The 53239-nt window shown below is 32.4% G+C and carries 43 protein-coding genes and 1 other RNA gene; 17 read left to right on the top strand and 27 right to left on the bottom strand.

The window, feature by feature from the left end; all coding sequences use genetic code 11:
* The 6 genes from ABWP78_RS06115 to ABWP78_RS06090 form a co-directional block, all read right to left on the bottom strand.
* Nucleotides 1-724 (bottom strand): DUF2851 family protein (locus tag ABWP78_RS06115; protein ID WP_353169893.1); only part of this gene is annotated, 724 nt, incomplete at its 3' end.
* A 96-nt stretch (nucleotides 725-820) separates the two neighbouring features.
* On the bottom strand, nucleotides 821-2182 hold the full coding sequence (locus ABWP78_RS06110; RefSeq protein WP_353169894.1) for a pyridoxal-phosphate dependent enzyme: 1362 nt from the start codon (nucleotides 2180-2182) through the stop codon (nucleotides 821-823).
* A gap of 76 nt (nucleotides 2183-2258) precedes the next feature.
* On the bottom strand, nucleotides 2259-4127 hold the full coding sequence (locus ABWP78_RS06105; protein ID WP_353169892.1) for a putative porin: 1869 nt from the start codon (nucleotides 4125-4127) through the stop codon (nucleotides 2259-2261).
* Nucleotides 4128-4219: 92 nt separating this feature from the next.
* Nucleotides 4220-4966, bottom strand: coding sequence for a hypothetical protein (locus ABWP78_RS06100; protein ID WP_353169891.1), 747 nt, complete (start codon nucleotides 4964-4966; stop codon nucleotides 4220-4222).
* Between the two features lie 25 nt (nucleotides 4967-4991).
* The gene (locus ABWP78_RS06095) at nucleotides 4992-6473 is read right to left on the bottom strand and encodes a RagB/SusD family nutrient uptake outer membrane protein (protein WP_353169890.1); all 1482 of its coding nucleotides are present in this window, start codon (nucleotides 6471-6473) and stop codon (nucleotides 4992-4994) included.
* Between the two features lie 25 nt (nucleotides 6474-6498).
* Nucleotides 6499-9573, bottom strand: coding sequence for a SusC/RagA family TonB-linked outer membrane protein (locus ABWP78_RS06090; protein WP_353169889.1), 3075 nt, complete (start codon nucleotides 9571-9573; stop codon nucleotides 6499-6501).
* A 199-nt stretch (nucleotides 9574-9772) separates the two neighbouring features.
* Between ABWP78_RS06090 and rnhB the strand changes: the two genes are divergently transcribed.
* Complete coding sequence (gene rnhB, locus ABWP78_RS06085) at nucleotides 9773-10468, top strand: ribonuclease HII (RefSeq protein WP_353169888.1); 696 nt, start codon at nucleotides 9773-9775, stop codon at nucleotides 10466-10468.
* Nucleotides 10469-10471: 3 nt separating this feature from the next.
* On the opposite strand, the gene lipB is transcribed toward rnhB, so the two are convergent.
* Nucleotides 10472-11164, bottom strand: a complete 693-nt coding sequence (gene lipB / locus ABWP78_RS06080; protein ID WP_353169887.1) for a lipoyl(octanoyl) transferase LipB — start codon at nucleotides 11162-11164, stop codon at nucleotides 10472-10474.
* 208 nt (nucleotides 11165-11372) lie between these two features.
* On the opposite strand from lipB, the gene lysS reads away from it, so the two are divergent.
* The gene (gene lysS / locus ABWP78_RS06075) at nucleotides 11373-13067 is read left to right on the top strand and encodes a lysine--tRNA ligase (protein WP_353169886.1); all 1695 of its coding nucleotides are present in this window, start codon (nucleotides 11373-11375) and stop codon (nucleotides 13065-13067) included.
* A 121-nt stretch (nucleotides 13068-13188) separates the two neighbouring features.
* Here lysS and ABWP78_RS06070 read toward each other — a convergent pair whose 3' ends face one another.
* The 5 genes from ABWP78_RS06070 to ffs form a co-directional block, all read right to left on the bottom strand.
* On the bottom strand, nucleotides 13189-15654 hold the full coding sequence (locus tag ABWP78_RS06070; protein ID WP_353169885.1) for a DUF5686 and carboxypeptidase regulatory-like domain-containing protein: 2466 nt from the start codon (nucleotides 15652-15654) through the stop codon (nucleotides 13189-13191).
* 3 nt (nucleotides 15655-15657) lie between these two features.
* Nucleotides 15658-16410: a head GIN domain-containing protein gene (locus ABWP78_RS06065; protein WP_353169884.1), complete on the bottom strand. Its 753-nt coding sequence runs from the start codon at nucleotides 16408-16410 to the stop codon at nucleotides 15658-15660.
* A 61-nt stretch (nucleotides 16411-16471) separates the two neighbouring features.
* On the bottom strand, nucleotides 16472-16885 hold the full coding sequence (gene aroQ, locus ABWP78_RS06060) for a type II 3-dehydroquinate dehydratase (protein WP_353169883.1): 414 nt from the start codon (nucleotides 16883-16885) through the stop codon (nucleotides 16472-16474).
* Nucleotides 16885-17925, bottom strand: coding sequence for a M28 family metallopeptidase (locus ABWP78_RS06055; RefSeq protein ID WP_353169882.1), 1041 nt, complete (start codon nucleotides 17923-17925; stop codon nucleotides 16885-16887). The genes aroQ and ABWP78_RS06055 overlap by 1 nt, the downstream gene beginning before the upstream one ends.
* An 86-nt stretch (nucleotides 17926-18011) precedes the next feature.
* Nucleotides 18012-18109: signal recognition particle sRNA small type (gene ffs / locus ABWP78_RS06050), an RNA gene on the bottom strand.
* A gap of 87 nt (nucleotides 18110-18196) precedes the next feature.
* Between ffs and ABWP78_RS06045 the strand changes: the two genes are divergently transcribed.
* The 4 genes from ABWP78_RS06045 to ABWP78_RS06030 all read left to right on the top strand — a co-directional run bounded on the left by ABWP78_RS06045 (nucleotide 18197) and on the right by ABWP78_RS06030 (nucleotide 22963).
* Nucleotides 18197-19243: a glutaminyl-peptide cyclotransferase gene (locus ABWP78_RS06045; protein WP_353169881.1), complete on the top strand. Its 1047-nt coding sequence runs from the start codon at nucleotides 18197-18199 to the stop codon at nucleotides 19241-19243.
* A gap of 100 nt (nucleotides 19244-19343) precedes the next feature.
* Entirely contained in the window at nucleotides 19344-21401 is a 2058-nt protein-coding gene (locus tag ABWP78_RS06040; protein WP_502905465.1) for a S9 family peptidase, read from the top strand.
* A 77-nt stretch (nucleotides 21402-21478) separates the two neighbouring features.
* Nucleotides 21479-22519 (top strand): cysteate synthase, encoded by a 1041-nt coding sequence (gene capA / locus ABWP78_RS06035; RefSeq protein ID WP_353169879.1) that lies wholly within the window; start codon nucleotides 21479-21481, stop codon nucleotides 22517-22519.
* Between the two features lie 114 nt (nucleotides 22520-22633).
* Nucleotides 22634-22963 carry a hypothetical protein gene (locus ABWP78_RS06030; protein ID WP_353169878.1) on the top strand — a complete coding sequence of 110 codons (330 nt, stop codon included), beginning with the start codon at nucleotides 22634-22636 and terminating at the stop codon, nucleotides 22961-22963.
* A 52-nt stretch (nucleotides 22964-23015) separates the two neighbouring features.
* Here ABWP78_RS06030 and hemL read toward each other — a convergent pair whose 3' ends face one another.
* The 3 genes from hemL to ABWP78_RS06015 are packed head-to-tail and all read right to left on the bottom strand — an operon-like array spanning nucleotide 23016 to nucleotide 26049.
* A complete protein-coding gene (gene hemL / locus ABWP78_RS06025) occupies nucleotides 23016-24302 on the bottom strand; it encodes a glutamate-1-semialdehyde 2,1-aminomutase (RefSeq protein WP_353169877.1) in 1287 nt (428 codons plus the stop codon).
* Nucleotides 24302-25153: a glucosaminidase domain-containing protein gene (locus ABWP78_RS06020; protein WP_353169876.1), complete on the bottom strand. Its 852-nt coding sequence runs from the start codon at nucleotides 25151-25153 to the stop codon at nucleotides 24302-24304. The genes hemL and ABWP78_RS06020 overlap by 1 nt, the downstream gene beginning before the upstream one ends.
* Nucleotides 25150-26049 carry a 1-aminocyclopropane-1-carboxylate deaminase/D-cysteine desulfhydrase gene (locus ABWP78_RS06015; RefSeq protein ID WP_353169875.1) on the bottom strand — a complete coding sequence of 300 codons (900 nt, stop codon included), beginning with the start codon at nucleotides 26047-26049 and terminating at the stop codon, nucleotides 25150-25152. The genes ABWP78_RS06020 and ABWP78_RS06015 overlap by 4 nt, the downstream gene beginning before the upstream one ends.
* An 82-nt stretch (nucleotides 26050-26131) precedes the next feature.
* Here ABWP78_RS06015 and ABWP78_RS06010 point away from each other — a divergent pair, with 82 nt between their 5' ends.
* From ABWP78_RS06010 to ABWP78_RS05990, 5 genes are all read left to right on the top strand, one after another.
* On the top strand, nucleotides 26132-26308 hold the full coding sequence (locus tag ABWP78_RS06010) for a C1orf53 family protein (protein ID WP_291241207.1): 177 nt from the start codon (nucleotides 26132-26134) through the stop codon (nucleotides 26306-26308).
* A 69-nt stretch (nucleotides 26309-26377) separates the two neighbouring features.
* On the top strand, nucleotides 26378-28357 hold the full coding sequence (hutU, locus tag ABWP78_RS06005; protein ID WP_353169874.1) for a urocanate hydratase: 1980 nt from the start codon (nucleotides 26378-26380) through the stop codon (nucleotides 28355-28357).
* 10 nt (nucleotides 28358-28367) lie between these two features.
* Nucleotides 28368-28904, top strand: coding sequence for a DUF4136 domain-containing protein (locus tag ABWP78_RS06000; RefSeq protein WP_353169873.1), 537 nt, complete (start codon nucleotides 28368-28370; stop codon nucleotides 28902-28904).
* Between the two features lie 130 nt (nucleotides 28905-29034).
* A complete protein-coding gene (locus ABWP78_RS05995; protein ID WP_353169872.1) occupies nucleotides 29035-30786 on the top strand; it encodes an aromatic amino acid hydroxylase in 1752 nt (583 codons plus the stop codon).
* 59 nt (nucleotides 30787-30845) lie between these two features.
* On the top strand, nucleotides 30846-31154 hold the full coding sequence (locus tag ABWP78_RS05990; RefSeq protein WP_353169871.1) for a rhodanese-like domain-containing protein: 309 nt from the start codon (nucleotides 30846-30848) through the stop codon (nucleotides 31152-31154).
* Between the two features lie 8 nt (nucleotides 31155-31162).
* Here the strand turns inward: ABWP78_RS05990 and ABWP78_RS05985 are convergent, their stop codons facing one another.
* A complete protein-coding gene (locus tag ABWP78_RS05985; RefSeq protein WP_353169870.1) occupies nucleotides 31163-32110 on the bottom strand; it encodes a GSCFA domain-containing protein in 948 nt (315 codons plus the stop codon).
* Between the two features lie 104 nt (nucleotides 32111-32214).
* Here ABWP78_RS05985 and ABWP78_RS05980 point away from each other — a divergent pair, with 104 nt between their 5' ends.
* A complete protein-coding gene (locus tag ABWP78_RS05980) occupies nucleotides 32215-33960 on the top strand; it encodes an ABC transporter ATP-binding protein (protein ID WP_353169869.1) in 1746 nt (581 codons plus the stop codon).
* A gap of 72 nt (nucleotides 33961-34032) precedes the next feature.
* Here ABWP78_RS05980 and alaS read toward each other — a convergent pair whose 3' ends face one another.
* Complete coding sequence (gene alaS / locus ABWP78_RS05975) at nucleotides 34033-36669, bottom strand: alanine--tRNA ligase (RefSeq protein ID WP_353169868.1); 2637 nt, start codon at nucleotides 36667-36669, stop codon at nucleotides 34033-34035.
* Nucleotides 36670-36851: 182 nt separating this feature from the next.
* Here alaS and ABWP78_RS05970 point away from each other — a divergent pair, with 182 nt between their 5' ends.
* The 5 genes from ABWP78_RS05970 (at nucleotide 36852) to ABWP78_RS05950 (ending at nucleotide 40134) form a co-directional block, all read left to right on the top strand.
* On the top strand, nucleotides 36852-37829 hold the full coding sequence (locus tag ABWP78_RS05970) for a M23 family metallopeptidase (RefSeq protein ID WP_353169867.1): 978 nt from the start codon (nucleotides 36852-36854) through the stop codon (nucleotides 37827-37829).
* A 42-nt stretch (nucleotides 37830-37871) separates the two neighbouring features.
* Nucleotides 37872-38201, top strand: a complete 330-nt coding sequence (locus tag ABWP78_RS05965) for a MerR family transcriptional regulator (RefSeq protein WP_291242825.1) — start codon at nucleotides 37872-37874, stop codon at nucleotides 38199-38201.
* 78 nt (nucleotides 38202-38279) lie between these two features.
* A complete protein-coding gene (locus ABWP78_RS05960) occupies nucleotides 38280-38861 on the top strand; it encodes a LemA family protein (protein ID WP_353169866.1) in 582 nt (193 codons plus the stop codon).
* A 21-nt stretch (nucleotides 38862-38882) separates the two neighbouring features.
* Nucleotides 38883-39323 carry a TPM domain-containing protein gene (locus ABWP78_RS05955; RefSeq protein WP_353169865.1) on the top strand — a complete coding sequence of 147 codons (441 nt, stop codon included), beginning with the start codon at nucleotides 38883-38885 and terminating at the stop codon, nucleotides 39321-39323.
* A gap of 1 nt (nucleotide 39324) precedes the next feature.
* Nucleotides 39325-40134, top strand: coding sequence for a TPM domain-containing protein (locus ABWP78_RS05950; protein ID WP_353169864.1), 810 nt, complete (start codon nucleotides 39325-39327; stop codon nucleotides 40132-40134).
* 113 nt (nucleotides 40135-40247) lie between these two features.
* Here ABWP78_RS05950 and der read toward each other — a convergent pair whose 3' ends face one another.
* From der to ABWP78_RS05900, 10 genes are all read right to left on the bottom strand, one after another.
* On the bottom strand, nucleotides 40248-41558 hold the full coding sequence (gene der, locus ABWP78_RS05945) for a ribosome biogenesis GTPase Der (protein ID WP_353169863.1): 1311 nt from the start codon (nucleotides 41556-41558) through the stop codon (nucleotides 40248-40250).
* Nucleotides 41559-41689: 131 nt separating this feature from the next.
* A complete protein-coding gene (era, locus tag ABWP78_RS05940; protein ID WP_353169862.1) occupies nucleotides 41690-42574 on the bottom strand; it encodes a GTPase Era in 885 nt (294 codons plus the stop codon).
* Nucleotides 42575-42652: 78 nt separating this feature from the next.
* A complete protein-coding gene (locus ABWP78_RS05935) occupies nucleotides 42653-43105 on the bottom strand; it encodes a KTSC domain-containing protein (protein ID WP_353169861.1) in 453 nt (150 codons plus the stop codon).
* 164 nt (nucleotides 43106-43269) lie between these two features.
* Nucleotides 43270-44511 (bottom strand): threonine ammonia-lyase IlvA, encoded by a 1242-nt coding sequence (gene ilvA / locus ABWP78_RS05930; RefSeq protein WP_353169860.1) that lies wholly within the window; start codon nucleotides 44509-44511, stop codon nucleotides 43270-43272.
* A complete protein-coding gene (gene ilvC, locus ABWP78_RS05925; RefSeq protein ID WP_353169859.1) occupies nucleotides 44511-45557 on the bottom strand; it encodes a ketol-acid reductoisomerase in 1047 nt (348 codons plus the stop codon). Before ilvC ends, ilvA begins: the two co-directional genes overlap by 1 nt.
* Nucleotides 45558-45569: 12 nt before the next feature.
* Nucleotides 45570-46157 carry an acetolactate synthase small subunit gene (ilvN, locus tag ABWP78_RS05920; RefSeq protein ID WP_353169858.1) on the bottom strand — a complete coding sequence of 196 codons (588 nt, stop codon included), beginning with the start codon at nucleotides 46155-46157 and terminating at the stop codon, nucleotides 45570-45572.
* 102 nt (nucleotides 46158-46259) lie between these two features.
* Nucleotides 46260-48002, bottom strand: coding sequence for a biosynthetic-type acetolactate synthase large subunit (gene ilvB / locus ABWP78_RS05915; RefSeq protein ID WP_353169857.1), 1743 nt, complete (start codon nucleotides 48000-48002; stop codon nucleotides 46260-46262).
* Nucleotides 48003-48008: 6 nt separating this feature from the next.
* Nucleotides 48009-49685: a dihydroxy-acid dehydratase gene (ilvD, locus tag ABWP78_RS05910; protein WP_353169856.1), complete on the bottom strand. Its 1677-nt coding sequence runs from the start codon at nucleotides 49683-49685 to the stop codon at nucleotides 48009-48011.
* Nucleotides 49686-49696: 11 nt separating this feature from the next.
* The gene (locus ABWP78_RS05905; RefSeq protein WP_353169855.1) at nucleotides 49697-50566 is read right to left on the bottom strand and encodes a branched-chain amino acid transaminase; all 870 of its coding nucleotides are present in this window, start codon (nucleotides 50564-50566) and stop codon (nucleotides 49697-49699) included.
* 250 nt (nucleotides 50567-50816) lie between these two features.
* Nucleotides 50817-53239 (bottom strand): T9SS type B sorting domain-containing protein (locus tag ABWP78_RS05900; RefSeq protein WP_353169854.1); only part of this gene is annotated, 2423 nt, incomplete at its 5' end.

Below are 53239 nucleotides of genomic sequence, written 5' to 3'. Positions count from 1 at the left end.
ATACTAATTTTGTGTGATATTCATCTTCAATAAGCCCATTTAACAAATTCAATTTACCAAAAAACAAAGCTTCCAAATTTTCAACATCAAAACTTTCTTTTCTAATTAACGAAAAAGGAATAGATTGAGCCAATTGCAAAAAGCAATCGCCATTTGTATTCAGACCAAAGTTTTTGGCTAACATTTCAAAAAAAACGGCTTCCCAATTAGAATTTGTTTCTACTAATCGCTTATCTATAATTTCAGATTTTCTTTCTAATCTATTTATAAACAAACTTTCTAACCAATTTTCCCAAACAAACGTATCAATTTCTGCGATTTGATTTTCGCAATTTATCCAAGATTTAGAAGTTATTAGCGATTTATACTTGTTTATTTCAGAAAGTGGGACGTACTTTTTTAATTCTAAAGTTGGGATTTCAGAATTGTCTTTTCTAAAAATGGGCGTATCATTTTCCCAGACTACGTGAAGAATTACGTTGTCATAATTAGCGTCCTTTTCGTGATTGTGCAAATACCAATCGGAAGATTTAATATGAATCTCAATATTTCCAGCCCATTTTTGCTGATTAATTGAAATTTGAGCATTAAAAATATCGGGACCAGCATTTTGTAAATACTGTCCAAAATGATTGATTTCTAACTTTTCGTTAAGATGTGTTTTGAGTTGGGTAAATGGTAGTTTCTTATTTACCCATAAATAATGGAGAAATTCTTCTTGCATGGCGTGTACTTTTTAATTTGGCTTATATATAAAACAAATATAATAACAACGGATAACATATTGCTATCCGTTTTTAAAAATATTTATTTAGATTTTCTATTTAATAGAACTAATTATATCGTGTTTGGTAATTATATGATATTTTCCGCTTCCTAAATCTACTAAAACCGCTTGATTGTCTTTATTAATTAATTTAGAAACTTCATCAATAGAAGCTGAAGCCAAAACAATTGGAAAGGGCTTTCCCATAACCTCTTTAATAGGCATATCTGCAATGTCTTTATTTTCAAAATAACTTCTAAATAAATCAGATTCATCTAAACTTCCTACAAAACCAGTAGTATCAATTACTGGAATTTGAGAAATTTTGTATTTTTTCAATCTTTCAATAGCATGAGAAACCAATTCTTCTGTTCTTACGATAATTAGAGGTTTATCTTTATGATCTTTGATTAAATCCTCGGCCTTGGTTATGTCTTCTTCTAAAAATCCACGTTCCCGCATCCATTCGTCATTATACATTTTACCAACATATCGACTTCCAGAATCGTGAAACAAAACAACCACAACGTCATCTGGTTTAAAATGTTCTTTCAATTGTAAAACACCTTTAACAGCTGCACCAGCTGAATTTCCACAAAACATCCCTTCTTCTAAAGCTAGTTTTCGAGTATAAACTGCAGCGTCTTTGTCAGTAACTTTTGTAAATCCGTCTATCAAAGAAAAATCTACATTTAATGGTAAAATATCTTCACCAATTCCTTCTGTTATGTACGAATATATTTCATTTTCATCAAAAATACCTGTTTCGTGGTATTTTTTAAATACGGATCCATATGTATCAATTCCCCAAATTTTTATATTCGGATTTTGTTCTTTCAAATATTTAGCCACACCAGAAATCGTTCCGCCAGTTCCTACTCCAACCACAAAATGTGTAATCTTGCCTTCTGTTTGTTTCCAAATTTCTGGCCCTGTTTGCTCATAATGTGCCGTTGCATTACTCGGGTTGTCATATTGATTTACATACCAAGAATTTGGAATTTCATCACCTAATCTTTTAGAAACAGAATAATATGAACGTGGGTCTGTTGGTTCCACATCGGTTGGGCAAATAATTACTTTTGCGCCTACAGCACGTAAAATATCTGACTTCTCTTTTGACTGCTTGTCCGAGATTACAAAAATACATTTGTACCCTTTAACAATGGCTGCTAAAGCCAATCCCATTCCTGTATTTCCTGAAGTACCTTCAATAATTGTTCCTCCTGGTTTTAATCGGCCATCTGCTTCGGCATCTTCCACCATTTTTACGGCCATTCGGTCTTTTACGGAATTTCCTGGGTTGAATGTTTCTAATTTCCCAAGAACCAAACAAGGTAATTCAGCTGTAATTTTATTTAATTTTACAATTGGCGTATTACCAATAGTTTCTAATATATTTTTAGCGTATTTCATATCATTTTTTTGTGATGACAAAGTTACATGTTCTTGCATGATTTACAAAAAATAACTTCAATTGGTCGATTCTATTCTATTTAAAGAAATTCCATTCTAAACCAAAACGGATATGAAAATCACGAAATGGCGAATTTGGCGTGTTAAAATAATCTACTTTATTAGTAAACAAAGCATTAAAATGTTCTGCTTTAAGGTAAATTCTACATTGTTGCACACGAGCGTTTACAAAGAAATCTAAAACAGGAAAACCTCCGACTTTTGTCTGGTCTTGAACATAAAATTCACCTAAAACACCAATGTAATCATTAGCATAATGTTTCGTAAAATAATTTAGCGTAACACCTGTTTGCAACAACATGGCTTTCTTAAAAACGGGTTTGGTATAATACAAAGTGTTTCGTAAAACAATATTTGGTAAATTTAAAATTTTGGCATCTTGCTGTACTTCTTGAAATTTCACTCTATTATCTAGCGCCCAATTTCTAAATTTAATTTCCTTAGCTACTTCAGCGCTTAAATACTGAATAGATTTACTGTATTGAAATGGTTTTACAACCAAACTATCTATTCGTTGTGTGGAATTATAAAAATACAAATGATCATTTAAATTTGATATTTGAACAGTTGCATCTACCCATTTGTTTTTAGTTTCCACTTTAATAGAACTTATTTTTTCGTTTTTAAAAGACGTGTCCCAATTATAATTATTGTAATCACTTTTATGAAATACAAAAATATTATCTGGAGCTTTACTGACTTGTTGTGCTGCTATTTTTACAAAAGTATCGTTTGAAAATGTATATTTAGCAAAAGCTTCAAAATTTGATGCTGGCTGATTGGAAATGGCGTTTTGTACTAAAATATTAAAATTCCATTTGTTTCTATCAAACTCGTATTGCCCGCCTACTGAAGTTACGCGATTGTGCAAATTATATTTGTCATTTGCATTGTACGATATATTTTCTGGAATAACATAAAACTGGTTGTAGGAATAATTATCTAAGAAAAAGTTAATTTCCCCTAGCGTTTTAGTTTTAAAACTAACACCAACTTTATTGTAAAACACATCAAAACGGGTTTTATTATTTATAGACGATGAAATTGCAGTACCTAGCCGATCACTTTTTGTGGCTTGAATATATTCGTAAAATTTATTTTCATAATACGTTTGATGTTTTAAAACCAATGAATTACCAGTAGAAAATTGATACGATTGATCTATAAAGTAGCGGTTCCCTTTTAATTTAGAAGAAGCATCAGTAAAATAAATATCTACACGTTCTCTTTGACTAAAAGAGGGATTGGTTCCATCTAATTGCTCCAACGTTTTTACGCCACCATTTTCTTGATTAAAGATATCTTGACCAATAAAATTGGCTTTCAAAAAATATTTTTTATTTAAGGAATGATAATTCGTTATAAACCTAATATGACCAGAACTAGTTAGATTATTAAAGTAATCCCCTACGGAACGTATAGATTTATAAGCAATGGTAAAATTTAAATTTGGTTTGGTATTTACAGATAATAAGGCATCTAAACTTTGCCCTTGACGCATAACTGTTTTGAAATAGATATCCGTTAATGGAGTTGGCACCGAATAATAATAAATATCATTGTTGTTTAAATAAGAAACGTGTTTCGCGTTAAAACCAAATTGAGGCAAAGAACCAGAATTTTTTTTTGAAAAATCTAATTGATTATATAAATACCCTTCATTTGAAAAGGAGAATAAACCAAAATTATCTTTTCTTAAGTAATTGTATTTGTATTCATCTTGTATAGTCAAAGACGTATCAATATAAACGGTATCTTTTTGAGTATTGAAAGTTTTATATAGTTTAATATCTGCTATTAAGTCTACAACTTTAGTAGTATCTCTTTCTTGTGCATAGGAAGAAAAGGATAAATTAAAAAACAATATAATAAGTAGGCTTCTCATTTTTACAATTTAAAGGGCAAATGTACTGAGAATTTGTTGTAAAAAAAAACCCCGATACAATCGGGGTTTAGTTTATTTTAATACAATTAATATTAATTAATAGTAAAAGGATGCGAAATAGTTGAGCCAAAAACTGAACCAGTTACAAGTGTTGTACCATCAGTTAACTTTAAATTATAAGTTCCTGGTGCAATACCATCTCCATAACTATCATTCATAATAAAAGTATAGTTACCTGGAGTTAAACAAAATTGAGTTGTAAATGAACCTAATCCATCAGCATAAGGTGATGAACTTGCAACAGTTACATTCGAAGCGTTTTTCAACAACCAAGAAATTTCTGAAGCGTAAGGGTCAAAAGCAATATTTAAATTAACTTTAGTATTAGCACAACCTCTTTGAATGCTAACCACATGGTTAGTTCTGTTAGGTAAAGCATAAAAATTAGGACCAAAAACTAAAACTAATTGTTTAGCAGAACCATCAGTTGGTAATGCAGCATACAAACCAGAGTTAATTTTAAGTTTAGCAGTTGTCTGTCCTGCAGGAATTACCGCAGTTGACATATCAATTGAATACATAATTGCCGTAGCAGTAGTAAATGGACTAACAACAACTGGTACTACTCTGTCTACGTTAGAAACAGTAGTAGAACTAACTAAAACTTCTGTAAAAGCTGATGCAGCTGCAGTAAACTCAAATGTTGAAGCGGACTTGTTAAAAAGTAACGCGTCTTGAGGACCTGAAAATGATTTGTAATTATCATCTTCAGAACTACAACTAACTAGTAACGAAGATATAATTAAACCAAAAAAGATTGAAAATCTAAAATTTTTCATAATTTGATAAATTTAATAATTTATATTAATAACCTGGGTTTTGTTGAATATTAACGTTACCAGCAACTTCTAATTGTGGGATAGGCAAAGTGAATCTATAATCAGAAAGTGATAAAGTTAAAGGCTGATCTAAAATATCATCATCCGTATTATCTCTAGTAATTCCTTGGTTTCCAGCTAACGCCGCAAGTCTTTTGATATCTAAATATCTATGACCTTCATAAGCCAATTCTTTTCTTCTTTCTAATAAAATATCAGCCCATGCCGCTTGAGCAGTAGCATATACTGGTAATGCAGGAGCAGGAGCAGCAAAAGTTCTAGCTGTTCTTATAGAACGAACAAGCGTAGCAGCTGCAACTAAATTTGGTGTAGCAGATCCTACTTCACATTCAGCAAGGATTAAAACCATCTCAGAATTTCTAAAGATTTTTAAATCATTTCTTAATTGTTGACTTGGTTTACCAGGATATTTATTGATTGGTAAAATATCATTAGAAACGTAATTAATATCAGAAGCATAATTAGGATTAATTAAAGCAGTAGCATCAATCCAAGTTGCTGTTCTTACATCATTTGGAAATTGATTGTATAAATTAAATAAATTTCTACCCATGTCTAAAAAGGCACCACCAGTTGCACTAGTAACATTAAAATACCAAGTACTTCCAATATTAGACCAAGTACCACCTGAAGGTCTAGACGCAGCAAAAATACATTCACCTTGAGACGTATCTGCCCACATTCCATTGTATGTAGTTGGAGTAGAAAGTGCGCCAGTTGCTAAAGTAGCGTATTGCTTAGCTTTCACATAATCTTTTCTGTATATATACATTCTAGCTCTAGCCGCAGCAATAAATTTTTGAGTTACAAATTTATATGATGTTGCAGTAACTGCTAAATTAGCTTCAGCAAACAAAAAATCACTTTCAATTAAATCATAAATTAATTGATTTGAAACTCTAGGTCTGTCTTTAAAAAGGTCATATCTATCTGGAGTAGTAGATAAAATAACACCTAACGCATTAGGATTAGCAGGGTCTACAGAGAAAAACGAAACCAATTGTATGTACGAATAGGCTCTTAAAGCTCTAGCTTCAGCTAATACAGCATTTTTTGCAGCAATATCAGTAGGAGTAGTTGTTACAACAAGATTTGCAAACTCTAATAATCTGTTTACTCTATTAATTACATTGTAATGAGTACTCCAAAGCGCAGCTGGCTCATCCGAATTCGCATTCAATTGATATCTATGTAATTCTTTATCTTGACCACCATTAGAGGGTCCAATACCTACCTCATCAGTAAATACAGTTGTAAAACCGATTTCTTCAGTATTGTTAACTCTTGAGTAAATATCACCATTTAAGTAGTTTCTTAAATCTGTAACTGTCTTAAATGCATCTTCTCTGTAAATTTCACCAGGTTGTACAATGTCTAACGCATCACTACAAGATGAAACCAATAATAAACTTCCAATTGCAAGGAAAATATTTTTAATTTTTTTCATAATTATAAGTATTAATATTATTTAATTAAAATCCAATTGAAGTACCAAAGGTAATCGTTTTAGGATTTGGGAAATTAGTTACTGATAATGCAGAAACCGCTTCCGGATCAAAACCTCTCCATTTCGTCCAAGTTAATAAGTTCTCAGCTAAAATGAAAAACTTCACATTTGTAAATGGAGATTTTTTCAATAATTTAGAAGGAATGTTATAACCTAAATTAATGTTTTTAAGTCTAATAAATGATGAATCATATAAGAATCTGTCAGATCCTAAGAAAACATTATTATTAAAAGCGTTTAGAGACGGAACAGTTGAAGTCGTGTTAGTTGGTGTCCATTGATCTAATAAATCAGCAGTCACGTTCTCACCACCAATAAATGCAGGGTTTGAAGCCCAAGCAAATTGGTTATCAATTCTCCAAACATCATACATATAAGTAAATAAGGTATTTAAGTAGAAACCTTTGTAGTCAAAATTAAACCCGAAACCTCCTTGGTATTTAGGTAAGTTACTTTTTCCAGTAGCTCTTCTGTCTTTGGCTTCATCTGGCGTTTCAGTTAACTTATTATCTTTATCTAAGTATAATAAGTTACCATTTGCTTGGTTCACCCCAACATAAGGAATTAAATTCCACTCGTTAAGAATGTTACCCACTTGACGCAAGTTAGAAACACCACTTTGATTAGTAGTTGCTAAAGCAGTAATTTTGTTTTCGTTGTAAGAAGAATTAGCAAATACAGAAAACTTCATTTTATCATTTTTGATAACATTGTATTTTAATACCAATTCTATACCATTATTTGTTAATTCACCATTATTTCCAGCAACTGAGTAACCTGTACCAATAACAGCAGAATTAGGTAAAGAATTAAATAAATTAGAAGTAGTTTTGTTATACACGTCAACATTCCCTTCAAGTTTATCATTAAACACAGCGAAGTCAATACCAAAATTGGCTTGTGTAATTTTTTCCCATTGAACCGTTACGTTGTCAAAATTACCATATAATAAACTACCAGGTAAATTGTTATAACCAGTACCTACAGCAATAGTTTCTCTAATTACGTTACTAGAAGTTAACAATGATGGGAAACCATAATTTGCAGCAGAGATATTTTGGTTACCATTAGTACCATAAGATGCTCTAAGTTTTAACATAGAAAATTTAGAATTTTGCATAAACTCTTCTTGGTCAATATTCCATCTTGCAGACGCAGACCAGAAAGTACCCCATCTGTTATTTTCAGAGAATCTGTACGTTCCATCACGTCTAACTACAGCACTAAAACCGTATTTTTTATCGTAATCATAGTCTAAAGTACCAAAAGCAGATAACGTTCCACCTGTTAATTTAGCACCATTAACACTTGCAATATAAAAGTTTGGTGTTGCAGGGTTAAATGCTACGTAACCAGTACCTGCACCAGGAACATACGTTAATGGATTTAAACCATTTTGTCTACTTCCGTGTCCTGTATAGTGTGCTTTTGTGTATTCAAAAAAGGCAGACATAGATAAATCATGTTTGTCTTTAAATACTTTACGGTAATTTAAACTAGAAATATTTGTAACTGTTAAATCATTAAAAGTTGATTGGTCTTCAAACCCACCAAACTGTGAACCAGCATTTTGAGCAACAACAAGTGCTAAATAAGACTGAGGCGATCTACCAAATAATCTTCCGTATTGCTTGTAATCAAGACCTGTTCTGTTTCTAACTGTTAAAGTTGGTGTCAACTTATAAGAAGCACCTACATTTAAGATAGCTGTTTTATCTGAATAATAACTTGGTAAAGAATCTTCTTTTAAAATATCCTGTAACACATAAGTATCATTAGCCCCGCTAAAGTTTGTTCCAATAGCATCTAATAATTGCTGACCCGTTGTATAAGGTGAAGGCGCAATATATGGAAGACCCATTAAACCACCATGTAATGGATTTTGAATGGTGTTGTTATTTACACCACCGTTAGTTTCTTGGTCTAATTGTCTTCTTTTAGAATACCCCAACGCAATTTGCGAATCAAAATTAAATTTATCGTTATTGCTTTTTCCTGATAAATTATTTCTGAACGTAAATCTACTAAAATCTGTAGTAGGTACTAAACCACCTTGATCAAAATAACCAAGAGAGGTAAATGATTTAAGGTTTTTAGAACCCACACTAATACCTAAATTGTGCTGTTTAACAACATCTGTATTGTAAAATAAATCTAGCCAATCAGTATCAACATTCCAAGCAGCAATTTGACTGTCTGTTAAAGTAGAACCTAAACCAGTATTTTTTAACTTTTCAATAGCTAAAGCTTGTTTTCCATTAGCCATGTTGTATTTGTTTTTAGGCAACGTACTAAATCCAGTTGTAGTATCATAGCTAAACGTTAATGCTTGACCAAATTTACCACTAAAAGTTTTAATTAAAATAACTCCATTGGCACCTTTATTTCCATAAATAGATGTTCCTGCAGCATCTCTTAATACTGTAACACTTTCAATTTCATTCTGGTTAAGGTTTCTAAATTGATTAGAAGTAGAAGGAATACCGTCAATTACGATTAATGGATCTGTATTACCATTAATAGAAGAAGCACCTCTAATAAATCCATCAAATTTAGCAGAACCTGGTGATCCTGAAGATGAAATAATTGTTAAACCTGGAGCAGTACCTTGTAATGAAGCCAATACAGACGCATTTGGTCTGTTTTCTAAAGTTTCACCGCCTACCGTAGTAGAGGCAGTATTAGAATTTGCTTTAGTTCTAGTTCTATCGTAACCAATAGAAACATTAACTATTTCAATTACTTCGCTAGTACTTGCTAAAGTTATGTCAATTACATTTCCAGCACCAACTGTAACCGTTTTTGTTTCTTTATTTAAAAAAGAAACTTCTAAAACGTCACCTTGTGCTGCTTTAATTGAGAATTTACCATTCTCATCCGTTTGAGTACCTTGTTTTGTACCCGAAATACTTACAGTAGCACCTGGCAATTTAGCGCCATCACTTGTTACTGTACCTGTAACAGTTTTCTGTTGTGCGAAAGAAAACTGCATTGTAAACGCTACTAAAAGCGTAAAAATCCATTTGAACTTCGATCTCATATTAATTTTATTTGAGTTAGTTATTCCGCAAACTTCTTAATAATTTCTTAAATAAACAAACAATACTTTAAAAAATTGTTATTTTTTTTGTGTTAAAATTTTTTAGCCATTAAAAAACTATGTAGAACCTACAGTATAAAAGAGCTGAATAAATGTTAAATGTTATTTTAAATTTGACTAATTTTGTAAAAAAAATTATATGTTAAATAAATGTTATAGTACTTTTACTATTGAGTGCGGCACGGATGAAGCAGGCAGAGGATGTTTGGCTGGTCCTGTAACCGCAGCTGCAATTATTTTACAATCACCTAATATTAAACTTACAAAAGGACAAAAAAAACTAGAACACCTTTTGTTTCAAACTATAAATGATTCCAAACAACTTTCTGAAAAAAAACGTTTTGAATTAAGACCTATTATTGAAAATTTATTTGATTTTTCTGTTACACATATATATAATGAAGAAATTGATGAAATAAATATTCTAAACGCATCAATGAAAGCCATGCAAGAAAACATTTTGAAGTTGAAAACCATACCTGAATACATTATTGTAGATGGCAACCGCCCATTAAATGGAAAATTGGGTATGAAACAAACTAAAGGAAAAATTTTTAATGCTAAAGAAATTGAAATTTTGTCCTCAATTCCAAACACTTCTATAATCAAAGGTGACGCTACATTTTTAAGTATAGCCGCAGCTTCTATTTTAGCAAAAACATATAGAGATGATTTTATGGATACCATTCATGAAGAGTTTCCTATGTATAATTGGAAAAAGAATAAAGGTTACCCTACAAAAGAACATCGAGATGCTATTAGAAAATATGGCATTACAAAATATCACAGAAAAACATATAGATTACTTCCCGAACTATTACTTTTAGAATTGTAAGTTCTAAATAAAAGAACTTTCAAATAAAACTGAAAAATGCTTTAGAATTTTTTCTTTAACTTCTTCCTCATTCACTTCCCTACCCAACTCAACGTGCATAGATGTTACTGCCTTACCACGAATACCACAAGGAATAATATTATCAAAATAGCCTAAATCGGCATTTACATTTAAAGCAAAGCCATGCATGGTTACCCAACGAGAAGCACGAACACCCAATGCACAAATTTTTCGAGCAAATGGTGTTCCAACATCAAGCCAGACACCAGTTTCGCCAGGGCTACGTTCTGTTTTTAATCCGTATTCTGCTAAAGTTAAAATAATGGCTTCTTCAAGAAATCGAAGGTATTTATGAATATCGGTAAAAAAGTTCTCTAAATCTAAAATTGGATAACCTACAATTTGTCCTGGACCGTGATAGGTAATGTCTCCTCCTCTATTTATTTTGTAAAAAGTAGCTCCTTTTTCAGTTAATTGTTTTTCGGAAAGTAATAAATTTGAAAAATCGCCGCTTTTACCTAAAGTGTACACATGAGGATGTGTTACGTAAAGAAAAAAATTAGGCGTAGGAATTGGAGAAGTTGCATTTCTATTTAGAATTTTTAAATCTACAATTTTTTTAAATAATTCTTCTTGATACTCCCAAGTTTCTTTGTAGTCTTTATTACCTAAATCAAGAAGTTGAATTTGTTTCATATATGTAAAATATATTTTTTAGCGACCATATATGGTATCGCCATAATGTTTATTGGTGTTTTCTTGCGCAAACTTTTTTTAATGGCGATTTCATACACGAAAATAGATTTATTTGTCAAAGATACAATTTTAAATCATTCTGCTAAAAATTCTGACTTTGAAACTATATTTCTATTGCTTATCTTTGCCTTCTTAAATAATATATATTATGCAACTTTCCGAACAAGAAATCATTAGAAGAGAGAAATTACAAGCCCTTAGAAACTTAGGCATTAATCCTTATCCTGCAGATTTATACCCTGTAAAGGACACTTCAAAAGCTATAAAGGATAATTTTGAAGAAGGAAAAAAGGTAGTAATTGCTGGGCGTTTAATGAGTGTGAGAGATCAAGGAAAAGCAGCTTTTGCTGAAATTCAAGATAGTGAAGGCAGAATGCAAGTATATTTTAACAGAGATTTTATTTGCCAAGGTGAAGACAAAACCTTGTACAACCAAGTTTTTAAAAAACTAACCGATTTAGGAGATTTTTTGGGAATTGAAGGCGAATTATTTACCACACAAGTTGGCGCAAAATGCGTACGAGTAGATCATTTTACTTTTTTAAGTAAAACCCTTCGTCCGTTGCCATTTCCAAAAACTGATGAAGATGGAAATGTTCATGATGCCTTTATCGATGCCGAATTGCGTTACCGTATGCGTTACGTAGATTTAGTGGTGAATCCGCAAGTAAAAGAAGTTTTTGTAAAACGAACAAAATTATTTACTGCGATGCGAACTTTCTTTAACGAAAGTGGCTATATGGAAGTGGAAACACCAATTTTACAATCCATTCCTGGAGGTGCTGCTGCGCGTCCGTTTATGACACATCACAACAGTTTAGATATTCCATTATACATGCGAATTGCTAACGAACTATATTTAAAAAGATTAATTGTTGGCGGTTTTGATGGTGTGTACGAATTTTCTAAAAATTTCCGTAACGAAGGGATGGACCGAACACACAATCCAGAATTTACGGCAATGGAAATATATGTAGCGTACAAAGATTACAATTGGATGATGGAATTTACCGAAAACCTTTTGGAATATTGTGCTACAAAAGTTAACGATACGACTGAAGCTACTTTTAGCGAACATAAAATTAATTTCAAAGCACCTTATGCTAGAGTCACCATGACACAATCTATCATTGATTTTACAGGTTTTGATATTTCTGGAAAAACGGAAGCTGAATTATTTGAAGCAGCAAAAGGCATGGGAATTGATGTAGATGAAACCATGGGTAAAGGAAAACTAATTGATGAAATTTTTGGTGCAAAATGCGAAGGAAAATACATTCAACCGACTTTCATTACGGATTATCCGAAAGAAATGTCGCCATTATGTAAACAACATCGAGACAATCCTGATTTAACAGAGCGTTTTGAATTAATGGTTTGTGGAAAAGAAATTGCCAATGCCTATTCGGAATTAAACGATCCAATTGACCAAAGAGAGCGTTTTGAAGCACAAATGGCTTTAGCAGAAAAAGGCGATGATGAAGCCAACGGAATTATTGATGAAGACTTTTTACGTGCTTTAGAATACGGAATGCCTCCAACTTCTGGGTTAGGAATTGGAATGGACCGATTAATTATGTTTTTAACAAATAACGCCTCTATTCAAGAAGTGTTATTTTTCCCACAAATGCGTCCAGAGAAAAAGGTGACTTATGAATTAACAGAAGACGAAAAATTCATAGTTAGTTTATTAGAAAAAGAAAACAATCAACCAATTGGTGTTTTAAAAGACAAATCGGCTTTAAGCGGAAAAAAATGGGATGCTGCGATGAAAGGTTTAGCCAAACACGGCCTAACTAAAGTAGTGGTTGACGGAGAAAATAAAATAGTGGTTTTAGGGTAAGGTTACACAAAGTTACGCAAAGAAAAAACAGAGCACCACAAAATTTTAAATACAAAAAACCTCGAAAATTTATAGTTTCGAGGTTTTTTATATCCTGGAATTTAAATATTGGAATTTCTATTTAAAATCTCAAACCAAACATAAAACCTTGTCCGAAATTGTTTCCTTGAAAACTACTAACATAATCAATACGGAAAATTTTAAACTTTCCAAAACCAATACGGTCGAAACCAACTGTTATTTCTTGGTACGGTCTCTTATTTGGAACAGCTAATTGATGAAATCCTCCAACTAAATTCCAACCTAATTTATTTAATAATGGAATTTTATTCATAAAGTAACCATTATCGTTATAATTTGCGTGCAATTCAAAATACTTGTTATTAGTAGATTGCGAATAATAAGGCATTAAATTAAAGCTTGAATTGTATTGTCCATCAATGCGAACATGTGTTTGATTTCCGTTAAAATGTTTGTAATCTACAAATGAAATATTGTCGGCACCAAAAAACGTTCCTGCTTTAATATTCAATTCCAAATCACCTTTGTTGGCTAATGTTTTGCTGTATTTTAAACGTGCTTCTAAAAAGTCATATTCATACGCTTTTGAAGTAGCTAAAAATGCTTTTGTATAAGTAAACCCAAGTGTTGGATATTTCCCTTCATTCATATTCATTTTTCCATCGGGTCTGGTAATGTACTTTTGACCAAAAACAATTCGAGAACTCAAACTAAACTTAGTGATATGGTGTTCATTAAACGCTGGAAGCACATCAGAATTTGGATTTTGTGGATTATTTGAACTATACAAATCATCTGATTTTACCCAAGAATAATCTGTAGTATTAAATACTGGTTTTCTGTTTTCGTAGGCAATATTTGCATTTAAAAATAAACCATTTACTACTTCCCTACCTGCTCCTATTTCAATAAATTCTTTTTCGTATAATTTCATAAAATTATTCCTGAAAATTAAAGAACTTATTGAGTTTTCAATTCCAGAAATAGGTTCTGAACTATTAAATTGATTAACTTTATTTCCACCTGTAAGACGAAAATAAGCATCGTTTGTATTATTGAATTTATGATAAAAAGAAGCCGTTGGTCTAATGCGTTTATCTGAAAATCCGTATTGAAAATCTGTATTAATTACAGTTCGCTTTTGTTTTTCTTCATTATAACTTAAATAGGAAAAACCTGAGCCAATATGATAACCCTGTACGGTATTAAAATTGAAAGAAGACAAATTAAATAGCCCTTGATAATTGAATCTTTTGTTTTTGAAACTATTTTTAAACGAATATCCTGTTATCAACTTAATTGCCTTAAATTTATTAGAAACCGCATCAACAGAATCCATATACACTTGAGAATTTCGGATTTTATAAACACTATCTTTTTTTACATAATTGGTAGTTTCCTCTTCCGTTAAAGGCACTGGACGATTTTCTAACCAATACGAATCTTCCTTTTTATTTGATTTTTCGGCAAACGTAACTACTTCACTTCCAAAGGTTTTCTTTTCAAAATTAGAAACAAAATTATAATTACTAAACACATGCGTAAATTTTCCATTGAATTTCATCATAAATACACCTGCCTTAAAATCAAATGATTGCAAACTTTTAACCCACATTTTTGTGTCTGGATTAAAACTAAAATTTTGCACCACTTTAAACGATTCTAAAATCTCTTGCTGTGATCTGTAGCCTTTAATATCTAAATCGACTGCGTATATAGCAAAAGTGTCGTCAACTAAGTAAATATAACCTTCAAAAACGGGTTCTTTATCGCGTTTTGGCGTTACTTTAATTTTGTAAATATAATTATTATAACTATCTGTAAATGAATCTTCTATTTTGTATTTATAATACGTAAAAGCATTGGAAGCAATAGGAGAAATCATTGGAATATTGAACCCAACAGTATTTTGATACAAATCATAATTGGTATTTAAAGCAGTATTGAAGCTAAATCCGTTATCGTTTCCAGCCACTTTACTTGCAATGATTTCTTCTTTTAAATTATTTGGTTTTTCAAACTTAATTTTAGAAACGGTTTCCGATTGATAAATAATTCCAGCACCTGTAGAATCTACATTTCCATTTATATCGCCAATTTCAATTCCCATAAATTTCTTAGGAATATCTTTTACTCTAAAAATCCCTCTTGAGTAAAAATCGGCTTCATATTTATCGGTTTTTTCTGTATTTTTTTTACGATTGGTTATTGCGTTTCTGATGATTCCATTTGCAGGATTTTCGCCACTTTTTACAACTACTTCCTCAATAGAATATTGTTCGTCTGAAAGCGTTGCATTAATTACAACAGGAAATGTATTAATTTCTTGTTTAATTGTTTTTGTTTTGTATCCTAAAATCTTAAAAACCAATGTGTAATTACCTGGTTTTTTAATGTTTAGCTCGTACTCTCCATTTTCATTTGTGGAAGTTCCGATGTAGGTTTTTTCGATAGTTACACTTGCATAAGGCAAAGTATTTCCTTTTGAATCAGTAACTTTTCCTTTTATTTGTGCAATTGAAAAACAGGAAAAAAGTACTAGTAAAATTGAGGCTTTGGGCTTCATAAATTATTTTATTTGTTCTACAGAGCCAGAAGTGCTCTCGGTTATTTTTACTTTATCTAATTTTCCATAATATTTTATGGAAGCACTTGTAGAGGCAGTAGCATCTAGTTCTTTTAATGCAAGCACCTGCACATCTGAAGAGGTACTTGCAGAAACTTGTGCCATATTTGAAACTAACTCTTTTGCATCGCAATCTGCTGAACTTGATGCATCAATAGCCAAATTATCTGTTTTTCCCCTTAAGGCAACACTAGAACTACTACTTAAACTAACGGCAATATCATCTGTAGCCATATTTAAAGCCACATTTGAACTTGAAGAAGCATCAATAAAAATTGAATTACAAGTTACCGTTCCTGAAAAATCAGCACTTGAAGAAGTATTAATTTTTAATAAACTTACATTTAAATTATTTTTAATAGAAAACGTAGCCGATGAACTTACCGTAACGCTTCCAATACCTGGATTTGAAACAGTTACAAGCAATTTGCTGGTGTCCATTTTTTTATAGTAATTGGTGTTTTCAATAAAAATTTTTAAAATATTATTTTTAGTTTCCACTTTTAAAAATTTCATTAAATCTTTTTCCCAAGTCACCTCAATATTTTGAATAGGTCCTTGAGTATAGACTACATTTACACTAGAAGATGCTTTAATAGCTGTAAAATTTCCAACGCCTCTAGTTTCTTTAACTTGACCATATGACGTTGAAAGCATTGCGAAAAATGTAAGAAGAAATACTGTAATTTTTTTCATTTTTTAATAGATTTAGGATGTGAAATTATAGACGATTTTATTTATTAAAGAGTTGCATCAACTACAAAAAACTTTGAATGGCTAACGCGTAACTTTTTAAACCAAAACCAATAATTACGCCTTTTGCGTTTGGAGAAATATAAGATTGATGACGAAATGTTTCTCTGGAAAACGTATTTGAAATATGTACTTCAATTACTGGTGATGTTATTGCCTTTACACAATCGGAAATGGCTACAGAAGTATGCGTATACGCTCCAGCATTTAATAGTATTCCATCGTAGGAAAAGCCTACTTCTTGCAATTTATTGATAATTTCACCTTCTACATTCGATTGAAAATAATCCAAATGAACTGAAGGAAACTGTAATTTCAATTCATCAAAATACGAATCAAAGCTTTGATTACCGTAAACTTCTGGTTCACGTTGTCCTAATAAATTTAAATTAGGGCCGTTTAAAATTAACAAATGCATTATTTACCGTCTTTGTCAACTACAATTCTATTTTCTCTATTGGCCAATTCCCAAGCTAATGTAAATGCTAATTTAACACGCATCGCTAACAAATCATACTCAATTTTATCTGCAGTATCATTTGGACCATGATAATCTTCATGAACACCATTAAAAAAGAAAATAGAAGGAATGCCTTTTTTAGCAAAGTTGTAATGATCAGAACGGAAATAAAACCTATTTGGGTCGTTTCTTGCGTTAAAAGTGTAGTCTAAATTTAAACCCACATATTTTGTATTCATTTCTTCATTAATAATATGTAATTCTGAACTTAATCGGTCTGAACCAATAACATAAACATATTTTCCATTTTCTTTGTGATTGCCTAGTGTGTCTCTACGTCCAACCATATCAATATTAATATCTGCTATCGTATTTTTTATTGGAAATAATGGATTTTCAGAATAATATCTCGAGCCGTGTAAACCATGTTCTTCACCTGTAACGTGTAAAAATAAAATAGAACGTTTTGGTGAAAAACCATCTTTTTTCGCTTCTGAAAAAGCTTTGGCAATTTCAACTAAAGAAACTGTACCAGAACCATCATCATCTGCACCGTTAAAAACCTCACCATTTTTCATACCAACGTGGTCGTAATGTGCAGAAATAACAAGTACTTCTTCTGGTTTTTCAGAACCTGGTATGAAAGCCCAAATATTTTCTGAATCTCCTAGTTTAGGAGCAAAACCTTTTTTCATAAATTCTGCAGGCACTTTTTGATAAAAATCAGTAGAACCTGGAGGATTTGAAATGCCTAACGCTTTATATTGTTCGATAAGATATAAACCTGCTTTTTTCTGTCCTGGTTCTCCTGTATTTCTGCCTTCCATTTCATCAGAAGCAATTACATGCAGGTTTTTAGACAAACTGGCTTCGTTAATTGTATTCACGTATTTAGTAACATCTACAACTTTTTTTGTTGAACTGGCTACAAGGCTTTTTTTTGGAGAACAACTTAGCAAAAATGCAGCTGTTGAAAGTAGTATTACTAACTTTTTCATTTGAATTGGTTTTAAACAATACAAATCTAAATTAAAAAAGTTTGATACCAATAAATTTTATAAAAATTTTAAGAAGAGAAGTAAAAAATGGCAAGCGACCTACATCGCACCGCTACAACCACATACCTTTGCTGCGTTCCCACCCTGGAGGATTTTGAGGGAGCTGGTCGTGTAGGACTTGCCGGTGCAAATATACAATCTTTTATTATTTCTGCAAATCAAAAAATAGTTTAAAATAAATTGTAATATTGTATTCTTAAATAATTTGAATATGAAAAAAATTAACTTACTTATAATCACAACATTAAGTATTTTTTTATATAATTGTAGCGAAACAAAAGACTTGTTTTCTATTGCTACAAAAGGCTTAAAACAAGTTTACAAACCAACTGAAACCGTGAATTTAAGCATTGAAAATATTGAAAATGCTAAAATTGATTCGGTAATTTATTTTTCAAACGATATTAAATTAGGTAAATCAACTGAAAATGCAGTTTTTAATTTAAAATTAGAAAAATTACAATTTGGTATTCAATACATAAAAGCAATTGTACATTCTGAAGGTGAAAAAACAGAATGTGTAACCTCTTTTGAATTGGTTTCGAATATCACCCCAAAATTATATGAAACGAAAGATTATACTATTTTAAACGCGTACAATCACGATGCAAATGCTTACACACAAGGTTTAGAATTTTACAACGGCATTTTATTAGAAGGAACGGGTCAAAATGGCGAATCAACTTTAAGAAAAACAGATTATAAATCTGGAAATGTTTCAAAATCCGTGCCTTTATCACCAGATTATTTTGGTGAAGGAATTACCGTTTTTAATGACAAAATTTACCAATTGACTTGGAAAAATAAAGTTGGATTTATTTATAATGCAGAAACTTTAGAGCAAGAAAAAACATTTGATTATTTTTCAGATGTTGAAGGTTGGGGTTTAACGCATAACGACAAACATTTAATTATGAGCGATGGAACCAATAAAATTTATTTTCTAAATCCAGAAACTCAAAAGATGGAGCGTTTCATAAATGTGTATTCTGACACAAATGCCATTACAGAACTTAACGAATTAGAATGGATTGATGGAAAAATTTGGGCAAACATTTACCAAAAAGATGTAATAGTGATTATCAATCCAGAAAATGGTGCTGTAGAAAGTGCTATTGATTTTTCTGAGTTAAAGAAAGCGGTTAAGCAACATCCAGAAATTGATGTTTTAAACGGAATTGCATACAATCCATCAACAAAAACGGTTTTTATTACAGGTAAAAATTGGGATAAAATGTTTGAAATAAAATTGAAATAAATATCAAATTAAAACAGCATAAACCATGAAAAAAATAATCTTAGCATCAGTTTTACTGATATTTATTGCAAAAATACAATCACAAAATCAAAATCAAAAAATGAAAACCATTCAACCACCAATTGCAAAAGTAATTCCAAAAAAATTAGAAAAACACGGAGATGTAAGAACGGATAATTACTATTGGTTAAACGAAAGAGAAAATCCAGAAGTAATTGACTATTTAAATAAAGAAAACGAATATTACCAAAAATCTACTGCGCATACCAAACAATTACAAGACGATTTATTTGCTGAAATGAAATCCAGAATAAAAGAGGACGACAGTTCTGTTCCTTATTTTTATAACGAATATTGGTACATCACACGTTTTGAAACGGGTAAAGATTATCCAATTTATGCCAGAAAAAAAGGAAGTTTAGATGCGAAAGAAGAAATTTTATTCGATTGTAACGAAATGGCAAAAGGACAATCTTATTTCAATTTAAGCGGAATGAGTGTGAGTGGCGACAACAAATTAGTAGCTTTTGGACTGGATTTAGTATCAAGAAGACAATACACCATTAATATTAAAAATTTAGAAACTGGTGAAATTCTTTCAGATAAAATTGAAAACACAACTGGTGGTTCCAGCTGGTCTACCGATAATAAAACGCTTTTTTATACCGGGAAAGATCCACAAACGCTTCGATCTGATAAAATTTTCAAACATAAATTAGGCACAGATGCCTCAGAAGACCTGTTGGTTTTTCACGAAAAGGACGATACCTACAGTACGTTTGTGTATAAAGAAAAATCGAAAAAATACATCATAATTGGTTCTGGAAGTACGCTTACAACCGAATATCAAATCTTAGAGGCGAATAATCCGGATGGAAAATTCAGAATTTTTCAACCGAGAACTCGTGGTTTAGAATATTCTATTTCTTTTTATAAAGACACTTTTTACATCTTAACCAATGCCGATAAAGCGACCAATTTCAAATTGATGACTTCACCTGAGAATGCTACATCTAAAGAAAATTGGACCGATTTAATTCCGCATAGAAAAGATGTTTTATTAGAAGGAATTGAAATTTTTAAAAATTATTTAGTAGTGGAAGAACGTTCAAATGGTTTAAATAAAATTCAAATTAAACCTTGGGATGGCTCTGGCGATTACTATTTGCCATTTAGTAGCGAAACCTATACTTGCTACACCACTTCTAATGTAGATTTTGATACCGATGTATTGCGTTATGGTTACCAATCTATGGCAACGCCATCTTCTGTGATTGATTTCAATATGAAAACAAAAGAAAAAACCGTCTTGAAAGAGCAAGCTGTTTTAGGCGGAAAATTCGATAAAAACAACTATATAGAAGAAAGAATTTGGGCTACTGCAACTGATGGAACAAAAATCCCTATGAGTATGGTATATAGAAAAGGCATTAAAAAAGACGGAAAAAATCCTTTGTTACAATATGCTTATGGTTCTTACGGTTCTTCAATGGATCCTTATTTTTCAAGTACCAGACTAAGTTTAATGGATAGAGGATTCATCTACGTTATTGCACACATTCGTGGTGGTGAAGATTTAGGAAGAGAATGGTACGAAAATGGAAAATTATTAAAAAAGAAAAACACATTTACGGATTTTATTGATTGTAGCAAGTTTTTAATCTCTGAAAAATATACTTCTGCCGAGCATTTATATGCTGAAGGTGGTTCTGCTGGTGGGTTATTAATGGGCGCTATTGTTAATATGGCTCCAGAATTATACAATGGAGTAATTGCACAAGTACCATTTGTAGACGTAATTACAACCATGTTAGATGATACTATACCATTAACAACAGGAGAATACGACGAATGGGGAAATCCGAATGAAAAAAAATATTATGATTATATGCTATCCTATTCACCATACGATCAAGTAAAAGCACAAGGATATCCAAATATGTATGTTTCAACTGGTTTACACGATTCGCAAGTGCAATATTTTGAACCTGCAAAATGGGTTGCAAAATTAAGAGTTATAAAAACCAACAATAAACAATTATTTTTAGATACAAATATGGATGCAGGTCATGGTGGTGCTTCTGGAAGATTTGAAGCCTTAAAAGAATTAGCCAAAGAGTTTGCTTTCTTATTTGATTTAGAGAATATTAAAAAATAAAGTATTGAAAAGTATTGTTTGTCAATCTAAAATAAGTTTAGAATGACAAGAACAACTTTATAGACATAACATTAAAAATGAAAAACGATATAAACGCACACAACTCTGTTTTAGAATTAGTTGGAAACACGCCAATTATAAAATTAAATAAAATCGCTGCTGGATTGACTGGAAATTTTTATGCCAAAATGGAAGCTTTTAATCCAGGACATTCCTCTAAAGACAGAATTGCATTACATATTATCAATTGTGCTGAGGAAAAAGGCATTTTAAAACCTGGTGCTACAATTGTGGAAACTACATCTGGAAATACTGGTTTTAGCTTGGCAATGATTAGTATTATTAAAGGATACAAATGTATTTTAGCGGTGAGTGATAAATCGTCACCTGACAAAATTGATATGCTAAAAAGTATGGGAGCAAAAGTATATGTTTGCCCAGCTAATGTAGCTGCTGACGATCCTAAAAGTTATTACGAAGTAGCTAAAAAAATTCATAGAGAAATACCTAATTCTGTCTACATCAATCAATATTTTAATGATTTAAACATTGAAGCACATTATTGCAGTACAGGAAAAGAAATTTGGGATCAAACAAATGGTTCAGTTACTCACGTTGTCGTGTGTAGCGGAACTGGAGGAACTATCTCTGGAATTGGAAGGTATTTGAAAGAAAAAAATCCATCTATAAAAGTGTTAGGTGTAGATGCTTACGGATCCGTTTTAAAAAAATACCACGAAACTAAAGAATTTGACGAAAAGGAAATTTATTCATACAAAATAGAAGGTTTAGGTAAAAATTTAATTCCAACAGCTACCGATTTTGATATTATTGATAAATATATAAAAGTTACCGATAAAGAAAGTGCTATTACAGCCAGAGAAATTTCAAAAACGGAAGGATTATTTGTTGGTTACACATCTGGTGCTGCATTTCAAGCTGTAAAGCAATATGCTGCATTAGGAGAATTTAACGAAAACAGCAATGTAGTAGTTGTTTTTCCAGACCACGGATCGCGTTATATGAGTAAAATTTATAGCGATGAATGGATGCAAGAGCAAGGTTTTTTAGATATGGAAAACGTTGATGAATCAATGAAAATTGAAATTATAAAATAAATCAATTTAAAATAAAAAGAATATCAAAACAAAAAAAATAATAATTAATTACAAAAAAATGCTTTTTATTGAAATTATTTTTTATTTTTGATAAAACTATTAAAAAATTTAACAATGAAAAATTTATTAGGCGCTCTTGTTTTGTTTTTAGCTTTCACAGTAAATGCTAATGCACAAGAAACATTTAAAAAAGTAGACGAAAAAATTGAAGCTAAAAATAATATGGTTGCACTTTCTGAAGTAGTAGCTGTAGAAGGAACTTTAAGCGAAGATTTAACAAGATTATTTGAATACAAATTCAGAAATTTAAACGAAAATCTTTCAGCAGAAAGAAAAATCGAATTGGCGAGAGTAATTGAAGCAAAACTAAGAGCTACGCTTTCTCAAACACAAATGGAAAGTATTGAAAGTAAACAAGGTTTGTTGAAAAAATTAACAAACTAAAAATAAATTACTTTTTTAAAAGCCCGTTTGGTTGTTTCTAAACGGGCTTTTTTTATAAAATTTTTGCTGCTTTATTAATACAATCAATAGTATAATCTAAATCTTCATAAGTTAAAGCATCGGTAATAAACCAAGATTCATAAGCCGAAGGTGCAATATAAATACCCAATTTCAAAAGTTCGTGAAAGAATTTCTTAAATCTTTCGTTATCTCCATTCTTTGCTGTTTCAAAATCATACACTTCATTTTTATCGAAATGCACTGAAATCATAGATCCTACTCTATTAATAGTAAACTCAATATTATTTTCCGACAAAACTTTGTGAATTCCGTCCTCTAAATAAGCTGTTTTTTCTTCTAATCTATTAAATATTTCTTTATCTGAATTTAATTCCAATAGCATTTGGTACCCTGCCGCCATAGCTAATGGGTTTCCAGATAACGTTCCTGCTTGATAAACAGGACCTAATGGCGATAACAAACTCATAATTTCATTTCGTGCAGCGAAAGCACCTACTGGCAAACCACCACCAATTACTTTTCCAAAACAAACAATATCTGCTACAACTTGATACAATTCTTGCACACCACCTTTTGCAAGACGAAAACCAGTCATCACCTCATCAAAAACTAGCAAAGCTCCGTTTTCTTCACAAAGTTGTTTTAAACCTGATAAAAAACCTTCTTTTGGAGGGATACACCCCATATTTCCTGCAACAGGTTCTACTATAATTGCTGCAATTTCATTTTTATTGGCATCAAAAAGCGCTTTTACATGCTCTAAATCATTATATTTAGCTAACAACGTGTCTTTAGCCGTGCCTTCAGTTACTCCGGGACTATTTGGTACACCAAACGTACTTAATCCACTTCCAGCAGCAATTAAAAACGAATCGGAATGACCATGATAACAACCTGAAAATTTAATAATTTTATCTCGTTTGGTATAGCCTCGCGCCAAGCGAATTGCACTCATGCAAGCTTCCGTACCCGAGTTAACAAATCGAATTTTATCTATATTTGGCACCATTGAAATGGCCAATTGAGCTATTTTCGTTTCTAACTCAGTTGGTGCACCAAAAGAAGTGCCTTTTTTTGCCTTTTCAATTATTGCATTTACTACAGGCTCGTGGGCGTGACCTAAAATCATAGGGCCCCAAGAATTAATATAGTCTATGTATTTATTCCCGTCTTCATCATATAAATAAGCACCTTTAGCTTCTTTAATAAAAATTGGAAAACCTCCAACACCTTTAAATGCACGAACAGGAGAGTTAACACCACCCGGTATTACTTCATTTGCTTCAATAAATAACTGACTACTTCTTTGATATAACATTATTTTTTTACTTTTAATTTTTGACCGATTGAAATTCCGGATTCCAAAATAGTATTTAAACTTTTTAATTCCTCAACAGATATATTGTATTTTTTTGATAATGAATACAAGGTATCCCCTTTTACAACGATATGCTCTCCAATAAATTGTACTTGGGCAACAACTCTTGGTTTTGGAATAAAATTTCTTCCTAAAACTTCATTGTCAATTTTATATAATTCATAACGTTCAATAATACCAATTAATTTTGAAGGGTATAACGTATCTGTTGCGTAACCCGCTTGTTTTAAACCATTTGCCCACGATTCATAATCACCTTTATCTAATTTAAACAAACTTTCATACCGTTTTCTTGAAGATAAAAAAGCAGAATGATCTTTGTACGATTCAGTTGGGTCTTTATATTTTCTAAAACACTCTTGTTCGGCATCATCATCGTATTTTACAGACTCACCTGTCCATCCTGTATGGCATTTAATTCCGAAATGATTGTTCGCTTCTTTAGCTAAAGATCCAAATCCCGCACCCGATTCTAAAATACCCTGCGCCATGGTGATACTTGCAGGAATTCCGTGAACTTTCATATTACTTTTTGCCGTTTCTTTAAAATCTTCAATGTATTTTTTTACATCTTCTGTCGTAGCTTTTACTTTAGATGTTGCTACTAATATTTCGCTGCCAGAAGGATTTTCCTTCGTTGGAGATTTTGCTACTGGTGTTGGTTTTGTAACAGGTTTTTTTGAAGCAGGATACGTTTTGGAATACTTTTTTCCTTTAGTAGTAGTGATTTTAGAACCTCCACAACTTGTTAAAAGCAGCGCAAAAAATAGTATTAAAATTTTATTTATCATATTATTATCTTTGTTTTTCCAGATTTTTCTAATTTTAAATTCATACCTGCAATACCCTGTAAGCCACCGGTATGAATGGCTAAAATTTTTGAATTTGGTGAAAAAAAATCATTTTGTATTAAATCTAAAATACCAAACATCATTTTTCCGGTATAAATTGGATCCAATGGAATTTCATATTGAATGTAAAACGAATTTATAAATTCAATTAATTCATTTGTTACTTTTCCATAACCACCAAAATGATACTCACAATTTATGGTCCAATTATTTTGATTTGCAAATTTAGCAATATCATTTTGTAAAAAATCACCTTTTAAGGAAGAAAATCCAATAATATTTTGATATAAAGCAGCACTATTAATAATTCCAGAAATTGTACCACCTGTTCCAATTGAAGAACAAATATATGAAAACTCAATATCATCTTCAGATAAAATTTCTTCACATCCTTTTATGGCTAATTTATTTGTGCCGCCTTCGGGTAATAAATAAAAATCACCAAATTCAGTCTCCATTTCATCTAAAAATTCAGGCGTATCTTTTAATCTATAGGTATCTCTTGAAACAAAAACAAATTTCATTCCAAATTGTTGTGCAACTGCTAAACTTGGGTTTTCATTTATCTTTTCTTGTAATTCTTCACCTCTAATTATTCCAATAGTTTCAAAACCAAACTCTTTTCCAGCACCTGCAACAGCTACAATATGATTAGAAAATGCCCCGCCAAAAGTGAGTAATTTTTTATATCCCAATCGTTTTGCTTCGGCTAAATTATATTTTAATTTTCTGAATTTATTCCCAGAAATTACAGGATGCAATAGATCTTCTCTTTTGATAAAAAGTTCAATTCCGTTAGGAAAATGAATGGGTATTTTTTGGTTACTTGATTTCATAAAAAAGAAATAATTGTTTCATTAGTTAAATATTTAAAAAACTAATACAATCATTTGCTACAAAGTTCCTAAATTTGCGATTATGAACAATGAAATAAATCCAAAAAATTTAATAGAAGGAGAAGATTTTTATTTTACTCCAGAAGGATACAAATGTTTTACAGAAAAACATCATTTAAAGCGAGGATATTGCTGTAAAAGTGGCTGTAGACATTGCCCATATGGTTTCGACAAAAAAACAGGAAGAAATAAAAAATAGTTTTAGACAACCGATTTTCAAACATAATTTTCTGAATATCCAAAATCTAAAAATCCAAAATCTAAAAAAATGACTTTTAAAGAGCAAATACAACAAGGAATTCCAGATGTTTTACCGCAACATAAATCGTATGATGCTGCAACAAATCACGCACCAAAACGAAAAGAAATCCTTTCAAATGAAGAAAAAAAATTAGCATTAAAAAACGCTTTACGCTATTTTGATGCCAAACATCATGCCACATTGCTTCATGAATTTAAAGCCGAATTGGAAAAATATGGGCGAATTTATATGTATCGATTTCGTCCAGATTACGAAATGAAAGCCAGACCAATTTCTGAATATCCAGGAAATTCTGAGCAGGCAAAAGCCATTATGTTGATGATACAAAATAATTTAGATTATGCAGTTGCACAACATCCGCATGAATTAATTACTTATGGTGGAAATGGTGCAGTTTTTCAAAATTGGGCACAATACCTACTTACCATGAAATATTTGTCTGAAATGACAGACGAACAAACATTATCTATGTATTCTGGTCATCCGATGGGATTATTTCCTTCTCATAAAGAAGCACCAAGAGTCGTAGTTACAAATGGAATGGTAATTCCAAATTACTCTAAGCCAGATGATTGGGAAAAAATGAATGCCTTGGGCGTATCGCAATACGGACAAATGACTGCAGGAAGTTATATGTATATTGGACCTCAAGGTATTGTTCATGGAACTACAATTACCGTTTTAAACGGTTTTCGAAAAATAAAAAAATCACCAAAAGGCGGATTATTTGTAACTTCTGGATTAGGTGGAATGTCTGGCGCACAGCCAAAAGCTGGAAATATTGCGGGATGTGTTACCGTTTGCGCGGAAGTAAACCCTAAAATTACGCACATTCGTCATTCGCAAGGATGGATAAATGAAGTAATTGAAGACATTACACTTTTAGTAGCCAGAGTTAGAAAAGCACTGGAAACCAATGAAGTAGTTTCTATTGCTTATTTAGGAAATGTGGTAGATGTTTGGGAACGATTTGATGAAGAAAATTTACATATCGATTTAGGCTCTGACCAAACGTCACTTCATAATCCTTGGGCTGGTGGCTACTACCCTATTGGCTACTCATTTGAGGCATCCAATGAAATGATGGCAAATCATCCAGAAAAATTCAAGGAAGAAGTACAAAAAACGTTGCGTCGACATGCGCTTGCAATTAATAAACATACGGATAAAGGCACCTATTTCTTCGATTATGGAAATGCGTTTTTATTAGAAGCTTCAAGAGCTGGTGCGGATGTATTTGCAGAAAATCATATCGATTTTAAATACAATAGTTACGTACAAGACATTATGGGTCCGATGTGTTTTGATTATGGTTTTGGACCATTTCGTTGGGTTTGTGCCTCAGGAAATCCGGAAGATTTAGCCAAAACAGATCAAATAGCGTGTGAAGTTTTGGAAGAAATGATTACAACTTCGCCAGTTGAAATTCAACAACAAATGGCAGATAATATTCAGTGGATTAAAGGCGCTCAAGAAAATAAATTAGTTGTAGGATCGCAAGCCAGAATATTATATGCCGATGCAGAAGGACGAATTAAAATTGCAGAAGCATTCAATCAGGCGATAGCTCGAGGCGAAATTGGAATGGTAATTTTAGGAAGAGACCATCATGATGTTTCTGGTACCGATTCGCCATACAGAGAAACATCAAATATTTATGACGGTTCACGATTTACAGCCGATATGGCTATTCAAAATGTAATTGGCGACAGTTTCCGAGGTGCTACTTGGGTTTCTATTCATAATGGAGGCGGTGTAGGTTGGGGCGAAGTAATTAATGGAGGTTTTGGCATGCTTCTTGATGGTACTAAAGAAGCATCTAAACGTTTGGAAATGATGTTATTTTGGGATGTAAATAATGGAATATCAAGAAGAAATTGGGCCAGAAATGAAGGCGCAATATTTGCTATAAAACGCGCAATGGAAGCTCAACCTTTATTAAATGTAACACTTCCAAACTTAGTTGACGAAAAATTATTAAATTAAATATTAGAATATGAAATTAATTAAACTTCTATCGGTTATAGGATTTTTTATCCTTACTTCTTGTTCGTCTGTTTATGTAAATACAGATTATGACAAAAAAGCAAATTTTGCAGCTTACAAAACCTATGCCTATAATAAAAGTAGCATAGATAAATTAGAAATTTCAGATTTAGACAAGAAGCGTATTTTATATGCTATTGATGCTGTAATGCCTACTAAACAATTTTCAAAATCTGAAAATCCCGATGTTTTAATCAATATTTTCACCAAAGAGCGTGAACGTGTTAATGTATACAACAACATGGGTTGGGGCTACGGTTTTGGCTGGGGTCCAGGCTGGGGAATGGGAATGGGAATGGGTTTCACACAAACAACCACTACTCCAGAAGGCACATTATATATTGACATTGTTGATGTAAAAACAAAAGAGTTAGTTTGGCAAGGTATAGGAACAGGATATTTAACAACAAACTTTGAAAAGAAAGACGAACGAATTGCTGAATTTGTTTCAAAAATTTTAGAGAAATATCCTCCAATAATAAAATAAACCTATTTTTTGAAATTGAAAATTTAATCCTGATTCGTTTTAAAACTGTCAGGATTTTTATTTGCATGATAAAAATCATAATTGGATTTAAAATTTATTGTAATTTTACATCAAATAACATACAACCTTTATGGAACTTAATTTTGAAAGTAACCCTCTGATAGAAAGATTACCTAAACATTTAAAACAGTTTATAATCCCACAAGATTATTCTGATTATACGCCAATTAATCAAGCGGTTTGGAGATATGTAATGCGTAAAAACGTAAATTATTTATCTAAAGTGGCACATAATTCTTATTTAGAAGGGTTAGAAAAAACCGGGTTAGAAATTGATAATATTCCTAACATGTATGGTATGAACCGAATTTTGAAAGAAATCGGTTGGGCTGCTGTAGCGGTTGACGGATTTATTCCTCCAAGTGCTTTTATGGAATTTCAAGCTTATAATGTTTTAGTAATTGCTTGTGATATTAGACAATTAGAACATATTGAATACACTCCCGCTCCAGATATAATTCATGAAGGTGCCGGACATGCACCAATTATTGCCAATCCAGAATATGCTGAATATTTACGCCGTTTTGGCGAAATTGGTTGCAAGGCCATTTCATCTTCAAGAGATTACGAATTATATGAAGCTGTTCGATTATTATCTATTGTAAAAGAAGCAGAGGGCACTCCGGAAGCGGAAATTAAAGCCGCAGAAGACCAAGTTGAATTTTTACAAAACAACATGGGTGAATTGTCTGAAATGTCAAAAATTAGAAATTTACATTGGTGGACAGTAGAATACGGCTTAATTGGAACAGTGGAAAACCCAAAAATATATGGTGCAGGTTTGCTATCGTCTATTGGTGAAAGTGCTTGGTGTATGACAGATGAAGTCAAAAAACTTCCATACGATATTTCAGCAGCAGACCAAAGTTTTGATATCACCAAACCACAACCTCAACTTTATGTAACGCCAGATTTTGCCAAATTAAGTTCTGTTTTAGAAGAATTTGCAAATAAAATGGCATTGCGAACTGGCGGTTTATCTGGAATTCAAAAGTTAATTACTTCAAAAGCAATGGGTACTGCAGAGTTAAGTACTGGCTTGCAAATATCAGGTGTTTTTACAAACGTAATTGAAAACGAAGGAAAACCAGTGTACATTCAAACCACTGGAAAAACAGCATTATCGTACAGAGAAAAAGAATTAGTAGGACACGGAACAGCATCGCATCCTGATGGATTTGGTTCAGCAATTGGAATGCTAAAAGGCATTAACTTGGCCATAGAAGATATGGGTCCAAGAGATTTACGTGCATATGATATTTATGAAGGCGAACAAATTACATTAGAATTTGAAGGAAACATTAAAGTTTCTGGTGAAATTATTACGGGTACAAGAAATTTACAAGGTGAAATTTTACTAATTAAATTCAAAAACTGTACAGTTACTCACGGCGAAACCGTATTATTTGCTCCAGAATGGGGGATTTATGATATGGCTGTAGGTAAAAAAATAACATCCGCTTTTTCAGGACCTGCAGATGTTTCAAGTTTTGATATGATTACCCACGTTCCAACATCGCATACTATAAAACAAAAAAAATCAAGCAAACGAGAAGAACTTGAAAATTTATACCTAAATATTAGAAAATTAAGAGAGGGGAAACCTGCTGAAATAACTCTGAAAGAAGCATTTGGCGCTGTAACTGCAAATCATGAAAACGATTGGTTACTTTCAGTTGAAATTGCCGAATTAGCTAAAAAAGAAAATCATTCGGATTTAATTGATAAGGTTTTAAATCATTTAGAAAAACTTAAAACAAAACGTCCAGAAATTGCACATTTAATTGACGGCGGTTTAGCTTTAGTTTTCGAAAATAAATAGCAACATATGTTACATAATATCCCATAAGATTCCCATATATTTGCTAAAAACAAAACAATATGGGAATTTTAGATTTTTTAGGATTTGGTGATAAATCCGCTCAAATTGCAGCATTTAAAGAAAAAAATGCAATAATCATTGATGTTAGAACATATGAAGAATTTGCTGGAGGACACATTCAAAACTCCAAAAACATTCCTTTACAAATTATCGAATCGAAAATTAACGACATAAAAAAACTAAACAAACCGGTTATTGCTTGTTGCAGAAGTGGAAACAGAAGCGGAATGGCAACAAACATACTAAACCGAAACGGTATTGAATGCATCAATGGTGGAAGCTGGCAAAGTTTACAAAGTAAATTATAATTGTTACTTTAAAATTTCATTTCAGGATATTTAGCTGCAATTGCATCAATTTTCTGTTTTAAATTATCCTGAAATTTTAAATGACTTTCAGAATTAGGATTAAAAGGTTTGTGATTCAATGCTTTTTGAATTTCTGAAACGTGTTGCATCGTTTCAAATTCGGTTTCATTTATATAATTTTCAGAAAATTTCATCCAAATATAATCAATTGCAGTTTGATTTGGATGCAACATATCTTCCGCATAAAATCGGTAATCACGCAACTCATCCATCATAATCTCATAACTCGGAAAATAAATACTTGAAGTAGTATTTGATAGAAAATGATACAGCGCAGTAAATAAATGCGATTTACTTACATTGTTTTCTACAAAACCGTCTTTACTATGACGAACAGGAGAAATCGTAAAAATAAATTTACAATTTGGATTTACAACTTGAATTTCTGAAACAATTCTTTTCAAACTCGCCTCTACATCAGCGACAGAAAGCAACTCTTTTACAAATTGTTTTTGTGAAACTTTATGACAATTGGCAATAATATCATTTGTTTCAATATGCTTGTACACCCAAGAAGTACCTAAAGTAATTAGACAATGTGTCGCTTTTTCAAGATGCCCGTTTGTTGTGTCAATTAATTGATTTAATGTAGTAAGAAATTTCGTTTTATCAGGATTCGAAAGTTCAGAATGTACTTCGTAACAATGCCAAGCTTCATTATGAAAAAATATGTCATTCTCAGTAAAATATTTTTTATGAAGACTTCTAAGAATTATTTTTTCTAATGATATTGGATTAAAAATAATTCCAAACGGATTGGTTATATTTTGGAATTTAAAATAGTCAAATTTATCACCCATATTTTCAGCAAAACAAGAACCTAAAGAAACTAATTTTGAAGAATAATCAATTAAAAAATCAGATTTTTTTATGGGAATGGTGGTTTGAAATTTCATAGCAATGTTTATCTTCTTTCAAAAATACAAAAACAAGTTAAATAGTTGTGAAAAAATATGTAAAGACTTTTTATTGCTTACTTTTGCGACATAAAATTTTACATATGAAATTGCTTTATAGTTACTTACAAAAACACAAATTACTGCTCTTTTTTGCACTTTTAATGGCCACCATAAACATATGTTTTAGTTTATCGGATTCGATTATTACGGGTAAATTAATGCAGGATTGTGGTGTGGGAATTGCGAAATACAAAGGCAATGAAATCGGTTTTATAAAATCTGTAGGCTTTTGGTTAGGCCTTTCGCTTACGGCTGCAATGATTTCTCGTATCACAAAAAACTTCCAAGATTACTTTACCAATATTGTTATTCAAAGAACAGGTGCTGAAATGTATACGGATGGCATAAAAAAGTCTTTAGATTTACCTTACGAAGATTTTGAAGATCAAAGTAGTGGCGAAACCTTAAGCAAATTGCAGAAAGCCCGAACCGACTCAGAAAAGCTAATTACACTTTCTATTTCATTGATTTTTCAAACCATAATTGGATTCATTTTTGTAATTGTTTACATTTCTCGTATTGATTATAGAATTGCATTTATTTTTGTATTAACCGCACCTATTATTGCGTTTATTAGTTCCTTCTTAGGTAAAAAAATAAAAGCGGTATCAAGAAATATCGTTTTGCAAACCAATTCCTTAGCAGGTTCTACTACAGAAAGTTTACGAAATATCGAATTGGTTAAAAGTTTGGGCTTAACCAAACAGGAAGAAAACAGGTTAAATTCAAATACACATAAAATTTTACAACTTGAAATTCAGAAAATTCGTTTTATAAGAAGTTTGAGTTTTATTCAAGGTACAACGGTGCATTTTATGCGAACTTGCGTAATTTTCGGACTGTATTATTTCTTATTTAGCGATAAAATTGTAGTTGGCGATTTATTAACTATGGTATTTTTTACCTTTTTTATTTTTAACCCATTGCAAGAATTAAGTGCTTTTATTATCGCTAAAAATGAAACAAAAGTATCGATGGAAAACTTTGAAAATTTATTAAAAGCAAAATCAGAACACCGACCAGAAGAGCCAGAAAATTTTGGAAAAATAAGTTCTTTAGTGTTTACCGATGTAAGTTTCAAACATAAAACTGCCAAACAGCCTGCGGTTGAAAATATAAATTTTTCAATAAAACAAGGCGAAACCGTCGCGTTTGTTGGCCCATCAGGTTCAGGAAAAACAACTTTAGTAAAATTATTAGTTGGTTTGTATCCGCCAGCAATTGGTCACGTTTTGTATAATGGTATCGATTCTAAAAAAATTGATATTTTAAAATTGCGAAAACAATTAGGGTTTGTAACACAAGATGCGCAATTGTTTTCTGGAACAATTAGAGAAAATTTATTGTTTGTAAAGCCAAAAGCAACAGATGAAGAACTGATAAGTGCGTTGCAAAAAGCAAGTTGTGGCAAACTTTTAGAACGTGCGGAAAACGGTTTAAATTCGACAATTGGTGAAGGTGGAATTAAAATTTCTGGTGGCGAAAAACAACGGTTATCTATAGCAAGAGCTATTTTGAGACAGCCAAATTTATTAATTTTCGATGAAGCAACTTCTGCTTTAGATTCGATTACCGAAGAAGAAATTAATAGTACGATAAGAAATATTTCAGATGAAAACAGAATTACAATATTAATTGCACACCGATTATCAACCATTATGCACGCCGATAAAATTTTCGTGTTAGAACAAGGAAAAATTATCGAACAAGGAAAACACGAAGATTTATTAGTTGAAAAAGGATTGTATTACGCGATGTGGCGTCAACAAATTGGGGAAAGAAAATAAAAAAACACCGATTAAAGAAATTTTAAATATTATGATAATTTCTTTAATCGGTGTTTCAATAAAATTAGATATTTATTTCACAAAATTCACAGCATTCTCTAAAACTGCAGCAATTCCTGTAGCATTTTTACCTTTTCCTGAAGCGAAAAACGGTTGTCCGCCTCCATTTCCATCAATGTATTTTCCTAATTCACGGATAACAGTTCCAGCGTTTAAACCTTTGTTTGCAACTAATTCTTTAGCAATATAACAGTGAATATTTGGTAAACCGTCTTCAATTGAAGCTAAAACTACAAATGTATTTGGTTTTGAAGTTCCAATGGCTTGTGCTAAATCTTTTGTAGCGCTCATCGATAAATCGACTTGTTTTACTAAGAAATTAATTCCATTAACATCTTGAAATTCAGAAACTAAACTTGTTGCTAATCCGTCAATTTTTTCTTTTACTAATTGCTCAATTTGCTTTTTCAATTTTGTGTTATCGTCTTGTAACGAAGCCACTGATTTTAATACATCTTGAGGATTTTTCAATACTTCCTTAATTTCCGACAAGGTATTTTCTTGATTCGTGTAGAACGCTTTAACGGCATCGCCAGTAATGGCTTCAATTCTACGAATTCCAGCTGCTACGGCTCCTTCTGAAACAATTTTGAAATGCCAAATATCAGCCGTATTTTTCACGTGAATTCCGCCACATAATTCTTTGCTTTCGCCAAATTCAATCATTCTTACAGAATCGCCATATTTTTCACCAAATAAAGCCATTGCACCTTTGTCTAATGCTTCTTTAATTGGAATATTTCGGTGTTCTACTAATTGCAATTGATCTTCAATTTGAGCATTAACACTTACTTCTACCTGACGTAATTCTTCATCAGAAACTTTTGAAAAATGCGAAAAATCGAAACGTAAATAATTCGGATTTACTAACGAACCTTTTTGCTCCACGTGTGTACCCAAAATGGTTTTCAAAGCCAAATGCATCAAGTGCGTCGCCGAATGATTTTTGGAAGTTGATGTTCTTAAATCGGTATTTACTTTAGCAGTAAAAGTGGCATTTACATTTTCTGGAAGTTGTTTTGCAAAATGTAAAATTAAGTTATTTTCTTTTTTCGTATCGATAATGTCAATCGTTTCATTTGCAGAAACCAATATTCCCTTATCTCCTACTTGTCCACCACCTTCTGGATAAAAAGGCGAATTATCTAAAACGATTTGGTATAAAATGCCGTCTTTTTTAGAATCTACTTTACGGATTCTGGTGATTTTTACTTCATTTTCCGTTTGATCGTAACCAACAAACGTTTCCACATTTCCCGGAATTAAAATTGACCAATCTTCAGTAGAAACTTCAGAAGCGGCACGCGAACGTGCTTTTTGTTCTTCTAAACACTTCGTAAACTCTTTTAAGTCGAAAGTGAATTTCTTTTCAGATAAAATAAGCGCAGTTAAATCTAATGGAAAGCCAAATGTATCATATAATTCAAATACAATTTTACCGGAAATTTCATTATCAGAAGCATTTTGCATTACATTATCTAACAACTGAATTCCTTGTTCTAAAGTTCTTAAAAACGAAGCTTCTTCTTCACGAATTACGTTGGTAACCAATTGTTGTTGCGATTTGATTTCAGGGAAAAATTCACCCATTTGATTCGCTAATACTTCAACTAACTTATTGATAAAAGGTTCTTTTGTATCTAAAAACGTAAATCCGTATCGAATCGCACGTCGTAAAATTCTACGAATTACATAACCTGCTCCTGTATTAGATGGTAATTGTCCATCAGCAATAGCGAAAGCCACCGCACGCACGTGGTCTACTACCACACGGATAGCAATGTTGGTTTTTTCTTGGATATTGGGTATTGGGTATTGGGTATTGGGCGTATATTTTAAACCCGTTATTTCCTCAACTTTCGCGATAAGCGGGGTAAAAACATCGGTATCATAATTCGAAGTTACATTTTGCATTGCCATACACAAACGCTCAAATCCCATTCCGGTATCTACGTGTTGTGCAGGTAATTTTTCTAAAGAACCATCTGCTTTACGGTTAAATTCCATAAAAACGTTATTCCAAATTTCGACTACTTGCGGATGGTCGGCGTTGACTAAACTTCTTCCAGAAACCTCATTTCTTTCAGCATCTGAACGCAAATCGATATGAATTTCTGAACACGGACCACATGGACCGTGGTCGCCCATTTCCCAAAAGTTGTCTTTTTTATTTCCTAATATAATTCGGTCTTCGGGTACAAATTGTTTCCAAATATCCCAAGCGTCTTGATCAAAAGGCACATTATCTTCTTTACTTCCTTCAAAAACAGAAACATATAAACGGTCTTTTTCTAACTTTAAAACTTCCGTAAGAAATTCCCAAGCCCAAGGCAATGCTTCTTTTTTGAAATAATCGCCAAAAGACCAATTCCCAAGCATTTCGAACATAGTATGATGATACGTATCAAAACCAACATCCTCCAAATCGTTATGCTTTCCTGAAACACGTAAACATTTTTGCGTATCTGTAATTCGATTGCTTTTTGGCGTGCCATTTCCTAAGAAAAACTCTTTAAACTGCGCCATTCCTGAGTTATTAAACATCAGTGTTGGGTCGTCTTTTAATACAATTGGGGCAGAAGGAACTATGGTGTGTCCTTTGCTTTCAAAAAATTGTAAATAGGCTTTTCTTATGTCTTGTGATTTCATTTTTATGATATTGAATCGAATAATTTATTTGATTGAAATTCTAAAAAAATATTTCAAAATATGAAACAAAATTCAGGTTCTTTCGTATAATAAGTGTTACTTTGTTATAACGTGAACAAAAATAGTAAATTTTAATGAAATCGCTAACAACAAAAAGTTCCTAAAAAGCAACTTTTTTACATATGAAGAGAGTAAAATTTTATTACGATGCGGATAAACTGGCATTTAAGCAAATTGTGACTAAAAATAGTACCAAAATTGGATATGCATTGCTCTTTTTAGTGTCGAGTACGTTGTTTGGATTTTTAAGCTTTTTTATTTTGAATATGACAAGTTTTTTTGAAACCCCAAAATCGAAATTACAAGCACGAGAATTGGAAATTATGAAACTTAATTATAATTTATTGAACAGAAAAATCGCATTAATGGAAGAAGGTTTATCGGCTATTGAAGAACGAGACAACACTATTTATAGAGTATATTTTAATAGTGTACCCATTTCAAACGAGATAAGAAGAGCAGGGTTAAGTGGTAAAAATAGGTACAAAGATTTAGAGAATTTTAATACGAGTGATTTAATAATTGGTTCAACTAAAAAAGTCGATGAAATAATGAAAGCGTTGGTCATACAGTCGATTTCTTTAGATGAAATTACGAAATTTGCCAAGCGAAAAGCACTTTTATTGAAGTCTATCCCAGCTATTCAGCCCATAAAAAATGAAGAATTGAAACATATGGCTTCTGGCTTTGGATATAGAAGTGATCCGTTTACTAAAATTAGAAAATTTCACAAAGGAATGGATTTTTCAGCTAAATCAGGCACGCCTATATATGCCACTGGCGATGGAATTGTAAAAAAAGCAGATGCTACTGTATCTGGATTTGGAAATCATATTGAAATTAATCACGGTTATGGCTATTTAACGTTATATGCGCATTTAAGTAAATATAAAGTTAGAGCAGGACAAAAAGTAAAACGTGGCGATATTATTGGTTATGTTGGAAGTACAGGACGAAGCGAAGCGCCTCATTTGCATTATGAAGTACATAAAAATGGCGAAGTGGTGAATCCTTTAAATTTTTATTATGGCAGTATTTCTGCTAAAGAATATGTTTTAATTACTAAATTAGCCAATCAGGAAAATCAATCGTTGGATTAATGTGTCAATTTGGCGATTAAATAATTTATTATAAATAAAAAGATGCAAGTAAACTTACCAGAAAAAAGATATTATGGCATTGGCGAATTGGCGAAAGCTTTTGATGTAAACGCATCATTAATTCGTTTTTGGGATAAAGAATTTGATGAAATCAATCCTAAAAAAAATGCTAAAGGCGACAGAATGTTTCGTCCAGATGATGTAAAAGTATTGCAAATGATTTACCATTTGGTAAAAGAACGCGGTTTTACTTTGGAAGGCGCTAAAATTCATTTGAAAGAAGGAAAAAAGAAAACCTTAGATAATTTTGAAATCATAAATAAATTGGAAGGCATAAAAAACAAATTGCAAGAAATGAAAAAAGGCCTTTGATTTAGTATTCAGTGTTCAGTGATTAGTAAACAGTAAAAAATTTAACAATAAAATAAATTAACTTTAAACAATAAAATTATGAAAAAATTTGCTCCCGTATTAGTTGTCGTAGGTATTCTAATCTTAGGATTTTTATACTTTATGAATGTAAAAAATAAAGCTTTACTATTTAGTCAAGCCACAGAAAAAGAATGGGGAAATGTAAATACCGCCTACCAAAGACGACTTGATTTAATTGACAATTTAGTAAATACTGTAAAAGGTGCCGCGGATTTTGAAAAAAGCACTTTAACAGCAGTTGTAGAAGCAAGAGCAAAAGCTACATCGGTAACAATCGATCCAAAAAACATTACTCCTGCGCAATTAGATCAATTTAATCAAGCGCAAAGTGGTATTACGAGTTCATTGTCTAAACTTTTAGTTAGCGTTGAAGCGTATCCTCAATTAAGAGCGACAGAAAATTTCAAGCAATTACAAGATGAATTAGCAAGTACAGAAAACCAAATTTTAACTGCAAGAACTCGTTTTAACGAATCCGTTTTAGCATATAATGGTTATGTTTTAGCTATGCCACAAAATATATTTTTAGGAGGTTATACTGAAAAAGCGTACTTTAAAGCTGTTGCTGGAGCAGAAAATGCACCGAAAGTAAAATTCTAATTCAGTAAAACACACAAAATAATGTCAGAAAATACGGCTTTTTTATCTAAAACTGAAGAACAAGAAATTGTTGCCGCAATTGTAATTGCCGAAAAAAACACTTCGGGTGAAATTCGTGTACATATTGAAGAAAATAGCACCAAACCATCAATGGAAAGAGCAAAAGAGGTTTTTCATATCCTTAAAATGGATGCCACCGAATTGAAAAACGGGGTGCTTTTTTACATTTGCACACAAACAAAGAGTTTTGCAATTCTTGGTGATAAAGGTATTAATGATTTAGTAGCACCCGATTTTTGGAATTCTACTAAAGATGTAGTGCTTGAGAAATTCAAAGCTGGACAATATAAAGAAGGTTTAATTAATGGAATTTTAGAAGCTGGCAAACAATTGAAAAAATATTTTCCATATGATAATGAAACCGATACAAATGAATTGTCTAATGAAATTTCAAAAGGTTAATATGGAAATTCGAAAATTTAAGTTCCAAATTCTAAAAAGTAGTGGCTGTATTGCCTTTTTTGCTTTTTTATTGTTTTCTCAAGTTTCGTTAGGACAATATAAAATACCCGAAAAACCAAGTTTACAGACTTCTGTTTATGATTATGCAAAACTTTTAACTGATGTTGAAAAAACACAATTAGAAGAAAAATTAGTTAGATATTCTGATTCCACTTCTACACAAATTGTTGCCATTATTATAGAAGATTTAAACGGAGACAATATCCAAACTTTAACGCCAAATTGGGGAGAAGCTTGGGGAATTGGAGATGCCGAAAAAGACAATGGAATTGTAATTTTGCTTTCGAAAAATGACAGAAAAATTTGGATTTCACCAGGTTATGGGACCGAAGTACAACTTGTAGCTGGTATGACTGGTGAAATTGTTAGAAATGTTATAATTCCGGAATTTAAAGCAGGAAATTATTATAATGGATTAGACAAAGGTACTGATGCCATTTTTAAAGTTTTAACAGGAAAATACAAAGGCGAACGAAAAAAAGAAAAAGGAAGTGGTATACCGAAGCTTATTATAATTATTGGTGTAATAGTATTCTTAATCATAGCCTCTAAAAACAAAGGAAAAAACAGCGGCAATTCAGTAGGATTTGGCGGTCCCGACTTAATGGATATTATTATATTAAGTAGTTTGGGTCGAAGCGGCGGTAGTTTTGGCGGTGGTTCATCATCTGGTGGTGGATTTGGCGGAGGCTTCGGTGGTGGATTTGGCGGAGGTGGCTTTTCTGGTGGAGGTGCAGGTGGTAGTTGGTAGATTCAGTAATCAGTTGGCAGTTTTTAGCATTCAGTCCATAAACTTTTAAAAACATAAAACCTTGAGGGGTTCTAATACAAAAAAAACCGATAATCACTTATCGGTTTTTTTTATTATTTCTGTCTAAAGTAAATGTCTATTGGGACACCACTAAAGTTGTAGTTTTCTCGCAATTTATTTTCAATAAAACGTTTGTATGGGTCTTTTACATATTGCGGTAAGTTGGCAAAAAACACAAACTGTGGTACCGGAGTAGGCAATTGCATACAATATTTAATTTTTACATACTTCCCTTTTAATGCTGGTGGCGGTTGGTTTTCAATAATTGGTAACATCAAATCGTTGAATTTTGATGTTGGCACTTTTTGTTTTCTGTTTTCAAAAACCTCAACCGCGGTTTCTAAAGCTTTTAACAAACGTTGTTTTTCTGTTGCCGATACAAACAAAATTGGCACATCTGTAAATGGTTGAATTTCTTCTCTAATTTTACGTTCGTAATCTCTTGCGGTCATAGTATCTTTTTCAACTAAATCCCATTTGTTGACTAAAATTACAATTCCTTTTCTGTTTTTTTCTGCCAACCAAAAAATACTTTGGTCTTGTCCTTCAAAACCACGAGTGGCATCAATTACCAAAATACAAACATCAGAATGTTCAATGGCACGAACTGAACGCATAACAGAATAAAATTCTAAATCTTCTTTTACTTTCGCTTTTCTTCTAATTCCGGCAGTATCTACTAAATTAAATTCGAATCCAAAACGGTTATATGTGGTATCAATAGCATCCCGAGTAGTTCCAGCAATGTCTGTAACCACAAATCTATCTTCACCAATTAAGGCATTAATAATAGAGGATTTTCCTGCATTAGGACGACCTACAACGGCAAAGCGAGGTAAAGGATTTTCATCTTCAACGGCTTCTGGCATTTCAGGTAAAACTTCCACTAATTTATCCAATAATTCTCCCGTTCCACTTCCATTCATAGCGCCTATAGTGAAATATTCGCCTAATCCTAAATTATAAAACTCTAACGCATCTGTAACACGTTTCGAATTATCAACTTTGTTCACGGCTAATAAAACAGGTTTAGTAACCTTACGTAATAATTTAGCCACTTCATCATCCATTGGCGTAATGCCTTCTTCTACATCTACCATAAAAATAATGGCATCGCACTCATCTATTGCTAATTCTACCTGTTTTCTAATTTCGCCTTCAAAAATATCATCAGAACCTTTAATGTAGCCACCTGTATCAATTACAGAAAATTCTTTTCCATTCCACTCACTTTTTCCATAATTTCTATCACGCGTAACGCCACTCACAGAGTCTACGATGGCATCTCTACGTTGGATTAAACGATTAAAAAGCGTAGATTTTCCTACATTTGGTCTTCCTACTATGGCTACAATATTATTCATTATTCTTATATTTTGTGCAAAGATAGTTTAAAAGTTGCGAGTTTAGGGTTTATAGTTAGGAGTTTTTGTAAGTAATACCAAACGCATTGCTTCAAACTAACTACTAAATTCTGTAAACTAATTATTTGTAATTACTTTTGGTTGTATCCAAATCTTCTTAATTGAAAGGCATTGTTTCGCCAATCTTTATTCACTTTTACGAAAATTTCAATGTGTATTTGTTTATCGAAAAACAATTCTAAATCGGCACGAGCTTGCATACCTACTTTTTTCAGCGCAGCACCTTTATGTCCGATAATAATTCCTTTTTGTGTTTCGCGTTCTACCATAATGATAGAGCGAATTCTTATAATTTTTTCATCTTCTAAAAACTCTTCAGTTTCCACCTCAACTGCGTACGGAATTTCTTTATCGTAATTTAATAAAATTTTCTCTCGAATGGTTTCATTTACAAAAAAACGTTCTGGTTTATCTGTTAAAGCATCTTTTGGATAATATGGTGGTGAAACTGGCAACAATTCTACAATTCTGTTCAACGCTTCTTTTACATTAAAGTTTTCTAAAGCCGAAATTGGGAAAATTTCAGCATTTGGAACTTTTGCTTGCCAAGTTTGTACTTGTTCTTCTAATAATTCTTGATTGGATTTATCAATTTTATTTAACAAAAGTAAAACTGGAATTTTAGCATTGATAATTTTGTTGAAAAAGTCTTCGTCTTTTAATTCCTTCTCACCGATTTCAACCATATAGATTAAAATATCGGCATCAGAAAAAGCACTTTTGACAAAATCCATCATACTGGTTTGTAAATCGTAAGCTGGTTTAATAATTCCTGGCGTATCCGAAAACACGATTTGATAGTCTTCATCATTTACAATTCCGAAAATTCTATGACGTGTGGTTTGTGCCTTACTTGTAATGATAGACAACTTCTCGCCTACCATAGCATTCATTAAGGTAGATTTTCCAACGTTTGGGTTTCCGATTATATTTACAAAACCTGCTTTATGCGACATATATTTTATTTTTTACAAAGGTACATAAAAAAGCCACTCGTTTTGGAATGGCTTCTTTTACAATATTATGTTAGAAAGTTATTCTGCCGCAACTAATTTACTTGCGCTACGGTAAATGAATTCGTTATAAATGTGACGACGAGCAAAACGTCCCGGTGATTCTGCGTTTACCATTTTCACATACGTATTTCTTGGCACACCAAAGTATTCAAATTTACTTCCGTCTGCAAAGCTAATATACAAAACACCTTTGTCCATATGAAAATCGGCAATTTGTGAAGTTGTAGTTGTAGCTGTGTATTCTGCTTTTACTTTTTCTCTAGTTTCAGGAGCGATACTTACTAAAAAGTGGTAAGCTTCAATAATGTTTTTACTTCTTTCTTCAGCTGCTAAACGTTCAACTGGATCTGAAATAGTATCAGGATGATCTTCCTTCATACTATTTCTATATATTGTTTTTAATTCTTTTAATGTTGCATCTCTGGTAACATTAAGTAACTTTCTGTACCCAATAATTTTCTGTGTAGTCATAAATTTTCAAAATAAAAGTGCAAAAATAGTGATTTATTCTTTAATTACACAATAAAAATCGAAACAACGCAATAACATAATCATTTGTTAATGAATTAATTGCGGGAAAAAATCAAAAAAGTGATGTTTATATTCTAAATAAACGAAATATATATTGCTAAAGATTAAATAAGTAGTGCTAATAAAGGATTGTTTTCATTTAAATACTCAAATTGAAAACCTTTACTATTCATTTTCTCTTTAATAGCTTGAATATCATTTTCGTTTTTAACTTCTAAACCCACTACTACTGGACCAACGTCTCTATTATTTTTTTTAATAAATTGAAAGTAGGTAATATCGTCTGATTCAGACAGCACTTCATTTACAAATTCGCGCAAAGCTCCAGGACGTTGAGGAAATTGAATCATAAAATAATGTTTCAATCCTTCATACATTAACGAACGCTCTTTAATTTCTTCGGTTCTTTCAATATCATTATTACTCCCACTAACAATGCATACAACTTTTTTTCCTTTTATTTCATCTGAAATAAAATCTAAAGCCGCAATTGACAAAGCACCAGCGGGTTCTACCACCATAGCTTCTTCGTTATACAATTGCAAAATAGTTGTACAAACTTTACCTTCTGGAACCAAAATAATTTTATCTAAAGTATCTTTACAAACCTCGTATGTTTGTTTTCCAACTTTTTTCACTGCTGCACCATCTACAAATCGGTCTATTTTGTCCAATAGAACAGGTTGTTCTAAATAAATGGCTTGTTGCATAGAAGGCGCACCTTCAGGTTCCACTCCAATAATTTTTGTTTTTGGGCTTAATTTTTTGAATACGGTTGAAACACCAGCTGCTAAACCGCCACCGCCAATGGGTAATAACAAATAATCAATTTTAGAAACTTTTTCTGACAGAATTTCTAAACCAACCGTGCCTTGTCCAGCAATCACCTCAACATCATCAAAAGGATGAATAAATTCTAATTTATTTTCATTTGAAAACAGCTTTGCCGCATGAAATGCATCATCAAAAGTATCGCCAATTAAAACGATTTCCACAAACGATTTTCCAAAAAGTTGAACCTGCTTTATTTTCTGTTTTGGCGTGGTTTTTGGCATATATATTTTGCCTTGAATTTGTAATAACTGACAAGAATAAGCCACACCTTGCGCGTGATTACCAGCACTGGCACATACAATTCCTTTTGTTTTTTGAGCTGCATCTAAATGACTGATTTTATTATAAGCACCTCTAATTTTGTAGGATCGAACTTTTTGTAAATCTTCTCGTTTTAGATAAACAGTTGCTTGATATTTTTCAGATAGATTTGTATTTAACTGAAGCGGTGTTTTTAACACCACTTCAGTTAAATTTATTTTAGCTTGTTCTATTTTTTCAAATAAATCCATTAATTCAATTTTGGTCTTAATTTTCTGACGGCTGCTCCGGCTTGCCAAAGTTCAGATTCGCGGATTTCTTTTAATTCTACATCTAATTTTTGACGATAATCTTTCTTACTTCCTTCAGAAATTACTCTATTTGCTTCTCTTCCAGACGCCACTTCTTCATACAAATTTTCGAATACGGGTGTGGTTGCCTCTCTAAATTTACCTTTCCAATCCAAAGCGCCACGTTGTGCGGTTACTGATGTATTGGCAAACATCCAATCCATTCCGTTTTCTGCCACTAAAGGCATCAAACTTTGGGTTAATTCTTCAACTGTTTCATTAAACGCTTCCGAAGGTGAATGTCCGTTTTTACGAAGTACTTCGTATTGTGCTTCAAATAATCCTGCTAAAGCACCCATTAAAATTCCTCTTTCGCCTGTTAAATCTGAATAGACTTCTTTTTGAAAATCGGTTTCAAATAAATAGCCCGAACCTACTCCAATTCCTAATGCAATTGCTTTGTCTTTTGCTCTTCCGGTGGCATCTTGATAGACGGCTATACTTGAATTTATGCCCTCGCCTTTTAAGAATAATCGACGTAATGAGGTTCCAGAACCCTTTGGTGCTACCAAAATTACATCCACATCTGACGGAGGAATAATTCCTGTTTTTTCATTAAACGTAATTCCAAATCCGTGAGAAAAATATAACGTTTTACCGGGAGTAAGATTTTTTTTAACCGATTGCCAAGCTTCAATTTGTCCCGCATCGGATAGTAAATATTGAATAATAGTTGCATTTTCGCACGCTTCTTCAATATCAAATAAGGTTTTGCCTTCTTCCCAACCATCGGCAAGGGCTTTATCCCAACTTTTTCCACCTTTTCGTTGTCCAACGATTACCTTAAAACCGTTGTCTTTTAAATTTAAGGACTGTCCTGGTCCTTGCACGCCGTAACCAATTACTGCTATGACTTCATTTTTTAATGTTTCTTGTGCTTTTTCTAATGGGAATTCGTCTCTTGTGATGACGGTTTCATTAACTCCTCCAAAATTTATTGTTGCCATACTCTTCTTTTTTTACATTTGAAATATTTGATCTTTTTTATCTAAAAACGTGTTATTTATTGATTGTAATGCTGGATTTTGCATTTCCATTTCTACTACTTTTTTATGAATGCCGTCACTTGCATTGATGATGGCGATTCTGGAACTTCTTACAAATTCTATTAACCCGAATTTGTCTAATTTTTTCAATAATTTATTAATTTCATCGCCTTGCCCTGTAGCTTCAAAAACAGTATAATCGCTTCGTATCACTACTGCTTTTGCGCCGTATTCTCGAAGTAATCGCTCAACTTTTACTTCTTTAATTATTACTTCTGTTGGGACTTTGTACAAGGCCATTTGTTGCCAAACAATTTCTTCGTTTGTATTGCAATAAACTTTAAACACATCCACAATTTTTTCAATTTGTTTGACCAAATTTTTCACAACCGCTTCAGATTCAATAACTACAATAGTGAATCGGTAAATATTTGGCACTTCACTTGGCGAAGTATTAAAACTTTCCAAACTGATTTTTCTTCTTGAAAACATAATGGCAATTTTATTAATTAATCCCACTTGATTTTCGGTATATATTGTAAGGGTAAATTCTTGTTTCATTTGTCAATATTTATTGTTTTTTTAAGGTCAAATGGTATCGCCTTATTTTCATTGGTGTTTGCAAGCAAACAAGTTTTTATGGCGATTTCATAACATCTTTATTTACATATCTTCTTTACAAAGCACAATTTCTGACACTCCTTTTCCTTGTGGAACCATTGGAAAAACATTATCTTCCATTCGAACAGCCACTTCTAATAAATATGATTTTGGATGCGCTAACATTTCTTCTAAAGCTCCTTTCAACTCTTCTCGTATTTTGATGCTGTTTCCTTTTATTCCATATCCTTTTGCCACTTGAACAAAATCTGGACTTTGAATATCGGTAAACGAATAGCGTTTTTCGTGAAATAATTCTTGCCATTGGCGCACCATTCCAAGAAAACTATTATTCAAAATCAGAATTTTCACATTAGGTTGAAATTGCATAATAGTTCCTAATTCTTGAATGTTCATTTGCGCACCACCATCGCCCATTACCGCAATTACTGTTCGTTCAGGAGCTCCATATTTTGCTCCAATTGCAGCAGGTAAGGCAAATCCCATTGTTCCTAAACCACCACTTGTAATATTACTTCTTGTTTTATTTTGATACGAATATCGACAAGCTACCATTTGGTGTTGCCCTACATCGGTAACCGTAACAGCTTCTCCGTTTGTTAATTCGTTTATGAGTTGAATGACTTCGCCCATAGTAATTTCGCCTTCCGATGGAAATAATTCTGGCTTAATTAATTTTGTTGTTTCAATTTCAATAGCATTATGAAATTTTGAAATCCATTTTGAATGCGATTTTTGTTCGATTCGTTCCGTTAATAAGGGCAACGAATCTTTACAATTTCCCCAAACGGGAACAGTGACCAAAACATTTTTATCGATTTCAGCTGGATCAATATCCAAATGAATAATTTGTGCTTGTTTGGCGTATTTATCTAATCTTCCCGTTACTCTATCGTCAAAACGCATCCCAATTGCAATTAAAACATCGCATTCATTGGTAAATAAATTAGGTGCATAATTTCCGTGCATCCCTAACATTCCAACTGCTAAAGGGTGATTTGTAGGGATAGCGCTCATTCCCATAATGGTCCAAGCCGAAGGAATTCCTGCTTTTTCTATAAATTGAAGAAATTCTTTTTCGGCATTACCCAATATCACACCTTGACCGAAAATAACAAATGGCTTTTTGGCTTGATTGATAATTGCTGCGGCTTGCTCAATATAAGAAAGTCGAATATCGGGTTGTGGTTTATAACTTCTAATGAACTCACATTTTTCATATCCTTTATAATCGAATACTTGCAATTGTGCATTTTTAGTAATATCTATTAAAACTGGTCCTGGTCTTCCGCTTTTTGCAATATAAAACGCTTTTGCCAATACAGACGGAATTTCAGAAGCATCTGTAATTTGATAATTCCATTTCGTAATTGGTGATGTTATATTTATAATATCCGTTTCTTGAAAAGCGTCTGTTCCTAAAAGATGTGCAAAAACTTGTCCTGTGATACATACCAAAGGCGTTGAGTCTATCATCGCATCAGCTAAACCAGTAACTAAATTTGTTGCTCCGGGACCGCTTGTGGCGAAAACTACACCCGTTTTACCACTTACTCTTGAAAACCCTTGCGCGGCATGAATAGCACCTTGTTCATGACGAACTAAAATATGATTTAATTGTTCTTTATAATCATACAAAGCATCATAAATTGGCATAATTGCACCTCCTGGATAGCCAAAAATAGTGGCGACATTTTCCGCTAATAAAGCATCAATTACCGCAACACTTCCTGAAATTTGTTTTACATCTAGCTTATTCTCTAGTTCTAATTCTTTTGATTCCATTTTTATTTATTCATCAGTAACGCATCCGTTTGAAGCGTCGGTTACTAGTTTAGCATATTTTAATAATACACCATTGGTTACTTTTAATTTGGGTTGAACCCAATTTGTTTTTCGTTCAGCTAATTCTAAATCACTTTCATGTAAATGAATGGTATTATCAACTGCGTCAATTTCAATAGTATCATCATCGTTAACTAGGGCAATTGTTCCGCCATCATAAGCTTCTGGCGAAATATGACCTACGACAAAACCATGTGTTCCGCCACTAAAACGACCATCTGTAATTAAGGCAACACTTTTTCCAAGCCCAGCTCCTATTAATGCAGAGGTTGGTTTTAGCATTTCGGGCATTCCAGGGCCGCCTTTTGGGCCTACATAACGAATAACCACTACATCACCAGCTTTAATTTTTTTATCTTCAATACCTTTTATTAATTCTTGTTCACCATCAAAAACTCTTGCTGGACCTTTAAAAAACTCGCCTTCTTTGCCTGTAATTTTCGCAACAGAACCTTTCGTGGCTAAATTTCCATACAAAATTTGAATATGCCCCGTTGATTTAATAGGGCTTTCAATAGGTTTAATGATGTTTTGATCATCAAAATCGATATCAATGATATTTTCTAAATTTTCTGCCATTGTTTTACCAGTTACGGTTAAACAATTTTTATGTAACATTCCTTTACTCATTAAATACTTTAATACCATTGGAACGCCTCCTTTTTCGTGAAGATTTTGCATTAAATAATTTCCTCCGGGTTTAAAATCGGCAATTAAAGGCGTTTTGTTGCTTATTCTTTGGAAATCGTCTTGTGTAATTTTAACGCCCACACTTTTTGCCATTGCGATAATATGCAAAACCGCATTTGTACTGCCTCCAAGCGCTATTAAAACCGTAATTGCGTTTTCAAAAGCTTCAAAAGTCATAATGTCTTTTGGGCAAATGTTTTTTTCTAATAATTGTTTTAAATACAAGGCAACCGATTCGCATTCCTTTATTTTTTCAAAACTTATGGCTGGATTAGAACTCGAAAAGGGCAGACTCATTCCTAATGCTTCAATTGCAATTGCCATAGTATTTGCTGTGTACATTCCGCCACAAGCGCCTGCACCAGGACAAGCATTTTTAATAATCCCTTTGTATTCTTCTTCTGAAATTTTGCCTGCAATTTTTTCTCCTAAAGCTTCAAATGCAGAAACTATATTCAAATCTTTTCCTTGATATTTTCCAGGAGCAATTGTTCCACCATACACCATTATCGATGGACGATTGACTCTTCCCATAGCTATAATGCTTCCTGGCATATTTTTATCGCAACCAGGAATTGCTATTAACCCATCATAATAATGTCCTGAAACCACACTTTCTATACTATCAGCGATAATTTCTCTACTTACTAAAGAATAGCGCATGCCTTCTGTGCCATTGGTAATTCCGTCACTAATTCCTATCGTATTAAAAATCAAACCCACCATTTCGTCTTTATTTACTTCTGATTTTATTAAAGAAGCCAAATGATTGAGGTGCATATTACAGGTATTTCCATCGTAACCCATAGAGGCAATTCCTACAAATGGTTGCTTGAGTTGCAAATCTGTAAGACCAATTCCATACAACATGGCTTGTGCTGCTGGTTGTGTGGGATCTTGGGTTATTGTTTTACTATATTTATTTAATTCCATCAAATCGTATTTTATTCATTAAAAGCTACTCGCCTTTTGTATTTTTTTTGAATTAATGCACCTATAGACTCCTCCCATTTCAATGTAAATTGATATTCATTTACGGAAGCAATTCCTATTACTTCAGCAGCCGTTCCACAGAAAAAAGCACTATCTGCTGTGTAAATTTCCTCCGGAGTAAATAATCTTTCTTCTATTTCAAAGTGTAACTCTTTTGCAATTTCAAATACAGTTTGACGCGTAATTCCTGCCAAAATATTTCCAAGAGGTGGAGTTACCAATTTTCCGTTTTTTTCAATAAAAAAATTGGCGCCAGGTCCTTCAGCAACAAAACCATTCATATCTGTTAAAAGTGCTTCGTCAAAACCTTTAGATTTTGCTTCAGTAGTAGCAAGAATACTATTGGTATAGTGACCGACTACTTTTGCCTCAACAAAACATGACTTAGGATTTGGGCGTTGAAAAGAAGACAACATCACGTTAAGTAATTTATCACCTAAATATTTTCCCCATTCCCAAGCCATAATTACAACATTCACTTCGTCTGTTGGGGTTAATGACATATTTTCACCCAAGTAAACTAATGGTCTTATGTATGCGTCTTTAAGGTTGTTTGCCTCTAATAATTTATAGCTAATTTGTTCTAATTCAGAAGAAGAATATGATAAATTAATATGCATAACTTTTGCCGAATAATGCAATCTTTCATAATGTTCTTTTGCTTTAAAAATTTGAACTCCGTTAGGTGTATCATACGCTCTAATACCTTCAAATACACCATTACCGTAATGCATGGTTTGGTTAAAAATACTTACTGGAATTTCTTTAACTTTAATAAATTCTCCATTAAAAAAAATGGAGGTGTTTTCGTTGTAATACATAATTTAATTTGATTTATAAAAAAACCTCTCCTATTTGCTAGGAGAGGTTTATAAAATATATAACCTATCCGTCGTTAAATACGAATAATGATGCTTATGCTGTTAATGATAATTATATGTTTCATACTATTTTAATTTTAATTATACTTAAGAATTAAGAGTAACAGTCCAATTGAAATAATTGTATTAATAATAATTACAATTTTATTCCATGTATTAAATTTAATATCCATTTTATTCTATCTATATCTTATCTTTTTAATGAAAAATGAGACTTAAATTGTTTTTGAGTTCCATTTTCTGAATAATCTAATGTAAACCAATAATCTGTTGAAGGTAATTGAGCTTCAATATAGGTTCCGTCCCAACCTATTCCAGTGGTACTTAATTGCTTTATTAATTTTCCATATCTATCAAAAATATAGAGTTTAGCATCTGGTTGATTTAATCCAATTATGTTCCACGTATCATGAATTCCGTCACCATTTGGTGTAAAATATTTTGGATAATCAATTACCAATACATTTATAGCTAAATTGGTACAACCTTCAGTGTCTTCAACTATTACTTCATGTGTGCCAGGTTGAACATTTGTAAAAATATTCGAATCCTGCCAAGCACCTCCGTCTAATGAATAAATTAGATTTCCTGTTCCAATTGGATTTACCGTTATAGTAATAGTAGCATTATCTGAAAAAGCTTCGGAAACTTCTGCTGATATCACTGAAGCAGGATAAACAGTTACAATATTTGCAGTATCACTTTGTTCACAATTGGTTAGTGTATTTGTCACAATTACTTTATATGTTCCTGGTTGCGTTGCTAAATAAATAGGCCCGTTTCCACTTGGTAAAGCAACATAACTATTAGTTGTCGTATTTAGTAGGTACCAATCGTAAGTGAAATTAAGATTAGATAACTGTGTATCTAATACATATCCTTGAAAAGTAGCTCCTGTAGTTTGATTCACACAAATATGTCCGTCAATTAATGCTGGTTTTGGTAATGGATTTACTAAAACAGTTATATCGGTAAAGGCGCCTTCACAATTTCCTAAAACGGAAGTAATCCTATAAGTTACAAACCCCTGAATGTCGGAATTGTTTAGCAATATATGATTTATTGAGATTGGTGCTAATGCAATGCCTGAAGATATGAATCCATTAACGGCATTTGAAGCAATAACTTGCCATTTTAATTGAGTTCCAGTAATTAATAAGTTTTCTGAAACATTTATATTGGTTGATTCTCCACTACAAATAGCAGGATGGGGCAATCCAATTGGGTTTCCAGGCAAAGGATAAACTGTAATCACACGAGATAAAACAGGTACTCCATAACAACCATTTCTAACAGGAATTATTTGAAATTGAATTGTTCCAACAGCGGTTATACTAGTTGTGGTTAATTGAAAATTCAAATTCCCAGTAGTAGTTCCGCTGTAAATTCCTCCAGAAATAGCTAAACCATTTACATTTACAGCCGTCCAATTATAAGTAATTCCACTAGGCTCTCCAGTTACATTTAAATTAACGTTTTCACCAGAACATAATGATATGTCGGTTTCTGTAATAGCAGTGATTTTTGGAATAGGATTCACTAATATAGTTACTGCTACCGGATCTCCAATACAGCCATTATTAACAGGTGAAATAATCATTGAAATAGAGCCACTAGTAGAAATTGGATTAATTAAATTCACTACTTGATTAATATTTGTTTGGTCTCCAGAGGCGATAAAGCCATTTAATTCATTATTTGATGCACTCCATATATATGTAGTTCCTGGGATATTACTGTTTAGAACGAAATCTAATGTACTTCCATCACAAATAGAATTAGTTACTGTGAAAGTTAATATAGGTTTCACTAATTGTGCTGTATTTGAAAAAGAGCCAGACGCATTAGATAAACAACCCCCATTTGATGCTACTACAGTATAACTTGACCCTGCTGTCATACCTGAAATTAATCCAGTTGAATTAACAATAGGTCCTGAAGGAGTAAATATATATGTGAGTGTAGCATTGTAGTTCGTAATGGTTGAACTTCCTGATTGAGCACACGTTGCGGCTGTTGTAGTTACTATTGGAACTAATATCGCTGCTAACTGACATTGCACCGTAAAACTTGCCGAGGTTGCCGAACATGTTGCCGCATTAGTTGCAGTTATCGTATAAGCCGTTCCGCAAGTGAATCCTGATATAACTCCTGTGGCACTAACGGTTAATCCTGTTGGTGTAGAAGTGTAGTTTAATGCTGATGAATAATTTGATACTGAAGCTGTTCCATTTGCTAAACACGTTGCAGGTGTTGTGGTTACTGTTGGAACTAATGGCGCTGCTAACTGGCATTGAACCGTAAAACTTGTCGAAGTTGCCGAACATGTGGCTGCATTAGTGGCTGTTATCGTATAAGCCGTTCCGCAAGTAAATCCTGATATCACTCCAGTTGCACTAACGGTTAATCCTGTTGGTGTAGAAGTATAGGTTTCTGTTGGTGAATAATTTGATACTGTTGCCGTTCCATTTGCCAAACAAGTAGCTGATGTTGTAGTTATTGTTGGAACCAATGGCACTGCTAATTGGCATTGCACCGTAAAACTTGTTGAAGTTGCAGAACATGTAGCTGCATTTGTGGCTGTTATCGTATAAGGTGTTCCGCAAGTAAATC

The organism is Flavobacterium sp. (assembly GCF_040402955.1).
Classification (GTDB): Bacteria; Bacteroidota; Bacteroidia; order Flavobacteriales; family Flavobacteriaceae; genus Flavobacterium.
Note: the sequence above shows the minus strand (reverse complement) of the source record. Positions and strands in the feature narration are given on the sequence as shown.

Coding starts and splice junctions, on each gene's coding strand:
- ABWP78_RS06110 (WP_353169894.1), bottom strand. CDS start 2,182: ATGAAATACGCTAAAAATATATTAGAAACTATTGGTAATACGCCAATT.
- ABWP78_RS06105 (WP_353169892.1), bottom strand. CDS start 4,127: ATGAGAAGCCTACTTATTATATTGTTTTTTAATTTATCCTTTTCTTCC.
- ABWP78_RS06100 (WP_353169891.1), bottom strand. CDS start 4,966: ATGAAAAATTTTAGATTTTCAATCTTTTTTGGTTTAATTATATCTTCG.
- ABWP78_RS06095 (WP_353169890.1), bottom strand. CDS start 6,473: ATGAAAAAAATTAAAAATATTTTCCTTGCAATTGGAAGTTTATTATTG.
- ABWP78_RS06090 (WP_353169889.1), bottom strand. CDS start 9,573: ATGAGATCGAAGTTCAAATGGATTTTTACGCTTTTAGTAGCGTTTACA.
- rnhB (WP_353169888.1), top strand. CDS start 9,773: ATGTTAAATAAATGTTATAGTACTTTTACTATTGAGTGCGGCACGGAT.
- lipB (WP_353169887.1), bottom strand. CDS start 11,164: ATGAAACAAATTCAACTTCTTGATTTAGGTAATAAAGACTACAAAGAA.
- lysS (WP_353169886.1), top strand. CDS start 11,373: ATGCAACTTTCCGAACAAGAAATCATTAGAAGAGAGAAATTACAAGCC.
- ABWP78_RS06070 (WP_353169885.1), bottom strand. CDS start 15,654: ATGAAGCCCAAAGCCTCAATTTTACTAGTACTTTTTTCCTGTTTTTCA.
- ABWP78_RS06065 (WP_353169884.1), bottom strand. CDS start 16,410: ATGAAAAAAATTACAGTATTTCTTCTTACATTTTTCGCAATGCTTTCA.
- aroQ (WP_353169883.1), bottom strand. CDS start 16,885: ATGCATTTGTTAATTTTAAACGGCCCTAATTTAAATTTATTAGGACAA.
- ABWP78_RS06055 (WP_353169882.1), bottom strand. CDS start 17,925: ATGAAAAAGTTAGTAATACTACTTTCAACAGCTGCATTTTTGCTAAGT.
- ABWP78_RS06045 (WP_353169881.1), top strand. CDS start 18,197: ATGAAAAAAATTAACTTACTTATAATCACAACATTAAGTATTTTTTTA.
- ABWP78_RS06040 (WP_502905465.1), top strand. CDS start 19,344: ATGAAAACCATTCAACCACCAATTGCAAAAGTAATTCCAAAAAAATTA.
- capA (WP_353169879.1), top strand. CDS start 21,479: ATGAAAAACGATATAAACGCACACAACTCTGTTTTAGAATTAGTTGGA.
- ABWP78_RS06030 (WP_353169878.1), top strand. CDS start 22,634: ATGAAAAATTTATTAGGCGCTCTTGTTTTGTTTTTAGCTTTCACAGTA.
- hemL (WP_353169877.1), bottom strand. CDS start 24,302: ATGTTATATCAAAGAAGTAGTCAGTTATTTATTGAAGCAAATGAAGTA.
- ABWP78_RS06020 (WP_353169876.1), bottom strand. CDS start 25,153: ATGATAAATAAAATTTTAATACTATTTTTTGCGCTGCTTTTAACAAGT.
- ABWP78_RS06015 (WP_353169875.1), bottom strand. CDS start 26,049: ATGAAATCAAGTAACCAAAAAATACCCATTCATTTTCCTAACGGAATT.
- ABWP78_RS06010 (WP_291241207.1), top strand. CDS start 26,132: ATGAACAATGAAATAAATCCAAAAAATTTAATAGAAGGAGAAGATTTT.
- hutU (WP_353169874.1), top strand. CDS start 26,378: ATGACTTTTAAAGAGCAAATACAACAAGGAATTCCAGATGTTTTACCG.
- ABWP78_RS06000 (WP_353169873.1), top strand. CDS start 28,368: ATGAAATTAATTAAACTTCTATCGGTTATAGGATTTTTTATCCTTACT.
- ABWP78_RS05995 (WP_353169872.1), top strand. CDS start 29,035: ATGGAACTTAATTTTGAAAGTAACCCTCTGATAGAAAGATTACCTAAA.
- ABWP78_RS05990 (WP_353169871.1), top strand. CDS start 30,846: ATGGGAATTTTAGATTTTTTAGGATTTGGTGATAAATCCGCTCAAATT.
- ABWP78_RS05985 (WP_353169870.1), bottom strand. CDS start 32,110: ATGAAATTTCAAACCACCATTCCCATAAAAAAATCTGATTTTTTAATT.
- ABWP78_RS05980 (WP_353169869.1), top strand. CDS start 32,215: ATGAAATTGCTTTATAGTTACTTACAAAAACACAAATTACTGCTCTTT.
- alaS (WP_353169868.1), bottom strand. CDS start 36,669: ATGAAATCACAAGACATAAGAAAAGCCTATTTACAATTTTTTGAAAGC.
- ABWP78_RS05970 (WP_353169867.1), top strand. CDS start 36,852: ATGAAGAGAGTAAAATTTTATTACGATGCGGATAAACTGGCATTTAAG.
- ABWP78_RS05965 (WP_291242825.1), top strand. CDS start 37,872: ATGCAAGTAAACTTACCAGAAAAAAGATATTATGGCATTGGCGAATTG.
- ABWP78_RS05960 (WP_353169866.1), top strand. CDS start 38,280: ATGAAAAAATTTGCTCCCGTATTAGTTGTCGTAGGTATTCTAATCTTA.
- ABWP78_RS05955 (WP_353169865.1), top strand. CDS start 38,883: ATGTCAGAAAATACGGCTTTTTTATCTAAAACTGAAGAACAAGAAATT.
- ABWP78_RS05950 (WP_353169864.1), top strand. CDS start 39,325: ATGGAAATTCGAAAATTTAAGTTCCAAATTCTAAAAAGTAGTGGCTGT.
- der (WP_353169863.1), bottom strand. CDS start 41,558: ATGAATAATATTGTAGCCATAGTAGGAAGACCAAATGTAGGAAAATCT.
- era (WP_353169862.1), bottom strand. CDS start 42,574: ATGTCGCATAAAGCAGGTTTTGTAAATATAATCGGAAACCCAAACGTT.
- ABWP78_RS05935 (WP_353169861.1), bottom strand. CDS start 43,105: ATGACTACACAGAAAATTATTGGGTACAGAAAGTTACTTAATGTTACC.
- ilvA (WP_353169860.1), bottom strand. CDS start 44,511: ATGGATTTATTTGAAAAAATAGAACAAGCTAAAATAAATTTAACTGAA.
- ilvC (WP_353169859.1), bottom strand. CDS start 45,557: ATGGCAACAATAAATTTTGGAGGAGTTAATGAAACCGTCATCACAAGA.
- ilvN (WP_353169858.1), bottom strand. CDS start 46,157: ATGAAACAAGAATTTACCCTTACAATATATACCGAAAATCAAGTGGGA.
- ilvB (WP_353169857.1), bottom strand. CDS start 48,002: ATGGAATCAAAAGAATTAGAACTAGAGAATAAGCTAGATGTAAAACAA.
- ilvD (WP_353169856.1), bottom strand. CDS start 49,685: ATGGAATTAAATAAATATAGTAAAACAATAACCCAAGATCCCACACAA.
- ABWP78_RS05905 (WP_353169855.1), bottom strand. CDS start 50,566: ATGTATTACAACGAAAACACCTCCATTTTTTTTAATGGAGAATTTATT.